This window comes from Nonomuraea sp. B10E15 (assembly GCF_039871615.1).
Lineage (GTDB): Bacteria > Actinomycetota > Actinomycetes > Streptosporangiales > Streptosporangiaceae > Nonomuraea.
Window position 1 is genome coordinate 1 of sequence record NZ_JBDPMB010000012.1, and the last position, 57,671, is coordinate 57,671.

40 protein-coding genes (1 of these 40 running past the window's edge) are annotated in these 57,671 nt (G+C 71.4%); 22 read left to right on the top strand and 18 right to left on the bottom strand.

Annotated elements, in window-relative coordinates; all coding sequences use genetic code 11:
- From ABGB14_RS29050 to ABGB14_RS29090, 9 genes are all read left to right on the top strand, one after another.
- Positions 1–2,900 (top strand): type I polyketide synthase (locus tag ABGB14_RS29050; RefSeq protein ID WP_347647001.1); only part of this gene is annotated, 2,900 nt, incomplete at its 5' end.
- A 15-nt stretch (positions 2,901–2,915) separates the two neighbouring features.
- Positions 2,916–3,737: a hypothetical protein gene (locus ABGB14_RS29055; RefSeq protein ID WP_347647002.1), complete on the top strand. Its 822-nt coding sequence runs from the start codon at positions 2,916–2,918 to the stop codon at positions 3,735–3,737.
- Between the two features lie 2 nt (positions 3,738–3,739).
- Positions 3,740–6,823, top strand: a complete 3,084-nt coding sequence (locus ABGB14_RS29060; RefSeq protein ID WP_347647003.1) for an amino acid adenylation domain-containing protein — start codon at positions 3,740–3,742, stop codon at positions 6,821–6,823.
- A gap of 158 nt (positions 6,824–6,981) precedes the next feature.
- Positions 6,982–13,290, top strand: a complete 6,309-nt coding sequence (locus ABGB14_RS29065; protein ID WP_347647004.1) for an amino acid adenylation domain-containing protein — start codon at positions 6,982–6,984, stop codon at positions 13,288–13,290.
- Positions 13,287–18,674, top strand: a complete 5,388-nt coding sequence (locus tag ABGB14_RS29070) for an amino acid adenylation domain-containing protein (protein ID WP_347647005.1) — start codon at positions 13,287–13,289, stop codon at positions 18,672–18,674. The genes ABGB14_RS29065 and ABGB14_RS29070 overlap by 4 nt, the downstream gene beginning before the upstream one ends.
- Positions 18,671–19,750, top strand: a complete 1,080-nt coding sequence (locus ABGB14_RS29075; RefSeq protein WP_347647006.1) for a saccharopine dehydrogenase NADP-binding domain-containing protein — start codon at positions 18,671–18,673, stop codon at positions 19,748–19,750. The genes ABGB14_RS29070 and ABGB14_RS29075 overlap by 4 nt, the downstream gene beginning before the upstream one ends.
- Positions 19,747–20,781 (top strand): Gfo/Idh/MocA family oxidoreductase, encoded by a 1,035-nt coding sequence (locus ABGB14_RS29080; RefSeq protein WP_347647007.1) that lies wholly within the window; start codon positions 19,747–19,749, stop codon positions 20,779–20,781. Before ABGB14_RS29075 ends, ABGB14_RS29080 begins: the two co-directional genes overlap by 4 nt.
- Positions 20,778–21,521, top strand: coding sequence for an alpha/beta fold hydrolase (locus tag ABGB14_RS29085; RefSeq protein ID WP_347647008.1), 744 nt, complete (start codon positions 20,778–20,780; stop codon positions 21,519–21,521). The genes ABGB14_RS29080 and ABGB14_RS29085 overlap by 4 nt, the downstream gene beginning before the upstream one ends.
- 18 nt (positions 21,522–21,539) lie before the next feature.
- Positions 21,540–22,514, top strand: a complete 975-nt coding sequence (locus tag ABGB14_RS29090) for a methyltransferase (protein WP_347647009.1) — start codon at positions 21,540–21,542, stop codon at positions 22,512–22,514.
- Between the two features lie 61 nt (positions 22,515–22,575).
- Here the strand turns inward: ABGB14_RS29090 and ABGB14_RS29095 are convergent, their stop codons facing one another.
- The 5 genes from ABGB14_RS29095 to ABGB14_RS29115 form a co-directional block, all read right to left on the bottom strand.
- Entirely contained in the window at positions 22,576–25,056 is a 2,481-nt protein-coding gene (locus ABGB14_RS29095; protein WP_347647010.1) for a PEP/pyruvate-binding domain-containing protein, read from the bottom strand.
- Between the two features lie 180 nt (positions 25,057–25,236).
- Positions 25,237–25,872, bottom strand: coding sequence for a response regulator transcription factor (locus tag ABGB14_RS29100; RefSeq protein ID WP_132604903.1), 636 nt, complete (start codon positions 25,870–25,872; stop codon positions 25,237–25,239).
- Between the two features lie 2 nt (positions 25,873–25,874).
- Complete coding sequence (locus ABGB14_RS29105; protein ID WP_347647011.1) at positions 25,875–27,206, bottom strand: sensor histidine kinase; 1,332 nt, start codon at positions 27,204–27,206, stop codon at positions 25,875–25,877.
- Positions 27,200–27,922 carry an ABC transporter permease gene (locus ABGB14_RS29110; RefSeq protein ID WP_347647012.1) on the bottom strand — a complete coding sequence of 241 codons (723 nt, stop codon included), beginning with the start codon at positions 27,920–27,922 and terminating at the stop codon, positions 27,200–27,202. The genes ABGB14_RS29105 and ABGB14_RS29110 overlap by 7 nt, the downstream gene beginning before the upstream one ends.
- Positions 27,919–28,635, bottom strand: a complete 717-nt coding sequence (locus ABGB14_RS29115) for an ABC transporter ATP-binding protein (protein WP_347647013.1) — start codon at positions 28,633–28,635, stop codon at positions 27,919–27,921. Before ABGB14_RS29115 ends, ABGB14_RS29110 begins: the two co-directional genes overlap by 4 nt.
- A 160-nt stretch (positions 28,636–28,795) precedes the next feature.
- On the opposite strand from ABGB14_RS29115, the gene ABGB14_RS29120 reads away from it, so the two are divergent.
- The gene (locus tag ABGB14_RS29120; RefSeq protein WP_347647014.1) at positions 28,796–29,641 is read left to right on the top strand and encodes an ABC transporter ATP-binding protein; all 846 of its coding nucleotides are present in this window, start codon (positions 28,796–28,798) and stop codon (positions 29,639–29,641) included.
- Positions 29,638–30,489 carry an ABC transporter permease gene (locus tag ABGB14_RS29125; protein ID WP_347647015.1) on the top strand — a complete coding sequence of 284 codons (852 nt, stop codon included), beginning with the start codon at positions 29,638–29,640 and terminating at the stop codon, positions 30,487–30,489. Before ABGB14_RS29120 ends, ABGB14_RS29125 begins: the two co-directional genes overlap by 4 nt.
- Before the next feature lie 501 nt (positions 30,490–30,990).
- Here the strand turns inward: ABGB14_RS29125 and ABGB14_RS29130 are convergent.
- From ABGB14_RS29130 to ABGB14_RS29140, 3 genes are all read right to left on the bottom strand, one after another.
- Positions 30,991–31,722, bottom strand: coding sequence for a 4'-phosphopantetheinyl transferase superfamily protein (locus ABGB14_RS29130; RefSeq protein WP_347647016.1), 732 nt, complete (start codon positions 31,720–31,722; stop codon positions 30,991–30,993).
- 132 nt (positions 31,723–31,854) lie between these two features.
- On the bottom strand, positions 31,855–32,517 hold the full coding sequence (locus ABGB14_RS29135; protein ID WP_347647017.1) for a response regulator transcription factor: 663 nt from the start codon (positions 32,515–32,517) through the stop codon (positions 31,855–31,857).
- Positions 32,504–33,490, bottom strand: a complete 987-nt coding sequence (locus tag ABGB14_RS29140; RefSeq protein WP_347647018.1) for a sensor histidine kinase — start codon at positions 33,488–33,490, stop codon at positions 32,504–32,506. Before ABGB14_RS29140 ends, ABGB14_RS29135 begins: the two co-directional genes overlap by 14 nt.
- 777 nt (positions 33,491–34,267) lie before the next feature.
- Here ABGB14_RS29140 and ABGB14_RS29145 point away from each other — a divergent pair.
- Positions 34,268–37,009, top strand: coding sequence for an AAA family ATPase (locus ABGB14_RS29145; protein ID WP_347647019.1), 2,742 nt, complete (start codon positions 34,268–34,270; stop codon positions 37,007–37,009).
- 219 nt (positions 37,010–37,228) lie between these two features.
- A complete protein-coding gene (locus ABGB14_RS29150) occupies positions 37,229–38,161 on the top strand; it encodes an aldo/keto reductase (protein WP_347647020.1) in 933 nt (310 codons plus the stop codon).
- Positions 38,162–38,238: 77 nt separating this feature from the next.
- On the opposite strand, the gene ABGB14_RS29155 is transcribed toward ABGB14_RS29150, so the two are convergent.
- On the bottom strand, positions 38,239–39,114 hold the full coding sequence (locus ABGB14_RS29155) for a UbiA family prenyltransferase (protein ID WP_347647021.1): 876 nt from the start codon (positions 39,112–39,114) through the stop codon (positions 38,239–38,241).
- Positions 39,115–39,324: 210 nt separating this feature from the next.
- Here ABGB14_RS29155 and leuA point away from each other — a divergent pair, with 210 nt between their 5' ends.
- Positions 39,325–40,995, top strand: a complete 1,671-nt coding sequence (gene leuA, locus ABGB14_RS29160; protein WP_347647022.1) for a 2-isopropylmalate synthase — start codon at positions 39,325–39,327, stop codon at positions 40,993–40,995.
- Between the two features lie 301 nt (positions 40,996–41,296).
- Here leuA and ABGB14_RS29165 read toward each other — a convergent pair whose 3' ends face one another.
- The 3 genes from ABGB14_RS29165 to ABGB14_RS29175 are packed head-to-tail and all read right to left on the bottom strand — an operon-like array spanning position 41,297 to position 43,744.
- Positions 41,297–42,106 carry a metallophosphoesterase gene (locus ABGB14_RS29165; protein WP_347647023.1) on the bottom strand — a complete coding sequence of 270 codons (810 nt, stop codon included), beginning with the start codon at positions 42,104–42,106 and terminating at the stop codon, positions 41,297–41,299.
- 2 nt (positions 42,107–42,108) lie between these two features.
- A complete protein-coding gene (locus ABGB14_RS29170; RefSeq protein ID WP_132338046.1) occupies positions 42,109–42,318 on the bottom strand; it encodes a DUF5988 family protein in 210 nt (69 codons plus the stop codon).
- Between the two features lie 13 nt (positions 42,319–42,331).
- On the bottom strand, positions 42,332–43,744 hold the full coding sequence (locus ABGB14_RS29175) for a carboxyl transferase domain-containing protein (protein ID WP_347647024.1): 1,413 nt from the start codon (positions 43,742–43,744) through the stop codon (positions 42,332–42,334).
- 328 nt (positions 43,745–44,072) lie between these two features.
- Between ABGB14_RS29175 and ABGB14_RS29180 the strand changes: the two genes are divergently transcribed.
- Positions 44,073–45,281, top strand: coding sequence for an NADP-dependent malic enzyme (locus tag ABGB14_RS29180; protein ID WP_347647025.1), 1,209 nt, complete (start codon positions 44,073–44,075; stop codon positions 45,279–45,281).
- Positions 45,282–45,299: 18 nt separating this feature from the next.
- Here ABGB14_RS29180 and ABGB14_RS29185 read toward each other — a convergent pair whose 3' ends face one another.
- On the bottom strand, positions 45,300–45,728 hold the full coding sequence (locus ABGB14_RS29185) for a nucleoside deaminase (protein WP_347647026.1): 429 nt from the start codon (positions 45,726–45,728) through the stop codon (positions 45,300–45,302).
- A gap of 21 nt (positions 45,729–45,749) precedes the next feature.
- Positions 45,750–46,610 carry a DUF4429 domain-containing protein gene (locus ABGB14_RS29190; RefSeq protein WP_347647027.1) on the bottom strand — a complete coding sequence of 287 codons (861 nt, stop codon included), beginning with the start codon at positions 46,608–46,610 and terminating at the stop codon, positions 45,750–45,752.
- 50 nt (positions 46,611–46,660) lie between these two features.
- On the opposite strand from ABGB14_RS29190, the gene ABGB14_RS29195 reads away from it, so the two are divergent.
- Positions 46,661–47,245, top strand: a complete 585-nt coding sequence (locus ABGB14_RS29195) for an HD domain-containing protein (protein ID WP_347647028.1) — start codon at positions 46,661–46,663, stop codon at positions 47,243–47,245.
- A gap of 36 nt (positions 47,246–47,281) precedes the next feature.
- Here ABGB14_RS29195 and ABGB14_RS29200 read toward each other — a convergent pair whose 3' ends face one another.
- Positions 47,282–47,992, bottom strand: coding sequence for an FCD domain-containing protein (locus tag ABGB14_RS29200; RefSeq protein WP_347647029.1), 711 nt, complete (start codon positions 47,990–47,992; stop codon positions 47,282–47,284).
- A 140-nt stretch (positions 47,993–48,132) separates the two neighbouring features.
- Between ABGB14_RS29200 and ABGB14_RS29205 the strand changes: the two genes are divergently transcribed.
- The 5 genes from ABGB14_RS29205 to ABGB14_RS29225 are packed head-to-tail and all read left to right on the top strand — an operon-like array spanning position 48,133 to position 54,541.
- A complete protein-coding gene (locus ABGB14_RS29205; RefSeq protein WP_347647030.1) occupies positions 48,133–49,740 on the top strand; it encodes an ABC transporter substrate-binding protein in 1,608 nt (535 codons plus the stop codon).
- Positions 49,737–50,696 (top strand): ABC transporter permease, encoded by a 960-nt coding sequence (locus ABGB14_RS29210; protein WP_347647031.1) that lies wholly within the window; start codon positions 49,737–49,739, stop codon positions 50,694–50,696. Before ABGB14_RS29205 ends, ABGB14_RS29210 begins: the two co-directional genes overlap by 4 nt.
- Positions 50,693–52,657: a dipeptide/oligopeptide/nickel ABC transporter permease/ATP-binding protein gene (locus ABGB14_RS29215; protein WP_347647032.1), complete on the top strand. Its 1,965-nt coding sequence runs from the start codon at positions 50,693–50,695 to the stop codon at positions 52,655–52,657. The genes ABGB14_RS29210 and ABGB14_RS29215 overlap by 4 nt, the downstream gene beginning before the upstream one ends.
- A complete protein-coding gene (locus ABGB14_RS29220) occupies positions 52,650–53,639 on the top strand; it encodes an ABC transporter ATP-binding protein (protein WP_347647033.1) in 990 nt (329 codons plus the stop codon). Before ABGB14_RS29215 ends, ABGB14_RS29220 begins: the two co-directional genes overlap by 8 nt.
- The gene (locus ABGB14_RS29225) at positions 53,636–54,541 is read left to right on the top strand and encodes a dihydrodipicolinate synthase family protein (protein ID WP_347647034.1); all 906 of its coding nucleotides are present in this window, start codon (positions 53,636–53,638) and stop codon (positions 54,539–54,541) included. The genes ABGB14_RS29220 and ABGB14_RS29225 overlap by 4 nt, the downstream gene beginning before the upstream one ends.
- Positions 54,542–54,684: 143 nt before the next feature.
- On the opposite strand, the gene ABGB14_RS29230 is transcribed toward ABGB14_RS29225, so the two are convergent.
- Complete coding sequence (locus ABGB14_RS29230; RefSeq protein ID WP_347647035.1) at positions 54,685–54,942, bottom strand: DUF1876 domain-containing protein; 258 nt, start codon at positions 54,940–54,942, stop codon at positions 54,685–54,687.
- A gap of 58 nt (positions 54,943–55,000) precedes the next feature.
- Positions 55,001–56,416 (bottom strand): MFS transporter, encoded by a 1,416-nt coding sequence (locus ABGB14_RS29235; RefSeq protein ID WP_347647036.1) that lies wholly within the window; start codon positions 56,414–56,416, stop codon positions 55,001–55,003.
- Positions 56,417–56,517: 101 nt separating this feature from the next.
- Here ABGB14_RS29235 and ABGB14_RS29240 point away from each other — a divergent pair, with 101 nt between their 5' ends.
- Positions 56,518–57,417 carry a LysR family transcriptional regulator gene (locus ABGB14_RS29240; protein WP_347647037.1) on the top strand — a complete coding sequence of 300 codons (900 nt, stop codon included), beginning with the start codon at positions 56,518–56,520 and terminating at the stop codon, positions 57,415–57,417.
- A 25-nt stretch (positions 57,418–57,442) separates the two neighbouring features.
- Here ABGB14_RS29240 and ABGB14_RS29245 read toward each other — a convergent pair whose 3' ends face one another.
- Positions 57,443–57,671: the 3' end of a catalase gene (locus ABGB14_RS29245; RefSeq protein ID WP_347647038.1), read on the bottom strand. It continues 1,433 nt past the right edge of the window; the window shows 229 of its 1,662 coding nt (coding positions 1,434–1,662); the start codon falls outside the window, past its right edge — the gene reads right to left on this strand; the stop codon is at positions 57,443–57,445.

Genomic DNA, 57,671 nt, shown 5'->3' on the forward strand with positions numbered 1-57,671 from the left:
GCGGGGCGGCTCATTTCCTGGAGGTGGGTCCGGATGGGGTGCTGACGGGGTTGGCGCAGCAGAGCGTGGATGCGGTGTTCGTGCCGGCTGTGCGTAAGGACCGGGACGAGGTCCGGGCGCTGGTCGAAGCGCTGGGACGGCTGCACGTCGAGGGCGTCACCGTGGACTGGACGGCGGCGCTGGCCCCGGGCCGGTTCGTGGACCTGCCGACGTACGCGTTCCAGCATGAGCGGTTCTGGGTGCCGGCGGCTCTGGAGTCGCAGGACGTGGGCGCGGCCGGATTGGGCGCCATCGACCATCCGTTGTGGAGCGCGGTGACCGAGGTCGCCGGTGGCGAGTCGGTGGTCTTCTCGGGCCGGTTGTCGCTCGATGGGCAGTCGTGGCTGGTTGATCATCAGGTGGATGGCCGGGTGGTGGTGCCGGGGGCGGCGCTGGTGGAGCTGGCGTTGCGTGCGGGTCGGGAGCTGGGGTGTGCGCGGCTGGTCGAGTTGACGATGCAGGCGCCGTTGGTGGTGGCGGCCGGAGCCGGGGTGGATGTCCAGCTGGTGGCCGGTCCGTGTGACGACGCTGGTGGCCGCCCGGTGGGGTTGTACTCGCGTGAGGGTCAGGCGGAGTGGACGCTGCACGCGCAGGGGTTGCTGGCTGAGGAGGGCGAGCAGCCGGTCGGGGTTGCGGGGCAGTGGCCGCCGGCGGGTGCCCGGCCGGTTGATGTCGGGCACCTGTATGACGACATGGCGGCGATCGGTCTGGAGTATGGGCCGTTGTTCCAGGGGTTGGTGGCTGCCTGGCAGCAGCAGGACGCGGTGTTCGCCGAGATCGCCCTGCCCGAGCAGGGGCACGCTGATGCGGGACGGTTCGGGTTGCATCCGGCGTTGCTGGACGCGTCGCTGCACGCCGCGGCGTTGGGTGGTCTGGTGCCGGGGGCGGAAGGGCGGCCGTATCTGCCGTTCGCCTGGAGCGGCGTGTCGTTGCACGCGGCGGGTGCGACCGGCCTGCGGGTCAAGGTCACCCGCGGCTCCTCCGAGACCAGCGTCAGGTTGAGCATCGCGGACGAGACCGGCGCCCCGGTGGCCGAGATCGACGCCCTCACCCTGAGGCCCGTGTCGGCGGCCGAGCTCAGCGTGGCTGAAAGCCAGGGCCTGCTGCACCAGCTCGAGTGGTCCGCGGCCCCGGCCGCCGCCGATCAGGACGCGGCCCGGTGGGTCGTGCTGGGGACCGACGACCTGGGCACCGGGGCAGAGATCCACCCGGATCTGGCCTCCATCGACGCGGCGGACGTCCCGGACGCGGTCGTGGCCCGCTGCGCGGGCGCGGACCTGCACGCCACGACCCGCGCGGCGCTGGCCCTGGTGCAGGAGTGGCTCGCCGACGAGCGCCTGGCATCGTCGCGGCTGGTGATCGTCACCCGCCAGGCCGTCGCGGCAGCCGGGGACGACGTTCCCGACCCGGCGCAGGCGGCGGTGTGGGGCCTGGTGCGGGCCGTGCAGTCGGAGCAGCCCGGCCGGTTCGTGCTGCTGGACGCCGGCACCGAGCGGCTGGACGCCGAGACGGTGGGCCACGCGCTCGCGACCGGCGAATCCCAGATCGCCGTCCGGGAGGGCAACCTCCTGACGCCGAAGCTGAGCCGGGCGACGGATCTGGAGCAGGGCGAGCCGGTGTTCGGCCCCGACGGCACCGTACTGATCACGGGCGGCACGGGCGGGCTGGGCGCGCTGGTGGCGCGTCACCTGGTCATCGAGCACGACGTACGGCACCTGCTGCTGGTCAGCCGGCGCGGCCCGGACGCGCCCGGCGCGGCCGAGCTGGCGACCGAGCTCTCGGAGCTGGGCGCCCGGGTGGACGTGGCCGCGTGCGACGTGGCCGACCGTGACGCGCTCGCCCGGCTGCTGGAGGGCGTGGACGGGCTGGCTGGGGTGGTGCACACGGCCGGCGTCCTGGACGACGGCGTCATCGCCTCTCTCACTCCCGAGCGCATGGACGGGGTGTTGAGGCCCAAGGCCGACGCCGCCCACCACCTGCACGAGCTCACGCAGCACCTCGATCTGAGAGCGTTCGTGCTCTTCTCCTCGCTGGCCGGGGTGCTGGGCAGCGCGGGCCAGGCCAACTACGCCGCGGCCAACGCCTACCTGGACGCCCTGGCCCACCACCGTCAGGTGCATGGCCTGCCGGCGACCTCGCTGGCCTGGGGGTTGTGGACGACCAGCGGCATGGCGGGCGAGCTCAACGCGGCGGACCTGCGCCGCATGGAGCGCGGGGGCGTGAGGCCGCTGTCCACCGAGGAGGGGTTGGCGCTCTTCGACCTCGGCGTCCGCTCCGGCCGCCCCGTGCTGGTCCCGGCGAAGTTCACCAAGGTCAGGAACCGCACCAGACCCCGCCGTACCCGGCCTGGCCAGGGGCTGGCGGAACGGCTCGCCACGATGGAACCGGACAGGATCGAGGCCACCCTGTCGGAGGTCGTCAGGGGCCAGGTGGCCGCGGTGCTCGGGTTCGCCGACGAGTCGGCGATCGAGCCGCAGCGCCAGTTCCAGGAGCTCGGCTTCGACTCGCTGACCGCGGTGGAACTGCGCAACCAGCTCAACACGGCCACCGGCCTGCAACTCCCGGCCACGCTCATCTTCGACTATCCAACTCCCCACGACCTGACGCGGTTCGTCCTGGAGCAGCTCTTCCCGGCCGTCGCGGCGGGCACGGCCGAGCCCGCCGACGCCCGCAGCGACGCCGAGGTGCGGCAGCTCCTGACGACCATCCCGATCGAACGACTGCGTGCGGCCGGACTGCTGGACAGCCTCTTCCGCCTGGCCGGCCCGGAGGACGAGGAGACGAACGGCAGGACCGAGGAGATCGACAGCATGGACGCCGACCTCCTGATTCAGCTCGCCCTTGAAGGCGGGAGTTCCTAGTCAAAGGAAATGATCATGACTCTGGTTACCACTTGGACGACGCTCAAAGAATCCGGCTCGGGAAACCTCGTCCTCTGCGTCGACTTCACGGAGACCGGCCGGGCGGAGGCCGGCTTCCCTGACCTGCTGGCGAAGATGGACTACGACGGGACGTTCTGGCATGTCTCCCCGCCCGCCGTGACACCTGGCTCGGGTGTCGACGGCGCCGCCTACGTGCGTTCGTGGATGGAACCTCTCAAGGCGAGCGGCCGGAAGGTGCACGCGGTGATGGGCTACTGCATCGGCGCCGTCTACGCGGCCGAGCTCGTGGACCTGCTGGAGAAGGAGCAGGGTGAGGCGCCCCGGCTGATCGTCTTCGACCCGGAGCCCACCAGCCTGGAGAACATCTACTTCCAGTTCGGCAAGGTCTTCGGCATCCTCTCCTCGATCCTCAGCGAGGAGGACGTCGCCGAGACCCGCGAGGCGATGGACCGTCCGCTGCAGCAGGAGGGCGTCACGGTCGAGGGCTACGCCGCCCAGCTGTACGCGAAGTTCCGCGACGTCGGGCAGCGCGCGTTCGAAAGAGCCGGGCTCGACCCGGAGTACTCGGAAGAGATGTGGGGCACGTTCAGCGCCTTCCTGTCCTTCCTCACCTACGCCGACACCCTGGATCCCTGGGAGGGGTGGCAGCGCGCCACCGCGGTGAGCTCGAACAACCCGAACAACGGCCTGAACCGGCTGCGCGAGTCGGGCCGCGGCCCCGTCGTGGCCGAGGAGCTCAGGTTCGACAAGGGCCACGACGTGTTGCTCACCGACGACGAGATCGCCAGGGCCGTTACCAAGCTGCTGGAGAGATGATCATGGAGCAGATGCTGGGCCAGCGCGCCACCCGCAAGGAGCAGGCGCTGTGGTTGCTGGAAGAGCTCGTCCCCGGCGCCGGGGTGAACAACCTGGCCGTGGCGTTCAGCGTGACGGGCCGGGCGCGGCGCGACCTCATGCTGGAAGCGGTCAACCGCGTGGTGCACCGCCACGAGATCCTGCGCACGGTGTTCAGGGTCGAGCCCGAGGGCATGGTGCGTGAGGTCGTGCCCCCGGAGCGGGCCGTGCTGCGGTTCGAGGAGGCCGGCTGGGACGACACGCGCGAGTGGCTGGGGGAGTTCGTCGCGCGGCCGTTCGAGCCCGGCGGCGAGCTGCTGGTGCGCGCCGCGGTCCTGGAGGAGGACGCGGGCGAGGTCTACTGCCTGGCCGTCCACCACTCGATCTTCGACGGGCTGTCGACGGCGCTGCTGACGAACGAGCTCGTCACGCTCTACGACGCGCTGGTGGCGGGAGAGCCGCCGGCGCGCGACGTCGTACCGGCCTGGGAGGAGCCGGAGCCCGACCCGCGCAGCGGCGCGTTCTGGCGCGACAAGCTGGACGGGTTCCACGCCGGCGACCTCGACCTGTGGTGCGAGCAGGCCGAGACCTCCCAGACGACCCTCGTGGGCGACGTGATCAACTGGGAGCTGTCGCCCGCCGCGCGCGAGGCGGCCCGGCAGATGCAGCGCGAGCTGCGGGCGCCCGAGTCGGTCATCCTCCTGGCCGCGTACGGCGTGCTGCTGGCCGCCCACGGCGCCGGCCCCGACCTCACGATCGGCTCTCCCGTCAGCGTGCGCACGCCCGAGGCCGCCACCCGGATCGGCTACCACATCAACGTGCTCACCCTGCGCACGCGGGTCCACTGGGCGAGCACCTTCCGCACGCACGCGCGCAACACCCGCCGCACGTTCATGGAGGCCATGTCGCACGCCGACTACCCGGTGGACGACCTGCTGGAGATCGTGCCGCGCGACGGCTGGCGCAACAACCTGTTCCGGCACACGTTCAACTACGTGCCCGCCGACCTGACGGCCGGGTTCACGCTGGGCGGCCTGCCGGCCGAACAGGTGGTGATCGAGAACGGCTTCAGCAAGTTCGACCTGGAGTTCTTCGTCACCTCCACCTCGGACAGCATCAAGATCAGGACCGCGTTCTGCGTGGACGTGCTCGACCGGTCCGACGTGGAGCTGCTGCTGGCCCGCTACGACGAGCTGCTCGTCACGCTCGCCGAGCAGCCCGACCTGCCGCTCGCGGACATTCCCGTCTGGTGCTACCAGGACCGCGCGGCCATCGAGATGGCCAACGCCACCGAGCACACCGTGACGCCCGCGACCGTGCTGGAGAAGATCGCCCGCAAGGTGTCCGCCGCGCCGCCCGAGGACGTCGTGGCCGTGGTGGACGGCGACCGGCACGTCGGCCTGCGCCGGTTGTGGGCCGCCGCCGAGGCCACCCGCGACGCGCTCCAGGCCGCGGGGGTGGGCAGGGGCGACGTCGTCGCGCTGCTCGCGCGGCGCTCACCCGAGCTGGCCGCGGCGGCGCTCGGCGTGTGGCTGGCCGGAGCGGCGTACCTGCCGCTCGAACCCGACCACCCGCAGCAGCGCCTCGACTACCAGCTCGACGACGCCGGCGCGGCCGTGGTCCTCGCGGGCGACGGCATCACCGTCTCCGGCGAGCGCACGGTCCTGCCGCTCGTGTCCGTCGACGCGGTCACGCCGGTGTCCGGGCAGGTGTCGTCGTTCAGCCCCGTCCGGCCTGAGGACTGCGCGTACCTCATCTACACCAGCGGCTCGACCGGGCTTCCCAAGGGCACCCTGATCGACCACTACAGCCTGGCCAACCTGATCGCGCACTTCGCGCACCAGCTGTCGGCGGGGCCGCGCGACACCGTGCTCTGGCTGACCACGTTCAGCTTCGACATCTCCGCGCTGGAGTTGTTCCTGCCCCTGACGACGGACGCCCGGCTGGCCATCGCGCCCGACGACGCCCGCACCCAGGGCGAGCCGCTGGCCGAAGCCCTGCGGCGCTACGACGTCACCATCGCCCAGGCCACGCCGACCACCTGGCGGCTGGTCGTGGACCAGGCGTCCGGCGAGCTGGCGGGTTGCCGCGTGTTGTGCGGCGGCGAGCCGATGCCCGCCGTCCTGGCCGAGCGGCTGGCCGCCACCGGCTGCGAGCTCTACAACGTGTACGGCCCCACCGAGACCACGATCTGGTCCACCGCCGGACGCATCGACCCCGCCGCGGACCGCATCGACGTCGGCGTGCCCATCGCCAACACGAAGGTGTACGTGGCCGCCCCCGACGGCCGCCCGCTGCCCATCGGCACCCGCGGCGAGCTCTGCATCGCCGGCGACGGCGTGGCCATCGGTTACCACAACCGGCCGGAGCTGACCGCCGAACGGTTCGGCGAGCACCCCGTCTACGGCCGGTACTACCGCACGGGCGACCTGGCCCAGTGGACCTCCGACGGCAAGCTGGAGATCCTCGGCCGGCTCGACCGCCAGATCAAGCTGCGCGGCAACCGGATCGAGCTCGCCGAGGTCGAAGGCGTGCTGCTGGCACACCCCGACGTGCGGGCCGCCGCCGTCGTCGTGGTCGGCGACCCCAGCGCGGACGCCGTCCTGTGGGCGTTCGTGGTGGCGCCCGACCGGCCTGAGGTCACCTCGGAGCTGTGGGAGCACGCCAGCGCGTCGCTCCCGTACGCGGCGACCCCCCAGGAGTACGTCGCGGTGGACGCCTTCCCGATGACCGGCAACGACAAGGTCGACTACCCGGCCCTGCGCAACCTGGCCACGGAGCTGCGCAGCACCGCCGAGACCACCGCGGACGAGGCCGACCTCCCGGCCGGCACCGGGGACGCGCTGGTCGACTCCCTGGTGGCGCTCTGGAAGGCCATGCTGAACCGTGCCGATCTCGGCCCCGACAGCCACTTCTTCGCGCTCGGCGGGCACTCGCTGCTGGCGGTCAAGCTGCTGCAGGAGATCAAGAAGGCGACGCAGATCCGGCTCAAGCTGAAGGACATCTTCGAGGAGCCGACCCCGGCCGGTCTCGCCCGCAGGCTGCAGGCCGCCGACACAAATTCCTGACGAGGCGCGGCCGGGCGACCCCGCCCGGCCGCCGACACGACGTAAGCGGCACTAGTGGATAGGCGGGTTGTCTCGTGTTGGAGAAAGTCGAGGAAGTACGGGCTGTTCCGTCCGCGCGGCCGGGCCGCTCCCCCGGCGCGCCACCGACCATGGAATCGATGCGCGCCGACATCGCCGCCCAGCTCGACCTCGACCCCTCCGAGGTCACGGACGGCGCCGACCTGATCAGCCTCGGCCTCGACTCGCTCCGCGCGATGCGGCTCGCCGGGCGGTGGCGGCGGGCGGGGGCCCGGATCGTCTTCGCCGAGCTGGCGACGGAGTTCACCCTCGCGGCCTGGTGGTCGCTGGTCCGCTCCCGGCTGACCGAGGCCGCCGCTCCGGAACAGGAGCCGGAGCCGGCCGTGGACGAGACGGCGCCGTTCCCGCTCACCCCCGTCCAGCTGGCCTACTGGATCGGCCGCGGCGACGGGCAGGTCATCGGGGGCGTCGGCTGCCACGCCTACCTGGAGTTCGACGGCTCGGGCGTCGAGCCGGACCGGCTGGAGCGGGCCGTACGCGCCCTCGTCGCCCGTCACGGAATGTTGCGGGCGATCTTCCACGACGACGGCACCCAGCAGATCATGGACACCAGCCCGTGGCCCGGCCTGACCGTCCACGACCTGTCGGAGCTCGGCGAGGACGCCGCCGAGGACATCAGGGAGCAGCTGTCGCACCGCCGCTTCGACGCCTCCCGCGGCGAGGTGTTCGACGTGCGGCTGTCGCTGCTGCCGGGCGGCCGGTCGAGGGTGCACTTCGAGGTGGACTTCCTCGTCGCCGACGTGCTCGGCCTCCAGATCCTGCTGAAGGACCTGGCCCGGCTCTACCTGGAGCCCGACGCGCCCATGCCCGCCCTGGCCTGCTCGTTCCCCCGCTACCTCGCCGCGAGGGGCGCGGAGCGGGCGGCACGGCGTACCCGCGACCAGGAGTACTGGCGCGGCCGGCTGGGCGAGCTGCCCGGCGCGCCACAACTCCCTCTCGCCACCGAACCGGCCATGATCGCCCGGCCCCGCTTCGCCCGCCGCGAGAGGTGGCTGTCGACCAGCGCGTGGCAGCGCATCCAGGAGCAGGCCCGCGTGCACGGGCTGACCCCCGCCATGGTGCTCGCCGCCGCCTACTGCGAGGTGCTGGCAGCGTGGAGCGGCGAACCGCGGTTCCTGCTCAACCTGCCGCTGTTCGACCGGGACGACACCGTCCATCCGGACGTCGCCCACCTGGTCGCCGACTTCACCAACCTGATCCTGGTGGCCGCCGACCTCTCGGAGCCGCAGCCGTTCGCCGAGCGCGCCAGGACCCTGCAGGCCCGCTTCCGCGCCGACGCTCGGCACACCGGATACTCCGGCGTCGAGGTGCTCAGGGACCTGGCCAGGAACGGGGAGCACTCGGGCGCGCCGGTCGTGTTCGCCTGCAACCTGGGGACCGAGCTGATCGTCCCTGAGGTGCGGGAGGCGTTGGGCGAACCCGGATGGATGATCACGCAGACCCCGCAGGTCTGGCTCGACCACCAGATCAACGAGTACGACCACGGGCTCCACCTGGCTTGGGACGCGGTGGAGGAGTTGTTCGCGCCGGGGGTGCTGGATGCGATGTTCGGGGCGTATGGGGGGTTGCTGGAGTGGTTGTCGGAGGGTGATTGGTCGGGTGAGGTGCCTGCTCTGCTTCCTTCGGAACAGAGCGTGGTGCGGGAGCGGGTGAATGCCACGGCTGGTTCGGTGCCGGATGGGGTGTTGCATGGTGGGTTCTTCGCGCGTGCGGTGAGTGAGCCGGATCGGGTGGCGTTGATCGTTGAGGGTGGGTCCGTTTCTTACGGTGAGTTGGCGGATCGGGCGTTGCGGGTGGCTGGTCATCTGGTGGGGGTGGGGGTTCGGCCGGGTGATGCGGTGGGTGTGGTGGTGCCCAAGGGGCCGGATCAGGTTGTGGCTGTGTTGGGGGTGTTGGCTGCTGGTGGTGTGTATGTGCCGGTGGGGGTGGATCAGCCGGTGGCGCGTCGGGAGCGGATTCTGGCGCGGGCGGGTGTGTGTCAGGTGTTGACCGAGGTGCCGGTGGGGGAGCGGTTGTCGGGTCCGGTGGTGGTGTCGCCGGATGTGTCGGCGTATGTGATTTTCACGTCGGGGTCGACGGGTGAGCCGAAGGGTGTGGAGGTTTCTCATCGGGCGGCGTTGAACACGGTCGTGGACGTGAACGAGCGGTTCGCGGTGGGTGCCGGGGATCGGGTGCTGGCGGTGTCGGCGCTGGATTTCGATCTGTCGGTGTACGACATCTTCGGCCTGTTGTCGGCCGGCGGCGCGCTCGTGTTGCCCGAGGAGGGTGAGCGGCGGGACGCGCAGGCATGGGCCCGCCTGTGCGAGACCCATGGCGTGACCCTGTGGAACACGGTGCCGACCCTTCTCGACATGCTGCTCACGACGGTCGAGCAGGCGCCCTCCCGGCTCCGGCTGGCGCTGGTGTCGGGTGACTGGGTGGGGCTGGACCTGCAGGCGCGGTTGGCGGCGCAGAGTGGGGGGCGGTGCCGGTTGGTGGCGTTGGGGGGTGCCACGGAGGCGGCGATCTGGTCGAACGCGTTGGTGGTCGATCGGGTGCCGGCGCACTGGACGTCGGTTCCGTACGGGTTCCCGCTGCGTAATCAGCGGTATCGGGTGGTGGATGGCCGGGGTCGTGACTGCCCGGACTGGGTGGCGGGGGAGTTGTGGATCGGTGGTGCGGGGGTGGCGGTCGGGTATCGGGGTGATCCGGAGACGACGGCGGTCAAGTTCGTGGAGGGTGCGGGTGGGCGCTGGTATCGGACGGGGGACATGGGCCGGTACTGGCCGGACGGCACGCTGGAGTTCTTGGGCCGGGCGGATCATCAGGTGAAGGTTCGCGGGCATCGGATCGAGTTGGGTGAGGTGGAGGCCGCGCTGGAGGCGTTCCCGAAGGTGGGGCGTGCGGTGGCGGTGGCGGTGGGGGATCGGCGGCAGCGGCGGCTGGCGGCGTTCGTCACTCCTGGCGACGTGGACCAAGGCAGGCTGCGCGCGTTCCTGGCCGACCGGTTACCGGGTTACGCGATCCCGCCGGCGATCACCATGCTGGACGAGCTGCCCCTGACGGCCAACGGCAAGATCGACAGATCCGCGCTCACCGCACTCGTCGCCGACACACCGGAGACCACGGCGTACGAGCCGCCCGTCGGCCCCGCCGAGACCGTGCTCGCCACCATCTGGGCCGACCTGCTCGAACGCCCGGCGGTGCGGCGCAGCGACAACTTCTTCACCCTCGGCGGCGACTCGCTGCTCGCCACCCGCATGATCGCCCGGCTGCGCGCGGAAGGCGTCACCGACGCCAGGCTGAGCGTGTTGTTCCAGACGCCGGTGCTGGCGGACTTCGCGGCCACCCTCACCCTCGGTGAGGCGGCCCCGCCGGTCCCCGCGCTCGCCCCCGACGTGGCGCACCGGCACGACCCGTTCCCGCCCACCGAGGTGCAGCGGGCCTACTGGCTCGGCCGCGCCGAGCACTTCACGCTCGGCGGCGTCGGCTGCCACTTCTACACCGAGTTCGACGGCGACATCGACCTCGACCGGCTGGAAACCGCGTGGAACCTGCTGATCGAGCGGCACGAGATGTTGCGTGCCGTCTTCGACCAGGACGGGCTCCAGCGCATCCTGCCCGAGGTGCCGCGCTTCGCCATCGCCGCCGCCGACAGCGTCGAGGCCATGCGCGAGCAGATGTCGCACCAGGTGCTCGACGTCTCGGCGTGGCCGCTGTTCGACGCGCGGGCCGTACGCCACGAAAGCGGGGTGCGGCTCGGCGTCAGCTTCGACAACATCATCGTCGACGCGCTGAGCATGATGGTCTTCTTCGCCGAGCTCGACCAGCTCTACCACGACCCCGACACCGTCCTGCCGCCGATCGGGGTGTCGTTCCGCGACTACCTGCTCGCGCAGGACCCCGATCCCGCCGTCTTCGAGACGGCCAAGGACTACTGGGCGGCCCGGCTCCCCGAGTTGCCGCCCGCCCCGCAACTGCCGCTCCGCGTCGACCCGGCGCTGGTCGACCGGCCCAGGTTCGCCCGGCGCGAGCTCCGGCTGCCCGCCGCCCGGTGGCGGGCGATCACCGACCTGGCCCGCCGGTACGAGCTCACCCCGGCCACCGTGCTGGCGGCGGCGTTCGGCGAGGTCCTGGGCACGTGGAGCGCCCAGCAGGAGCTCACGCTGAACCTCACGCTGTTCGACCGGCGCGAGGTGCACCCCGACATCCACCGCGTGCTCGGCGACTTCACCTCGCTGCTGCTCGTCGGCTACCGGCAGGGCGCCGGCTGGCTGGACGGAGCCCGCAAGCTCCAGGAAGAGGTCTGGCGCGGCCTGGAGCACGGCGAGGTCTCGGCGGTCTGGGTGATGCGCGAGCTGGCCAGGCGGAACGCCGCGATCGAGATGACCATGCCGGTGGTGTTCACCAGCACGCTCGGGGTCGGCGGCGAGGGCATGGCCGGGCCGTCGTTCGCCGAACAGGTCTGGGGCGTGTCGCAGACCCCGCAGGTCTGGCTGGACAGCCAGGTCGGCGAGATCGACGGCGAACTGCTGGTCCGATGGGACGCGGTGGAGGAGTTGTTCGCGCCGGGGGTGCTGGATGCGATGTTCGGGGCGTATGGGGGGTTGCTGGAGTGGTTGTCGGAGGGTGATTGGTCGGGTGAGGTGCCTGCTCTGCTTCCTTCGGAACAGAGCGTGGTGCGGGAGCGGGTGAATGCCACGGCTGGTTCGGTGCCGGATGGGGTGTTGCATGGTGGGTTCTTCGCGCGTGCGGTGAGTGAGCCGGATCGGGTGGCGTTGATCGTTGAGGGTGGGTCCGTTTCTTACGGTGAGTTGGCGGATCGGGCGTTGCGGGTGGCTGGTCATCTGGTGGGGGTGGGGGTTCGGCCGGGTGATGCGGTGGGTGTGGTGGTGCCCAAGGGGCCGGATCAGGTTGTGGCTGTGTTGGGGGTGTTGGCTGCTGGTGGTGTGTATGTGCCGGTGGGGGTGGATCAGCCGGTGGCGCGTCGGGAGCGGATTCTGGCGCGGGCGGGTGTGTGTCAGGTGTTGACCGAGGTGCCGGTGGGGGAGCGGTTGTCGGGTCCGGTGGTGGTGTCGCCGGATGTGTCGGCGTATGTGATTTTCACGTCGGGGTCGACGGGTGAGCCGAAGGGTGTGGAGGTTTCTCATCGGGCGGCGTTGAACACGGTCGTGGACGTGAACGAGCGGTTCGCGGTGGGTGCCGGGGATCGGGTGCTGGCGGTGTCGGCGCTGGATTTCGATCTGTCGGTGTACGACATCTTCGGCCTGTTGTCGGCCGGCGGCGCGCTCGTGTTGCCCGAGGAGGGTGAGCGGCGGGACGCGCAGGCATGGGCCCGCCTGTGCGAGACCCATGGCGTGACCCTGTGGAACACGGTGCCGACCCTTCTCGACATGCTGCTCACGACGGTCGAGCAGGCGCCCTCCCGGCTCCGGCTGGCGCTGGTGTCGGGTGACTGGGTGGGGCTGGACCTGCAGGCGCGGTTGGCGGCGCAGAGTGGGGGGCGGTGCCGGTTGGTGGCGTTGGGGGGTGCCACGGAGGCGGCGATCTGGTCGAACGCGTTGGTGGTCGATCGGGTGCCGGCGCACTGGACGTCGGTTCCGTACGGGTTCCCGCTGCGTAATCAGCGGTATCGGGTGGTGGATGGCCGGGGTCGTGACTGCCCGGACTGGGTGGCGGGGGAGTTGTGGATCGGTGGTGCGGGGGTGGCGGTCGGGTATCGGGGTGATCCGGAGACGACGGCGGTCAAGTTCGTGGAGGGTGCGGGTGGGCGCTGGTATCGGACGGGGGACATGGGCCGGTACTGGCCGGACGGCACGCTGGAGTTCTTGGGCCGGGCGGATCATCAGGTGAAGGTTCGCGGGCATCGGATCGAGTTGGGTGAGGTGGAGGCCGCGCTGGAGGCGTTCCCGAAGGTGGGGCGTGCGGTGGCGGTGGCGGTGGGGGATCGGCGGCAGCGGCGGCTGGCGGCGTTCGTCACTCCTGGCGACGTGGACCAAGGCAAGCTGCGCGCGTTCCTGGCCGACCGGTTACCGGGTTACGCGATCCCGCCGGCGATCACCATGCTGGACGAGCTGCCGCTGACGGCCAACGGCAAGATCGACAGATCCGCGCTCGTCCTGGAGACGGAGCCACCACCGGACGGGGACGACCCCCCACGCCCGGGCGTGGAGCAGCAGCTCGCCGAGCTGTGGGCCGAGCTCCTGGAGATTCCGCCGCCAGGCCGTGGCCAGAGCTTCTTCGCCCTCGGCGGCGACTCGCTGCTCGCCACCCGCTTCGCCGAGATCGTCCGCCGCAGGCTCGGCGTCGAGCTGTCCCTGCGCCGCTTCTTCACCACTCCCACCATCGCGGACTGCGCCGAGGCGATCGGCCTGACGACGGACGACACCGAAGAGGAGGGCGTGCTGTGACCCAGGCACCGGCCGCACCAGAGCCGACCGTACGAGACCTGATCGCCGACATGGAAGCGGCGGGAATCCGACTGTGGGAGGACGGCGGCGGCCTGCGCTTCCGCGCCCCCAAGGGAGCGCTGACCGAGGAACGCCGGGCGGCGCTGCTCGGCGCCAAGCCCCAGATCATCGCCCACCTGCGCCGCGAGGCCGAGGCCGAGACCGTGCGCCCCGACCCGGGACACCGCCTCGACCCCTTCCCCCTCACCGACGTGCAGCAGGCCTACCTGCTCGGCCGCAACGACGCCTTCGGCTACGGCGGGGTCGCCTGCCACGGCTACGTCGAGGTCGCCTTCCCCGAGCTCGACCCCGGGCGGGTCCAGGCGGCGTGGCGCACGCTGATCGAGCGGCACGACATGCTCCGCGCCGTCATCCACCCCGACGGCCACCAGCAGGTGCTGGCCGAGGTGCCCGCCTACGACGTGCAGGTGAGCGACCTGCGCGGCACCGACCCCGAGCAACGGCTCGCCGCCATCCGCGAGGAGATGGCGCACACGCTCTACCCCGCGGGCAGCTGGCCCCTGTTCGAGCTGCGGATCTCGCTCACCGACCGCGGCGCGCTCCTGCACGCCTCGATCGACCTGCTCATCGCCGACTACGTCAGCATCCAGCTGCTGCTGGCGGAGCTGCACACCCTGCACGAGAACCCCGGCGCCGACCTGCCGCCCGTCCCGGTCGGCTTCCGCGACTGCGTGCTGGCCCTGCGCGCGCAGCGCGAGAGCGGCCGGTACGACCGCGACCGCGCCTACTGGTGGGCCCGCGTCGACGACCTGCCGCCGGCGCCCGAGCTGCCCGCGCTCGACCAGCAGGCGGAGGCCAGGTTCCAGCGCTGGGAGAGCCGGGTCGAGCCGGAACGGTGGAGCAGGCTGCGCGCCAGGGCGTCGGCGGCCGGCACCACGCCGTCGCAGGCCGTGCTGGCCGCCTACGCCGAGATCATCGGGCGGTGGAGCCGCCGGCCCAGGTTCACGCTCAACCTGACGCTGCTCGATCGCCCGCCCCTGCACCCGTCGATCGACCAGGTGGTGGGCGACTTCACCACGCTCAACCTGCTCGCCGTCGACACCACGCCCGACCGGCCGTTCGCCGACCGCGCCCGCGCCATCGGCGAGCAGCTCTTCGCCGACATGGAGCACCGCCGGTGCGGCGGCATCGAGGTCATGCGCGAGCTGGCCAGGAGGCGCGGTCGTGACGCCGCGCTGATGCCGGTGGTGTTCACCAGCGCCATCGGCCTCGGCCAGGACGAGGCGGAGCACGGCAGACCCGAGTACGGCATCAGCCAGACGCCCCAGGTGTGGATCGACTGCCAGGTCAAGGAACACCGCGGCGCGCTGCTGGTGAACTGGGACGTGCGCGCGGGCGTGCTCCCCGACGGGCTGGTGGACGACATGTTCGCCGCCTTCACCGCGCTCCTCGGCGACCTGTCGGCGGAGGAGACGTGGGCCTCCGCGTCCCCCGTCGGCCTGCCCGCCGCCCAGGCCGGCAGCCGCGCCCGGGCCAACGACACCGCCGCGCCGCTCCCCGGCGGGCTGCTGCACGACGAGGTCGTGGCCCAGGCCCGCCGCACCCCCGGCCGCACCGCCGTCGTCACCTCCGAGGGCTCGCTCACGTACGGCGAGCTGCTCGGCCGGGCGACGGCGGTGGCGCGGGCGCTCGGCGCGGCCGGTCACGAGCCAGGACAGATCGTCGCCGTCGTCATGGACAAGGGCGCCGAGCAGGTCGTGGCCGTGCTGGGCATCCTCATGGCCGGCGGCGCCTACCTGCCCGTCGACACCGGCCAGCCGCCCGCCAGGCGCGACCGCATCCTCGCCGACGCCTCGGCCCGCCTGGTGCTGACGCAGTCGTGGCGCGCGGAGGACGGCTGGATCGCCGTCGACACCCTGCAGCCCGTCGACGCGGCGCCGCCCGGGGCCCGGCGACGGCCAGGCGACCTGGCGTACGTCATCTACACCTCCGGCTCCACCGGAGTGCCCAAAGGCGTGATGATCAGCCATCAGGCCGCCCGCAACACCATCGACGACATCAACACCCGCTTCGGCGTCGGCCAGGACGACCGCGTGCTCGGCCTGGCCAACCTGGGCTTCGACCTGTCCGTCTACGACATCTTCGGGCCGCTAGCGACCGGCGGCGCGCTGGTGCTGCCCGACCCGGCGCGCAGGGGAGACCCCGCGCACTGGGCCGACCTCGCCGCCAGGCACGCGGTCACCGTGTGGAACTCCGTGCCCGCGCAACTCCAGATGCTCCAGCACTACCTGGACGCCGAGCCGGCGGCCGGGCTGCCCGAGCTGCGGCTGGCGATGGTGTCCGGCGACTGGGTGCCCGTGGCGCTGCCCGGCCAGATCCGCCGCCGGCTGCCCGGCCTCGACGTGGTCAGCCTGGGCGGCGCCACCGAGGCCGCCATCTGGTCCATCCACCACCCCATCGGCGACCCGCTGCCCGGCTGGGTGAGCGTCCCGTACGGCAGGCCGCTGGCCAACCAGACCTTCCACGTGCTCGACGCCTCCATGCGGCCCAGCCCTGACTGGGTGCCGGGAGAGCTGTACATCGGCGGCGCCGGGGTGGCCATCGGCTACCTCGGCGACGAGGCCAAGACCGCGGAGCGGTTCGTCCAGCACGCGGGCGAGCGCCTCTACCGCACCGGCGACCTGGGCCGTTACCGGCCCGGCGGCACGATCGAGTTCCTGGGCAGGGAGGACTCCCAGGTCAAGATCCGCGGCCACCGCATCGAGCTCGCCGAGGTGGAGACCGCGCTGCAGGCGCACCCTGCGGTCGCCGCCGGCACGGTGATCGTCGACGGCGACCGGGCCCTCGAACGCCGCCTCGTCGGCTTCGCGCAGGCCGTACGGAAGGAGGATGGCGGCGGCGACGAGCCGGACGTCGCCGCGGCGGCCGAGGCGGCGGCCCGCGCCGCGCTCGAAGGCGTCGACCTGCCGCGCGTGGTGGCGGTCGCCGAGACGCTCGACGAGATCGCGCTCACCTCGATGGCGGCGGCGCTGCGCACGGCCGGGCTGTTCGCCGGCGGCGCCCGCCACGACCTGGCGGAGATCCTGGAGAGCGCCCGGGTCGCGCCCGACCATCACCGGCTGGTCCGGCGCTGGCTCGCCGCGCTGCACGAGCGCGGCCGGCTCGGCCGCGACGACGCCGGCCGCTACCACGACCTGCGCGAGCCCGCCGCCCTCGAACCGCTCTGGCAGCGCGTCGAGAACCTCACGACAGGGCTCGACTACGGCGCCGAGCTGGTCAGGTTCCTGCGCGTCAGCACCACGCACCTGCCGGAGCTGATGCGCGGCGAGCTCGACGCCCGCGAGCTGCTGTTCCCCGAGGGGGAGATGGAGACCGCCGAGGGCGCCTACAAGGACAACGTGCTCAGCAGGTACGTCAACCGCATCGTGCGCGCCGTCGTCGGCCGCGTCGCCGAGCGGCACGCGGGCGGGCCGCTGCGCGTCCTGGAGGCCGGGGCGGGCGTCGGCGGCACCAGCGCCGAGCTCATCTCCGAGCTGGCGGGGCACCACGTCGAATACCTGTTCACCGACCTGTCGCGGTTCTTCCTCGGCCAGGCCGCCGAACGGTTCGCCGAGCACCCATGGGTGCGCTACGGCCTGTTCGACATCAATGCCGACTACCGCGCCCAGGGATACGAGCCCAACTCCTTCGACGTCATCCTCTGCGCCAACGTGCTGCACAACTCGCACGACGCCGCCGCCGTGCTCGCCAGGTTCCGCGAGCTGCTGGCGCCGGGCGGCTGGCTGGTGTTCATCGAGACGACCCGCGAACACGTGCAGATCATGAGCTCGATGGAGTTCCTGATGAACCCGCACGACTACGCCGACGTGCGCCAGGGCCGCGACCGGACGTTCGTCGCCCGCGAGGAGTGGCTCGACCTGCTCGCGGCCGCCGGCGCCACCACCATGGCCTGCCTCCCCGGGCCCGACGACGCGCTCGCCGCGCTGGGGCAGTGCGTGTTCGCCGCCCGCTTCCCCGCCGACCGGGAGCACATCGACCTCGCGGAGTTGCGGGCGTTCCTGGGCGAGCGGCTGCCCGGCTACATGATCCCGACCCACGTCCAGGTGGTCGACGAGCTGCCGCTGACCGACAACGGCAAGATCGACCGGGCGCGGCTGCGCTCCCTGCTGCCCCGTACGGCCGGCGAGAGCACGCCCGCCGGCGAGGAGCCGCGCGACGACCTCGAACGGCGGCTCGCCGCGCTCTGGGCCGAACTCCTCGGCCTCCAGCAGGTCGGCAGGGACCAGGACTTCTTCGCGCTGGGCGGCGACTCCCTGCTGGTCACCCGGCTGGCCGGGCGCGTCCGCGAGGAGCTGCCCGAGGCGCACAACTTCTACTGGGACAGCCTCGTCCGCCAGCTCGTCAACCAGCCGACCGTCGCCGCGCTCGCCGCCCACCTCCGCCAGGCCCGCGACGACCGCGACCGCGGCCTGTCCAGGACGGACGTCAGCCCGCTGGTGCGCCTGTCCGGCGGGCAGGGCCCGGTGCGGGTGCTGCTCCACGACGGCACCGGCACGCTGACCCCCTACCGGGCGCTCACCCCGGAGTTGTCCGGCGGCCCTCTGCTCGGCCTGGTGATCAACGACGCGGGACACTACCTGGAGCTCGATCCCGCCGCCGCCGTGGAGTCGCTGGCCGGATCGTACGCCCAGGCGCTGCTCAAGGAGGACGCGCCCAGCTACCACATCATCGGCTACTGCATGGGCGGGCTGATCGCCACCGAGGTCGCCCGGCGGCTCACCGAGGGCGGCGCCACCGTCGACGAGCTCACCGTCATCAGCAGCTCCCGCTTCCCGTACCGGATCAGCGACGAGCTCATGCTCGAGTACGGCTTCGCCCAGGCGTGCGGGCTCGACCCCGTCCGGCTCGGCTACCCCGGGGAGGACCTGGCCCGCGCCCTGCGGGCCGTGCTGGAGTCCTCGCCGGGACACGTGGGCGAGGGCGCACTCGCCGCGCTGGCCGGCTCCGCCGACCCGGGCCTCGCCGCCATCGGCGGCCGCTTCGCCGAGCTGTCCGTCACCTCGGCCGCCGACCGCCTGGCCGCCGTCGCCCGTGGCCTCGACCATCCGCCCGAGCGCGTCGACCTCGCCTACCGGGTCTTCAGGCAGAGCTTCACCGCCGTCACCTGCTACGACCCCGAGCCGTACGCGGGCGACATCACGTTCCTGCGCCAGCGCGGCGTCACCAACCTCGTACCGACCCTCCAGGACGACATGACGGAGTTCTGGCAGGACCTCTGCCTGGGACGGCTCGCCGTGCGCGACGTCGGGGGCGACCACTTCACCTGCCTCGACCAGGGCCACGCCGCCGGAGTCGCCAAGCTGATCACCGGGACGACCGCGTGATCGGCGTCCTCGGCGGCTACGGAGCGGTCGGCGCCGCCGCCACCCTCCTTCTCGCGGGCCGCGCCGCGCGCGTGCGGGTGGGCGGGCGCGACGGTGCGGCGGCGCGGCGGTTCGTCGCCGGCGCTCTGGGCGGGGAGGGCGAGGCGTGGCAGGTGGACGCCTTCGATCCGGACGCGCTCGCCCGGTTCTGCCGGGGCTGCCAGGTCGTCGTCAACTGCGCGGGCCCGTCGTACCTGCTGCGGGACCGGGTGGCACGGGCCGCCTTCGAGGAAGGAGCCGACTACGTGGACGCCGCCGGCGACGCGGCGTCCTTCGCCGGGCTGGCCGCGACCGGCACCGGCGGCCGTACAGCGGTGATCTCCGCCGGGATGCTCCCCGGCCTCACCGGCCTGCTGCCCCGCCACCTCGCCGCCCTCTCCTCCGCGCACAGCGGCCCGGCGGTAAGGCTTGACGTCTACACCGGAGGGCTGGACCGGCTCACCCCCGCGGCGGCCGGGGACTTCCTGCTGGCCGGTGCGGAGGAGCGGGGCGCGGCGCTGGCCGGGTGGCGTGACGGCGGCAAGGTCGCCCGCGCCCTCACCCCCGCTCACGACGTCGAACTGCCCTACTTCCCCGGGCCGGTCACCGCCTACCCCTACCTGAGTGCCGAGGCGGAACGGGTCGCCGCCGACCTGGGGCTGGCCGAGGCCCGCTGGTACAACGTGATCGCCGGCGACCGCGTCCTCGCCACCGCGAGCACCGCCACGTCGGCCGCCGACCTGGCCCGCGTCGCCGAGCTCGAACTGGCCGGGCGCACGCCGTACTATGTCCTGCTTTTTCAGCTCAGCGGCCCGCACAACACCAGCACCCTCGTGGTGCGCACGGCGGACTCCTACGCGCTGACCGCCGCCGTCACCGCCCACGCCGCGCGGGCGGTCCTGGCGGGTGAGGTCCCGGACGGGCTGCACCACGCCGACGCCGTGCTCGACCCGGCCAGGATGCTGGCGGACCTCGAGGGCGTGGCGACGGCCGAGATCACGGACGCGGTCGCCCCCATCGACCTGGCCGCGCCGGCGTTCGAGGAGGGCGCGCTGTGAAACGAGTCGTGGTGTGCGGCACCAAGTTCGGCCAGATCTACCTGTCGGCCATGCGGGACGGCCCCTTCGAGCTCACCGGCATCCTGGCCCGCGGCAGCGCCAGATCCGCCGCGTACGCCAGGGAACACGGCGTCCCGCTGCTCACCGACCCCGACCAGGTGCCCGAGCTCGCGGACCTGGCCTGCGTGGTCGTACGGTCGGGAGTCGTCGGCGGCGAGGGCAGCGAGCTGGCCGCGGCGCTGCTGTCCCGGGGCGTGCACGTGCTCCAGGAACATCCGGTCCACGCCGACGAGCTGGCCCGCACCCTGCGCACCGCCAGGGCCGCGGCCGCGGTGCACCACGTGAACACCCTGTACGTCCACCTGGACCCCGTGCGCCGCTTCATCGATGCCGCCCGCCGCCTGCGCGAACTCCAGCAGCCGCTCTACGTGGACGCCGCCTGCAGCGTCCACGTGGCCTGCGCCCTGTTCGACATCCTCGGCCAGGCCCTGGGCGGTCTGCGCCCCTGGGCGTTCACCGCCACGGCCCCGGGCACGCCCTTCTCGTGCGTCACGGGTACGGTCGGAGGAGTGCCCCTCACCCTCCGGGTGCAGAACCAGATCGCGCCCAACGACCCCGACGCCCACCTCCACCTCCTGCACCGCATCACGGTGGGCACGGAGGGCGGCAACCTCACGCTGGTCAACACGCACGGCCCGATCGTGTGGACCCCGCGGATGTACGTCGCCCGCGACGCCGACGACCGCTTCGACACCGGGGCCGACCACCTGCGCCTGCCGAGCGCCACCACCATCGGGCCGGAGCAGGCGCCCACGTTCGCCGACATCGTCACCAAGGTGTGGCCGGACGGCGTGCGCCGGGCGCTGACCGGGCTGCGCGAGGCCGCCGAGGACGGCCGCGACCCGCTGCGGCAGGGCCAGTACCACCTGACGCTCAGCCGCCTGTGGCAGGACGCCACCGCGGCGATCGGCCGGCCCGAGCTGCTGGTCCAGACGGCACCCCGCCCCCTGTCCGCGACGGAGCTCGCATGAACTGGTTCCACTGCTACCAGCCCAGGCCGTACGCGTCGTTGCGGCTGTTCTGCTTCCCCCACGCCGGCGGCTCGGCGAGCTTCTACCGAGGCTGGCACGCGGCGGCGCCGCACTCCGTCGAGGTGCGCGCCGTGCAGTACCCGGGGCGGGGCGACCGCCGCGCCGACCCGTTCGTCGACGACGCCCACCACCTCGCGGGGCTCGTCGCCGACGCGATGGCGCCGCTGCTCGACCGGCCGGTCGCGCTGTTCGGGCACAGCATGGGAGCGCTGATCGCGTACGAGGTGGCGCGCACGCTGGAGGCCAGGGGAAGGGGCGTGACGCACCTGTTCGCCTCCGGCCGGCACGCGCCCCACGAGCACCGCCCCGGCGACACGCACGCCGGCTCCAACGACGAGCTGATCGACGAGATCGTCGCGCTCGGCGGCGTCGAGCCCGAGCTCATGGCCGACCCCGACATCCGCGAGCTGGCGTTGCCGGCCATCCGCAACGACTACCGGCTCGACGAGACCTACCGGCACCGCCCCGGCGGCGTGCTCGCCTGCCCCGTCACCGCCCTGCTCGGCGGAGACGACCCGGAGGTCACCCCGGAGCAGGCGGCGCGGTGGGGCGAGCTGACCAGGGCCCGCTGCACCGTCCGCACGCTGGACGGCGACCACTTCTACCTGGTGCCACGCCAGGACGAGGTGATCGCGGAGCTGTCCCGCGCCGTCACCACGGCCTGGGCGTCCACCCCCTGACCCCCTAGGAAGGACACGATGGACCAAGAGCTGATGCGCATCCTCACCGGAGGATGGGTGGCGCAGGCGACCTTCGTCGCCGTCCGGCTCGGGGTCGTGGACGCGCTCGACGGGCGCCGCCTGACCCCCGGTGAGGTCGCCGACGAGGTCGGCGCGCACCCCGAGGCCCTGCACCGCCTGCTCCGCCTGCTGGAAGGGGTGGGGCTGGCCGCCGCCGCCGACGACGGCAGGTACGCGCTCACCCCGATGGGGGCGCGGCTGCGCCGCGACGACCTGGGCCCGCTCGCCGCCCTCTATGGCGAGGACTTCTTCGCCGCCGCGTGGAACGGCCTGGAGCAGTCCGTACGCACCGGCGAGGCGGCGTTCGAGCACGTCCACGGCGAGCCCGTCTTCGCGCACCTGGCCGCCGATCCCGGCAAGGCGGCGGTGTTCAACACGGGGATGGCGGCGGGCGCCTCCTTCTTCCGCGGGGTCCCCGACGCGTACGACTTCTCCGGGCCGCGCCGCGTGGTCGACCTCGCCGGCGGCACGGGAGCCCTGCTCGGCACGATCCTGCGGAGCAACCCCGAGGCCACGGGCGTGCTGTTCGACCTGCCCGAGGTGGTCGCCGCCGCGCCCGGTCACCTGTCGCGGATGGGGGTGCTGGACAGGTGCGAGCTGGCCGCGGGTGACCTGTTCTCCTCCGTGCCGGAGGGCGGCGACGTCTACCTGCTCTCGCGCATCCTGCACGACTGGGACGACGAGCGCTGCGCCGCCCTGCTGGCCACCTGCGCCAAGGCGATGGAGCCCGGCGCCGAGCTGCTCGTCATCGAACGCGTCGTCGGGCGCGGATCGTACGTGCCGCTCGCCTTCGACCTGCACATGATGGTGATGACCGGCGGGCGGGAGCGCACCGAGGAGGAATACCGCGCGCTGCTGGAGGACGCGGACCTGACCCCTGGCCGGCTGATCGATCTGCCGCTCGGGATGCGCATGCTCGCCGCGACCCGCTGAGAGCAGCGAAAGGCGCCGGGCTCCCCGTCGAGCCCGGCGCCTTTCGCGCGTCCTCCGACGTTCAGCTCATCACGAGCTCGCCGGCCCGCTCCCGGATCACCTCGACGGTGCCGGCGCTCCCGTCGACGCGGATCCGGTCGCCGTCCCGCAGCAGCATGGTGGCGTTCCTGGTGCCGACGACCGCGGGGATGCCCAGCTCGCGCGCGACGATCGCGGCGTGCGACAGCGGCGCGCCGACGTCGGTGACCACCGCCGCGGCGCGCGGGAAGAGCAGCGTCCAGCCCACGTTCGTCACGGTCGTCACCAGGATCTCGCCCTCGCCCAGCCGGTCGCCGTCCGCCACGGAGGCGAGCACCCTGGCGGTCCCCTCGACCACGCCCGACGCGCCGGGGAAACCGCTGATGGTCCGCGACGGGGGCACCACGGTGGCGGCGGCGTCGAACACGTCACCGCGCCGGCCCGGGTCGGCGGCCCACCGCTCCGGGTCGAACCGGCCGCGGATGATGCCGGGGTACGGAGGCAACGACCGGTACAGCTCGTACGCCGCCCGGCGCCCGGCCACCCGCGTCAGCGGCCGTCCCGAGCCGCGCAGCACGTCGATGATCTCGCCGATCGTCAGGAAGAACAGGTCGTCGCCGTGCCCGGTCACCTCCCCGGCCCGGACCACGAAGTCGCGCACCATCCAGAAGCCCCGCATCATCTCCGACCGGGTCTCCTCGCGGGAGCGGACGATGGCCTCCCAGCGGTCGATCCTGCGCCGGAACTTCTCGGCCTTCCTCGGATGGCGCTCGCGGAAGCGCCGCCAGGCGGCCTCGCTCGCCTCGATCTGGCGGTCGAGCAGCTCGGCCGGGTCGACGGTGAGCCCGGCGAGCTGGTCGTCGAGCCACGCCGGGTCCTCCACGGGCCGGGCCACCGAGATCTCGAACTCGTCGGGGCAGCGGTGGCCGTAGGAGCGGACGTACTCGTCGCGGGTGATCTCGCCCCGCTTGAGCCGGGCCAGGCCGAGCAGCGGACCGAGGCTCTCGAGCCGGCCCTCTCCCGACTGGATGCCGGACATCAGCACGGTGGCGTCGGCCTCACCGACCAGCTCGGCCAGCTGGGCGCCGAGGTAGATGAGCGAGCCGGCGTCCTGGCGGGCCGCGGCGGCGAGCATGCGGTTGCACTGGCTGAATCTCGGCTCGACGTCGCTCTCCCACAGCGCGACCAGGTCGTCGCCGGCGGCGATCGCGGCGCGGATCTCCTCCGTACGCCGCTCCGCGTCCGCGATGTAGGCCGGGATGTGCTCCACGAGCTTCTGGATCTCGCGGCGGCCGCCCAGCATGGGCCTGGCCGCCCTGAGGGTCTGCCAGCGCGTCATCGGCAGCAGCGGCGTCTCGACACCTTCCGGCAGCCTGCCGTAGATCGGCTCCTGGGTGGCCTCGATCTTCTTGGTGATGCCGAGGGCCTTGCCGAGGGAGGCGTTCACGCTCATGTTCATGTAGACGCGGCCGCCGATGTTGCCGCACATGGGGTGGCCGCCGAGGTCGCCGACGACCATGATCTCGGCGATGAACGCCTGCACGAGCGACCAGGTGCACGGCGTCATGACGCTGGGGATGGCCTCGCCCAGGTTGCCGTTGCTCCACAGGTAGTCGCCCTTGACGGAGTCGTTCCACACCTCGCGCCTGCCGGTGATCGGCCGGGCCTGGAGGATGTGGGGACGCCCGTCGTGCAGCGCCCACTCGACGTCCATCGGGCGGCCGTACAGCTCCTCGATCGCCATCCCCAGCTCGGCCAGCCGCTCGGCCTGCGCCCAGGTGAGGACGGGCTCGTCGCGCAGGCCGGGCGGGACAGGGTCCTCGCGCGTGCCGTCAGGCGTGCGCACGGTCATGACGGTCTTGGACGCGATCGTCTCGTCGACGACCGTGTGCTCGGCGCGGTCGAGCGTGATCGTGTCGGGCGTGACCAGGCCGCCGACGACCGCCTCGCCCAGGCCCCACGCGGCGTTGATGGTCAGCCGGTCGCGGTCCTCGGTGAAGAGCACCCCCGCGGCGTCGGCGGGAACCAGCTCCTGGACGACGACCGCGATGGCCACCTCGTCGCGCGGGATGCCGTGCCGGTCGCGGTAGGCGATGGCCCGGTCGGTCCACAGGGAGGCCCAGCAGCGCTTGACCGCGTCGAGGAGCTGCACGGCGCCGCGGATGTTGAGGTAGCTGTCCTGCTGGCCGGCGAACGACATTCCCGGCAGGTCCTCCGCGGTCGCCGACGACCGCACCGCGACCGCGGGCTCGTCGCCCAGCTCGGCGTACGCGGCCAGGATGTCGCCGGCGATCTCCGGCGGCAGCTCGCGGGCCGCGAACAGCGCCTGGATCTGCTCGGCGTCGCCGGTGAGGATCGCGTCCCGCAGGCCGTGGCGGTCCACGAACGCGCGGTAGGCGCCGGTGGTGACGTGGAAGCCCGCAGGCACCGGCAGGCTGGCCCTGGCCAGGTGGGCGAGCGATTCGCCTTTTCCGCCGACGACGTCGAGTTCGGCCCTCGGATCAGCCAGGGCAAGCGTGTTCATACGCGATCTCCATTCCGATTCGGCGGCAGGCCGAAGACGCGAGTCAGGGAAGGGAAAAGCCGGAGGTCAGGCTCTGACCACTTACCTGACTCGTCGCTGGGAAAAAGGGAAAAGAGGGAACGGCCGCCTCTTCAACGGTAGGAAATCGCCGGCGGGCGGCCCACCCCTAGGCGCCCTTAATCAGCCGTCGGCGCCGGGCCTGAGCAGGCCGGTCTCATAGGCCACCGCGACGGCGGCGGCGCGGTCGTTCACCTCGAGCTTGGCGAAGATGTGCAGCAGGTGGGTCTTCACGGTGGCCTCGGTGATGAACAACTTCCTGGCGACGTCGCGGTTGGTCGCGCCCCGCGAGATCAGCGACAGGACCTCCAGCTCGCGGCGGCTGAGCATCTGCTGCTGCGGCGCGCGGATCTTCTGCGTCAGCACCCCCGCCACGGACGGCGACAACACCGTCTCGCCGCGCGCCGCGGCCTGCACCGCGCTGCGCAACTCGGCGCGCGGGGTGTCCTTCAGCAGGTAGCCGGTCGCGCCCTCCTCGATGGCGGGCAGCACGTCGACGTCGTTGTCGAACGTGGTCAGCACGAGCACGCGCACGCCGGGCGACTGCTCACGCAGCCGGCGGATGAGCTCGGCGCCGTTCATCTTCGGCATGCGCAGGTCGGTGAGCACGACGTCGGGGTTGGTGCGCTGGACCACCGCCAGCGCCTCGAAGCCGTCGCCCGCCTCGCCGACCACCTCGAACTCGTCGTCGGTGAAGATGCCCCGCAGTCCGTCGCGGACGACCGGATGGTCGTCCACGATGATCAGGCGAATCGGCATGGTCACCCGGCGTCTCTCAGGCGGTCGGACGGTTCTGACATGGCGTCGGACATGGCGTCGGACACGGCGGCCGCGGGGATGGCCGGCACGGTCGCGGAGATGCCGGTGCCCTCGCCGGGCGCCGACTCGATCTCGAAGTCGCCGGCCAGCCTCGTCACGCGCTGGCGCATCGCGATGAGCCCGAACCCGCCGGCCTCGGAGGCGGGCGCGTGGGAGGAGATGTCGGGCGGCCCGGGGACGAATCCGGCTCCGTCGTCGCGTACATCCAGCACCACGACATCTTCCATGTACGACAGGGTGAGAGCAACTCGTCCGGCCGAGGCGTGCTTGGCGACGTTGGACAGCGCCTCCTGCGCCACCCGCAGCAGCGTGATCTCGACCTCGGCGTGCAGCGGCCGGGCGTCGCCGTTGACCGACAGGGAGGCGGCCACGCCGGTCGTCTCCGACCACCTGTCGGCGACGTCCCGCACAGCGGCGGGCAGCTGCGAGCCGGCCAGCGGCGCGGGGCGCAACGCCTGCACCGACCTGCGGGCCTCGTTGAGGTTCTCCCTGGCCAGGGTGCGTACGGTGTCGAGGCGGGCGAGCGCGGCCGGTGTGTCGTCGATCGCCTCCTCGGCGGCCTCGATCTGGGTGACGATGGCGGTCAGCCCTTGGGCGATGGTGTCGTGGATCTCCCTGGCCATGCGCTGCCGCTCGCCGAGCACCCCCGCCTCGCGCGCCTGGGTGAGCAGCCGGGCCTGCAGGCTGGCGTTCTCCTCGGCGAGCGCGGCCAGCTTGGCGCCGGTCTCCCGCAGCTGCTCGATCATCACCTTGCGGCTCTCGTTCTGGTCGGAGATCGTCTGGATGACCAGCCCGATCGCGGAGGCGATCAACGCGGCGATCAGGAAGGAGAAGAGCATCTCGCCCGGGCTGCGCCCGGCCTCCGGCCGCATGGAGACCAGCACCCCGGCCGTCGCGGCCACCCCGCCGTAGGCCCACCAGCGGGGCAGCAGCCTGAACGACTGGATGAACGCCGCCGGGCCGGTCACCGTGAAGACCGAGTCGATGCTGACCAGCGCCCCGATGGCGGCGAGCAGGACGGCGAAGTAGACGATCGCCACCACCGGGTGCCTGGTCCAGTCGGGGTGCACGCCGATCAGGAACCAGTGCCAGGCCATCGCGAACGACGCCAGCACCAGCGTGTCGAGCCGCCAGTTCTGGGCCAGCGAGAAGGCGGCGGGCAGCAGGATGAACAGGTAGGGGAGCGCGGGCCAGACCCGGTCCCAACGCGAAAGGCCGGGTCCGGTGGAGGCGACCACCGATCCCGACCCTTCACGGCGGGCGCTGCTTACCACCGGAACGCCTTGACCGCGATGCCGGCGGTGACCAGGCAGATCCCCACCATGACCAGCATCGCCACGGGGGAGGCCGCGTGGCCCTCCCAGCCGTTGCGGATGGTCTGCACGGCCGGTGCCATGGGCAGCATGTCGCCGATGGCTCGCATCGAGCCGCCCATCGACTCGCGGGGGATCACCGCGCCGGAGATGAAGACCATCGGGAAGAAGACGCTCAGCCCGAGCACGGTGGCCGTGCGGCCGGAAGGGACGACGGCGCCGAGCAGGAAGCCGATGCCGCTGAGGCTCAGCGCGCCGAGCACCCACGCCAGCACCACGATTCCCGGGTTCGCGGGGGCGGACAGGTCGTAGCCGATGGCGCCGATGGCGATGAGCAGCACCGTGCCGAGAAGGGCCATCAGCATGTGGGCGATCCACTGGGCGCCGAACAGCATGCCGGGGGAGGCGGGGGTGGCGAGCAGCCGCTTCAGCACCCGGCGCTCGCGGTACTGCGCCAGGGTGGCCGGCAGGATGACCAGCGTGGCCAGCCCGATGACGAAGATGCTCAGCATCGGCACGTTGGCGTCGACCGACGGCAGCCCGCCGGGAAGGGGCTTGCCGTTGCGCAGCTTGACCCAGATCATGATCGTGGGGAAGGCCAGCGCGAAGAACGCCGACATCGGGTCCCGGATGATCAGCTTGAGCTCGACCGCGATGACCTGTGTGATGCCTTTCATGCCGCCTGCCCTCCCGTCAGAGCGAAGTAAGCGTCCTCGAGCGATTCCGTGCGGCCCTGGGTGATCAGCTCGCCCGGGGTTCCGTGGGTGATGACGCGGCCCTGGTCGATGATCGCCATGCGGTCGCACAGCGCCTGGGCCTCGTCCATGAAGTGGGTGACCAGCACGACGGTCACGCCGCGGTCGCGGACCTCGCGGACCAGGCCCCACGTCATGCGGCGGGCGGACGGGTCGAGGCCGGTGGTGAGCTCGTCGAGGAAGACGACCTCCGGGTTGCCGACCAGGGCCAGCGCGATGAACAGGCGCTGCTTCCAGCCGCCGGACAGGCTCGCGAAGCTGGAACGCTGCCGTTCGGTCAGGCCCCACTCGTCCATGAGCTTGCGCCAGTCGGCCGGCTTGTCGTAGAAGGAGGCGTACATCTTCAGTGCCTCGCCCACCTTCAGCGCGTCCGGCAGGGCGGCCTCCTGGAGCTGGACACCGATGCGGGGAAGCAGTTCGCGACGGTCGCTCTGGGGGTCGAGGCCCAGGACCCGCAGGACGCCGCCGTCCCGCTCGCGCAGGCCCGACATGCACTCCACCGTGGTGGTCTTGCCCGCTCCGTTGGGGCCGGCGATGCCGAAGATCTCGCCTTGTTCCACCTGCAGGGACACGTCCGTCAGCACCTGGCGGCCTTTGTAGCTTTTACTCATGCCCTCGATTTCGATGACTGTCATGTTTAAAGAATCATCGGGATCAGCCGCGTGCGACATCCCCCGAACGGTTGATAGGGGGTCAGCCTCCCGATTCCGGGTCCGACCTGCGGAATGGCTTCACGACCAGGTGAAACCCTAAATAGGGGTGTCGTACGCGGCGCTGATCCCCAACTCTGAATGCATGAGCGATACAGCGGTGCGCGTGCGTGAGCTGCGCAAGCGATACGGCGACCTGGTCGCCATCGACGGCGTTGACCTGGATATCGCCCGTGGCGAGGTGTTCGCGCTCCTCGGCCCCAACGGCGCAGGCAAGACGACCACTGTTGAGATCCTGGAAGGCCATCGCCGGCGAGACGCCGGCGAGGTCAGCGTGCTCGGCGAGGACCCCGGCGTGGCCGGCCGGGCGTGGCGCTCCCGTCTCGGGATGGTGCTGCAGTCGGCCACCGACGCCGCGGAGATGACCGTGCGCGAGATGGTCCATCACTACGCCCACTACTACCCGAGGCCCCGCGACCCCGAGCACGTGATCGAACTCGTCGGGCTCGCCGGCAAGGCGGACGCCCGCACGCGCAACCTCTCCGGAGGTCAGAGGCGCAGGGTCGACGTGGCGCTGGGCGTGCTCGGCAACCCCGAGCTGCTCTTCCTCGACGAGCCGACCACCGGTTTCGACCCCGAGGCCCGCCGCCAGTTCTGGAGCCTGATCTCCCGGCTGGCCGACGAGGGCACCACCATCCTGCTGACCACGCACTACCTGGACGAGGTCGAAGCGCTGGCCAACCGGGTCGGCGTGATCGTGCAGGGCAAGGTCGTGGCACTGGGCGAGCCGGCCACGCTGGCCGGACGCGCGCAGGCCATGGCGACCGTCAGCTGGACCACCGCCGACGGCGACCACAGCGTGAAGACGGCGACGCCGACGCAGGTCGTCGCCGAGCTCAGCGGCCAGTTCGACGGCGAGATCCCCGAGCTGACCGTGACACGTCCGTCTCTCGAAGACGTCTACCTCGGCCTAATCGGAGATCACTCGTGACCACCACGTTGTCAAGACCACCGGCCCGGACGGCCGCCGCGACGGCGGCGCCCCTGCCCAGCGCCGGCCGGCTGGCTCTCAAGCGAGGTGCGCTGGAGCTCAAGAGCTTCTTCCGCACCAAGGGACAGTTCATCGTCATCTTCTCGCTCCCGGCGATCATGCTGATGCTGCTCGGCGCGATGCAGTCAGGCAAGCCGGACTTCAACGGCGTCACCGGCGCCCAGATCCTCACCGCCGGCATGATCGGCGCGGGCATCATGGGCACGACCTTCCAGAACCTCGGGATCAACGTCGCGCTGGAGCGCCACGACGGCACGCTGAAGCGGCTCTACGGCATGCCCATGCCGCGGATCGCCTATTTCGGCGGCAAGGTCATTCAGGTCCTCGTGTGCATGGTCGCCGAGGTCGCCCTCCTGGTCGTGGTCGGGGTGCTGATGTTCGGCGTGCAGGTGCCCGGCACGCTCGACCGGTGGCTGACCCTCGCCTGGGTCCTCCTCCTCGGCGGCGTGGCCTGCACCCTCCTCGGCATCGCGGTCGGCAGCCTGCCGAAGTCGGCGCGCGGCGCGAACGCCATCATCACGCTGCCCTTCCTCATCGTGCAGTTCATCTCCGGCGTCTACATGCCCTTCTCCGACGTGCCCGCCTTTCTCCAGTTCATCGCGTCCCTGTTCCCGCTCAAGTGGATGACCCAGGGCATGCGTTCGGTGTTCCTGCCCGAGCACGCGGCGGCGCTCGAACCGGCCGGCTCGTGGCAGCTCCCGCTGATCGCCCTCGTGCTCGCCGCCTGGTGCGTAGGCGCGTTGCTGCTGTGCATGAAGACGTTCCGCTGGACCGCCAAGGACAGCTGACCGTAGTGGCAGGACAGGATTGCGCGGATTTGCTGACGAGGGGAGGGGAGCGCGGCGCGGACGAGTCAGGGTGACGGTGGCGGGTCCTTGAGGACGCCACCGTCATCCTCATGTCCGGCCGCATGAACGGCGGTGCTCCTACGCGGTGCGGTGTCCCTGGACGGGATACGGCGCCGCCTTCCGCTGCGGGGGCGTGGCCGCCGGCCCTTCACAGCCGGCGGGACGCCCTGGGACGGGCGCTGGAGAGGGTCCCCCGGACGAGCGCGCCGGAGAGGATCCTCGGACAGGACGCCGCAGAAGGCGCGGACCCGGGGCCGCGTAAGGGCGCCAAGGCGGGCGCGGGGGCGGGGCCCGGGACGGCCGCGGGAGGGCGCGGGGGCGGGAGCCGGGGCTGCAGAAGGGCGCGGGACCGGGCGCCCGGGCCGGGCATGGCGGGCGTCGGGTACGGCCTGCCGCGCCTCCCGGCCGGGTCAGGTCCTGACGGCGGACGCGTACGGCGCGTCAGGCCCTGACCGGCTGCGGCACGGGTCGCCTGAGCACCGGGCGGTGGCGGCGGGAGGCCGTGCTGGCGGCCATGACGATGGCGGTGAGGAGCAGCCCGTCACGGGCCATGTACTTGCCGGTGAAACCCGTCAGCTGCTGCCCGCCCACGTGCGGGCCGGTGACCAGGAGCCGGGCGGAGAAGGCGCCCAGGACGGGGTTGAAGGACAGGATCGCGTCCTCGAAGTCCAGCCACCGCTTGGCCAGCGGGAACCAGGCCTTGTAGACCGACTCCTTGGCGGAGAACAGCAGGCGGTCCCAGGCGACCTCCGGGTGGTCGGTGGCGAGGGCGCGCAGGGCTTTGCGCTCCTCGGCCAGGGAGACCGCCTCCAGCACGCCGTTCGACAGCGGCTCGTTGGGTTCGGCGTCGATGCCGATCGTGATGGTGTCGCCGCCGGGGCTGACGACGGCTCCGCGGTAACCCGCGCAGTGCGTGATGCTGCCCACGAAGCCCTTGGGCCACTGGGGCTCGCCACGCAGGCCGGGCAGGAGGGGCTGCGGCGGCAGGCCGAGCAGGCTCATGGCCTGCCTGGCGCACATGCGCGCCGTGACGAACTCCTTGCGCCGGGTCTCCACCGATCGGCTGATCACCTCTTCTTCAGCGGGGAAGAGCATCGCGTCGTGGTCGTCGAACGTGTCCACGGCCACCACCCACGGGGGGAGGATGCTCCCGATCAAGGCATTGGTGTTCACCCTTCCAAGCTAGATACGGCCTTGCCGGGAGAGAACGTCTGACCAGGTCTTCTCGGGCCGTCCGGAGCCGGTTGCGGGGTGAACCCGCCCTCAGAAGGGGGTGCGATCGGCGCAAATTGTCCACATTTATGGTCAATTGTCGGATCGCGCCCGCGATGGCGTGATCAGCGAGGCGTCGATCGCGCGGTTGACGGCGTCGATGCGCGACGCGGCCCCCAGCTTGACGAAGATGTTCCGCAGGTGGCGCTTGACCGTGGCCTCGGTGGTGTTGATGCGGGCGGCGATCTGCCGGTTGCTGAGCGCCTGCGCCGCCAGTTCGAGGACCTCGCGCTCCTTGCTCGTCAGCACCTCGGCGGGCGCGCTCTCCATCTGCGCCAGGCTTTCGCGGGAGACGGCCAGGACGATGCGGTCCGGCTCGTCGTGCACGCTCCGGATCGCCGACACCAGCTCGTGCCAGTGGACGCTCTTGAGCAGGTATCCGCGGATGCCGGCGGCGAGGAGCCTGCGCAGCAGCTGCGGGCCGTCGTACATGCTGAGGATGATGATCTGCGTGTTCGGGACCTGGCTGCGCAGCCGCGTCACGGTGTCGGTGGCCGAGTCGCCTGGGATCTCCACGTCCAGCAGGAGGATGTCCGGCTTCTTGTCGGCGACCAGGCGGAGGGCGTCGTCGGAGGTGCCCGCCTCGCCCACCACGGCCAGCCCTTCCTGGGCTTCCAGGATCTCCCTGAGTCCTTCGCGGAACAGGGCGTGGTCGTCCACGATGGCGATCGTGGTGGGCGGGTCACTCCTGATCATCGAGGCGCCTCTGGATGGGCACGGCGAGATCGACCCTGGCGCCCCTGCCGGGCTTGCTGGCGATCGTCACCGTGCCGCCGAGTAACTGGGTGCGCTCCCTGATGGACGACAGCCCGAGGCTGCCCTTCGGCGGCTGGCCGTCCGGATCGAAACCGCAGCCGTTGTCGATCACGCACGCGACCAGTTCGTGCGGCGCGACGTCGATCCTGATGAGGATGGCCGACGGGTCCCCGTGGGTGAGCGCGTTGCGCGCCGCCTCACGCAGGATCAGCAGGCACTCCTCGCTGACGGTCGGGGGCGCCCAGGTCTGGTCGCCGTTCACGATCAGCTCGATCTGCACGTCGTCCGTCCCGATGATGTCCAGGTAGCTGAGCAGCCCCTTCTCCAAGGTGCTGCCCCCTGGGGGATGGAGGTCGGAGGTGACCTGGCGCAGGCTGTACATGGTCTCCTGGATGGCCTGCTGGGCCATCTCCAGCTTGGCCAGTGCCTTCGCCGGTTCCCCCGGGCGGTACATGTTCGACAGCTCCAGCTGGCGCTGGGCCACGCTGAGGCTGTGGCCGATGCGGTCGTGCAGCTCCCTGGCGATCCGCCGGCGCTCGGCCATCTGCGCCTCGGTCACCTTGTTGAGCAGGATGCCGGTGTAACTGTTCGCGGCCTCCCTGATGCGCAGGGAGATGCTCTGTTCCAGTGCCGTCACGACGAGCCTGAGCATGTGAGCGGCATGGGTGTCGTCCTGGAGCCGCTGGCTCAGCGTGGCGAACGCCGCGCGGAAGAACACCGAGGCCGCCATCAGCGACTCTCTCGGATGCACGCCCGCCGACGCCCGTGCCACGCCGATGTCCCAGGCCAGGAAACGGGACGTCTCGTCGTCGTCCTGAAGACGTCCCGCACGCAGTGCCCCCGCCATCTCCGTCAGGATCTGGCCTGCGTTCGTCATGACCTGGGCTTTCGTCACCTGATCATTGATCAGCACGCTACCGATGGCCGCAAGTCCCTGCTCGTACTTGCTCAGTATGTCCGCTCGGCACTCCTCGATAAGGCTCGCCGGCCCCGTAGCGTCTTGCTCACCCGTATGCGCAATTTCTCCCACCGTGTCCCCTTGGAGAGTGCACGAATGCTTACATCTTGGGTCAACACTGGTGAGTAGGCAACTGTATGCCGATGGCGGGCATACGCGGAGTGTCCTCCGAGCAGCCTCTGCCGGCCCTGTGACCTGCTGAAACGGGGCGCGACATGGAAATGTCAATATTGCGTGAACGGCGCGCCGCAGGCCCGGGCTGGCGCGCCAGCCCGCCGGAGTGGCGCGACGGGGCGGCGGTCGACATGAGCGCGACTCGTATTAGCGCGATTCACGTTAATGACTCATAACGATACTCGTCGGTAAGGTTTGGGGCCTCTCCACCCCCTCCCGCGTGCGCAGGCGGCGGGGCCCGCGGGCCCGGGGGATCCGCCGGGGGCGCGCCGCCCGGCGCGGGCCCGCGATGACTCGGACCTGGGCGTGGTCCGAAAGTTGAAGACCGGCTGGTCCATACGGAGCGACCCGCGTTATTAAGGATAAGCCGTATTGTGAGCCCCCAGAGCCGCACCTAACGTGATGAACGTCAACCCAGAAACGGGTGCGGAAGGGGTTGAGGTCATGCGGCGGGTGCGACAGTCCACGACATCGAAGCCGAGAAAAGAGCAGAAAAGCTCGTTGGACCTCAGAACTCCTTCCGGTCGTGAATTGCCTTTCTAAAAGGGGTGTCCAATCATGGGGCTGTTCGAGAGAGATGCGGCCATGACCTCCATGCACGGCCTCCTCGCCGAGGCCGTTGGCGGCAAGGGCAGGGTCGCGATGGTGACGGGGGTCGTCGCGACCGGCAAGAGTGAGCTTCTGCATGCCTTCGCCGAACAGGCACTCGAACGGGGTGCTCTGCCGCTGGTGGCGTCCGCCACCCAGGCGGAGAGCGATATTCCGCTGGGCGTGCTCGGCCAGCTCTTCCAGAACGCGCCGCTGCGCGAGGACGTGCGCGCGGTCGCGGCCGACCTGCTGCGGGAGGGCGCGGAGATGGCCTCGCCCGCCAAGGGGGACCGCGTCGAGCAGGTGGACGTGCAGATCGTGCACTCGCTCTGCGCGGTCCTGCTCTCGCTGGCCGAGCGCCATCCGCTGGCGATCGTCGTTGACGACGTCCACCTCGCCGACAGGGCCTCGCTGCTCTGCCTGTCCTACCTCGTCCGCAGGTCCAGGTACGCGCCGCTGGTAGCGGTCTTCAGCCAGGCCGAATACCGCCAGCACATGCACGGCTTCTTCGCCACCGAGATGCTCCGCCAGCCCCACTGCACCGCCGTCAGGCTGGCGCCGCTGTCGTACGGCGCCGCGCTCAGCATGACGGCAGAGCGCCTGGGCGAGGCGGCGGCCAAGGAGGTGACGCCGGAGTGGCACGCGCTCAGCGGCGGCAACCCGCTCCTGCTCCGCGGGCTGATCGAGGACCACGAGAGCGGCGGGAGCGCTCCCGCCGAGCGCTACGGCGAGGCCGTGCTGTCGTGCCTGCACCGGGCCGACCCCGGGCTCATGCAGGTCGCCGGCTGGCTCGCGGTGCTGGACGACCCGGCGCTCCTCGAGCGCCTGCTCGGCTCCGACTCCGCGGCGATGGCGCACGCCATGCACTGGCTGGAGACCGCAGGCCTGCTGGAGTCGGGCCACTATCGGGCCGAGATCGCCAGGAGGACCGTGCTGGCCGAGCTGGGCGACGAGGTGCGCCGCAGCGTGCACCGGCGGGCCGCCGAGCTGCTGCACGAGGAGGGCGCCGACGACATCGCGATCGCCGAGCACCTGCTCGGCGCCGACGCGACCGACCTGCCGTGGGCCGTGCCCGTGCTGGAGGCGGCGGCGCTGAGCCGGCTGGACGGCGGGTCCGTCACCTCGGCTGTCGACTACCTGAAGCTCGCCTGGCGCGGCTGCACCGACGAGCGGCACCGCACCACCATCGCCACGGTCCTGATGCGCGCCGAGTGGCGCATCAACCCCAGCACGCCGGCCGAGCACATCGCCGAACTGACCGACGCCCTGCACAACGGGACCCTGCGCGGCAGCGACGCGGTCGTGCTGGCCAGGGCGCTGCTGTGGCACGGCAAGGTCGACGACGCCTGCCAGGTGCTCGAGCACCTGAAGGAGAGCGGCGACACCGAGCCGCAGACCGTGGCCGAGCTCATCGGCACCCGGCTGTGGCTGCGCTGCTCCGCGCCGCCGCTGCTGGCCCACGTCAACAGGTCGACCAGCGAGCAGGCCAGGGAGGCCGTGCTGCCGGTACGCGTGAGCCGGCGGCTCGAGTCGATCAACGCGCTGATCTCGGTGCTCACCCGCGGGCCGCGCGAGCGCGTTCTCGGCACCGTCGAGCGCATCCTGCACAGCTCCCGCCTGGACGAGATGTCCATGGACACGGTCGAGAGCTCTCTGCTCGCGCTCACGTACGGTGGCTGGCCGGACAAGGCCGTGCCCTGGTGCGACGCCTTCATCGAGGAGGCCCAGTCCCGCAGCGCCCCTGCCCGGCGTGCCCGGCTGACCGCGATCCGCGCCGAGATCGCCATGCGCCGCGGCGACCTCGAGACCGCGGCGTCGTGCGCCCGGCAGGCCCTGGAGATCATCCCGCCCGCCAGCTGGGGTGTCACCGTGGGCGGCCCGCTGGCCAACCTGATGCTCGCCAGCACGGCCATGGGGCAGTACGACCAGGCGCTCGCCCAGGTCAACACGCCGGTGCCGGACGCCATGCTGCAGACCCGCTTCGGACTGCACTACCTGCACGCCCGCGGCCGCTACCACCTCGCGGTCGACCACCCGGCTGCGGCGCTGCGCGACTTCCGGTTCTGCGGCGAGCTCATGGCCGAGTGGGAGATGGACACGCCGGGATTCATCGCCTGGCGTACCGACGCGGCCGAGGCGCTCATCAGGATGGGCGAGCAGGCGGAGGCCCGCGCCCTGATCGAGGAGCAGCTCTCCCGGTGCGGCCCGATGGCCTCCCGTACGCACGGGATCGCGCTGCGCCTGCTGGCCGCCACGAGCGAGCTCCGGCACCGGCCCATGCTGCTGCGGCAGTCCACGGACCGCCTGCAGGCCTGCGGTGACCGCTACGAGCTCGCCCGGTCGTTGTTCGACCTCACCGAGGCCTTCCACAGCGTCGGTGAGTTCCGCCGGGCGGGGATCATCGCCAGCCGTACGCGCATCCTCGCGCAGGAGTGCGGCGCCCAGCCGCTGAGCCACGCGCTGGACGGCGACGGAGCCGCCGCCGAGGGGCAGGGCTCCGAGATCAGCAAGGTGGTGGCCATCCTCAGCGACGCGGAGCGACGCGTCGCCGGCCTGGCCGCGGTCGGCTACACCAACCGGGAGATCGCCGCCAAGCTGTTCATCACGGTGAGCACGGTCGAGCAGCACCTGACCCGCATCTACCGCAAGCTCGGGATCACTCAGCGCTCCGATCTCCCTCCCAATCTGGAGCTCAGCCCCACCCTGCGCTGACCTCTTGAGCTCCTCGAGCTGCCCACCGCGTGGATCCCGCGTGGTGGGCAGCGACATTAACAATGTGTATAACGAAGAGTTGCGTACAGTGTCAAGTGCAGATAAAGCGTAATGATGTTTCCCATATTCGCCCGGTGCTCCCGGGGGATAGGGGTTGTGGCGCGAACTTGGCCCACAGATCGTATGTAGCAACGGTGAGGGCCAATGGGAGGGGGTGTCGTGGACAGCAGAAGGCTGGGCGACACAGGGCCGATCACCTCGTGTCTGGGCTTCGGATGTCTGGCTCTCTCCGGCGTGTACGGCGAAGCGGACCGCTCGGAGTCGCTGGCGTTGCTCCACAACGTGCTCGACACAGGTGTGACCTTGCTCGACATGTCCGACGACCACGCCCACGGTGAGATCGAACGGCTCGTCGGCGAGGCCGTCAGGCCCTGGCGCGACGACGTCCTGCTCTCGACCCGCACCCTCCAGCGCCGCGCGGGAGACGTGCCGCTGCGGCAGGCGTGCGAGGCCTCGCTGGAACGGCTGGGCGTCGACCACGTCGACCTCTACGTCGTCGGCAGGGAGCCGGGCGCCGTGCCCGTCGAGGAGACCGCGGGCCGGCTCGGCGAGCTGGTGGCGGCGGGCAAGGTGCGCTACGCGGGCCTGACAGGGGTGACGGGGGACGAGCTGCGCCGGGCGCACGCGGTCCATCCGATCACCGCCCTGGCCATGGAGTACTCCCTGTGGCACCGTGACGCCGAGCTCGACCAGCTGCCGGTGGCGCGCGAGCTCGGCATCGGGCTGATCGCCGGCCGGCCGCTGGGCCGCGGCTTCCTGGCCGGGCGCGGCGGCTCCGCCCGCGAGCTCGACCCGGGGGACGCCCGCCGTACCGACCCCCGGTTCGACCCGGCCAACCTGCCGGGCAACATCGCCAGGCTCAGGAAACTGGAGGCCGAGGCGGCGACCATGGACGTCAGCACCGGCCGGCTGGCGCTGGCCTGGCTGCTGGCCAGAGGGCCCGACGTGGTGCCCGTGCCCAGCACCCGCGACCCGGTCCACCTGGAGATGAACGCGGGTTCCGTCAGGCTGCTGCTGACCGACGCGACGTGCCGCCGGCTGGAGGCGGCCTTCCCGCACGGCGCGGCCGCCGGAGCACCGCTGCCCGGTTAGCCGGGCCGATCGGTCAGGCCCTGTCGGTCAGGCCCCGTCAGTCAGGCGGGACTCGCCGGCGGCCACGGTCAGAGGGCTCAGACGAGGGTCAGGATCACCAGGCCGTGCAGGGCGTACTGCGTGGCCATGAAGGCGCCGTACGGCTCGCGGCGGCGCCCCTGGACGCACAGGACCGTGATGGCGATCGCACCGGCGACCATGGCGAGAGCGCTGGGCCACAGCGGCAGCTCCAGCAGCAGCACCGCCGCCGTGAACGCGAGCGCCAGGCCGATGGCGACGGCGCAGATCGCCCGCCGCAGGGCGTCCTCGCCGTGCGTGACCGCGAAGGTCGTCCGGCCGGCCTGCGTGTCGCCCTCGATGTCGGGCAGGTCCTTGGTCGTCGACCCCACCAGCGCGGTCCAGAGCGACGCCGCCGGCACGAAGACGACCAGCATCAGGGAGACATGGAACTCGCTGGCGTAGGAGAGCGCGCCCGCGACGTAGGTGAGCACGGTGGCGGCGCCTCCGGTCAGGACCGTGCCGCCCGAGCTGCGCTTGAGCGGGAACGGCGGGCCCGAGTACAGGTAGCCGAGCACCAGCACGACCGTGAGCAGCAGGCCCATCCGCGGGTCGAGCGCGAAGCCGCTGAGCAGGCTGACCAGCGCCGCGCCCACCGCCACCGCGGTGGCGAAGGTGGGCGGCAGGTCGCCTCTGCAGATGGGCCTGCGCGAGCCGTTGAGGCGGTCCTCGGAAACGTCCATCACGCCGTTGAAGAGATAGACGGAGAAAATCATCAGCACCCATGTCAGGGCGCCCCAGGCCGTTCTGCCGAGATGCCCGTCGGCGCCGGCGACCTGCGCGCACAATGCGGTGCCGGTCAGAAAACGCAGTAAGAAGATTATTTGCACAGAAGGGCGAGACTCTGCCAGACACAGACCGCCGCGCCGCAGCGCCACGGTTTCGATGGTCGCCATGATCGGATTGTGCGCGACCGCCGGGAGGCGGAGAAGGGGGGTGCGCCTAAAGATACCGGGGTGGGCACTCTCGATACCCGGGCGGATATCTATGGGTAAGGACCGGCACTCTCATGATCCTCGCCCTATTCGGCGGCGCCCGGCCGATTGTACGTTGTGATCGGAGATCTCCTACAGGCAGACCATGACCAAGGCGAAGGAGATTCAACCATGGTCCCGACCCGCCCCGTAGAGCGCTATTCGGACTTTACTCCGTTGGCCCTGGCCGACCGTACGTGGCCGGACAAGAAGATCGTTTCAGCGCCGCGCTGGCTGTCGACGGACCTGCGCGACGGCAACCAGTCACTGGCCAATCCCATGTCGCCGGCCAGGAAACTCCAGATGTTCGAGCTGCTCGTCGACATCGGCTACAAGGAGATCGAGGTCGGATTCCCGGTGGCCAGCCAGGACGACTACGACTTCGTACGCCTGCTCATCGAGGAGAACCGCATCCCCGACGACGTGTGGATCTCGGTGCTCGTGCCGGCGCGGGACGAGCTGATCGAGCGTTCGGTGAGCGCGCTCGCGGGGGCGCCGCGCGCCACTTTCCACCTTTACAACGCGACCGCGCCGCTGTTCCGGCGCGTGGTGTTCGACATGGACCGCGCGCAGTGCAAGGACCTGGCCGTGCAGGGCACCCGGATGATGATGAAGTACGCCGAGCGCGACCTGGCCGGCTGCGACCTGCGCTACCAGTACTCGCCGGAACTGTTCAACGAGACCGAGCCCGACTTCGCCCTCGAGGTCTGCGAAGCGGTCATGGACGTGTGGGAGGCCGGCCCGGGACGCCCGATCATCCTGAACTTCCCCACCACCGTGGAGCGTTCCCTGCCGTCGGTGTTCGCCGACCAGGTCGAGTGGCTGGACCGCCACCTGTCCCGCAGGGAGCACGTGTGCCTGTCCATCCACCCGCACAACGACCGCGGCACGGGGGTTGCCGCGGCCGAGCTGGCGATGCTGGCAGGCGCCGAGCGGATCGAGGGCTGCCTGTTCGGCAACGGCGAGCGGGCCGGCAACGTGTGCCTGGTGACGCTGGGCATGAACATGTTCACCCACGGCGTGGACCCCGAGATCGACTTCTCCGACATCGACCGCATCCGCGGCACGGTCGAACACTGCAACGAGATCCCCGTGCACCCCAGGCACCCGTACGGGGGCGAGCTGGTCTACACCGCCTTCTCCGGCTCGCACCAGGACGCGATCAAGAAGGGGTTCGACGACCTGGAGCGCCGGGCCGCCGGGTCCGGCGTCGGCGCCGACGAGATGCCGTGGACCATGCCGTACCTGCCGGTGGACCCCAAGGACGTCGGGCGCACGTACGAGGCGATCGTGCGGATCAACAGCCAGTCGGGCAAGGGCGGCATCGCGTACATCATGAGCGCCTGGCACGGGATGGAGCTCCCTCGCGAGCTGCAGCGGGAGTTCGCCGGGCTCGTGCAGGAGCGGGCCGACCTGCGGGGCAGCGAGCTCTCGCCCGACCAGGTGTGGGAGCTGTTCCAGGAGGAGTACCTCTCCCGCGACGAGCGGTCCGGCGCGCTGGGCGCGGGCGGCGACCGGATCACCGCGACGCTGCACATGGACGGCCAGCGCGAGCAGGCCGTGCGGGCCATCGGCGCCACGCTGGCGCCCCTGGGCGTGGACGTGCGCGCGGTGCACCGGTCCGGCGGCGCCGAGCGGGTCGCCAGCATGGAGACGACGGTGTACGCCGAATGCAAGGTGGACGGCGAGACGGTCTGGGGGGTCGGCGTCGCCACCAACGTGGTGGACGCGACCCTGATGGCGGTCGGCTCGGCCGCCAGGAGGAGCGGGCGGACGGAGGTCAGGCTCGCGAATGCAAGCTGACGCCCAGCGCGCGACAGAAGCCCGGCAGCGGCCGCCATCAGGCGGCCGCTGCGGCGTTTCCACGGCGCGGCGCGCGCGGCGGCCGATGATTCCCGGGCACGACGAAAGCCACCGCTCATTTTCTCGATGAGCGGTGGCTTTCGTTCTCGGAAGGCCTCGCAAAAGGGGTACGACGTCTAGCTCAATGCCTCACCTCGCCGGCGGGATAAACACCTTCAAAACTGTGTTACCTGTATTCAAGCGCCGCCCGGAGGCTTTTCCCACCCCTAGCTCACCCTTAGGGTGGACGCGAATTCCCCGGTCAGCTTATTCGCCGCGGACGGCCCGGCTCGGTGGGCCGCGGGCGCCATTCGCGGGGATATCCCAGCGAGACCTCCTCGAAGCGCACGCCGTTGTGCCAGGTGGTGCGGGGAATGTGCAGGTGCCCGTAGACGACCGTGCGCGCGTTGAACCGCACGTGCCAGTCGGCGGTGCGCTCGGTGCCGCACCACAGGGCGAAGTCGGGATAGCGCAGGACGTCGGTCGGCCGGCGTACCAGGGGATAGTGGTTGATCAGCACGGTCGGCAGGTCGGCGGGCAGTTCGCCCAGCCGCCGCTCGGTCAGCTCGACCCGGGCCGCGCACCAGGCCTGCCGGGACGGGTACGGGTCGGGATGCAGCAACATCTCGTCCGTGCACACCACGCCACGCTCGTAGGCCTGCGCCAGCGCCTCGGCCCGGGAGTGCACGCCGGGGACCCGGAAGGAGTAGTCGTACAACACGAACAGCGGCGCCACGACGAGCGAGCCCTCCCAGACCGGGTAGGGATCTTCGGGCGTGACGATGCCCAGCTCGCCGCAGAGCCGCACCAGATGGTCGTAACGCTCGACGCCGCGCAACCGCACGGGGTCGCTCGGATGGGTCCACAGCTCGTGGTTGCCCGGGGCCCACACGACCTTGGCGAAGCGCCCGCTGAGCAGGCGCAGCGCCCATTCGATGTCGGCCATGAGCTCGGCGACGTCGCCCGCGATCAGCAACCAGTCGGTGGCGGACCGGGGCCGCAGTGCCTCCACGATCTCCCGGTTGTCCGCATAGCCCACGTGGAGATCGCTGATGGCGAGCAACGCCGACATTCTTACTCCGCGATGGCCGTCCGCATGATCCAGGTGTAGACGGGAAGCTCCTGCCCGTCCACGCGCGTTCGCTCACCTCTGTGGAGGAAGTGCTCGTACCCACTGCCGAAAGGCAGTTTGATCTTCTCGCAGCCCGGCGCGACGGTCAAGAACCGCCGTTCGGTCGGCAGGTGGTTCGGTCCCCCGATGAGCATGACTTTGACGTACGACATGGGTCACCTCGTTTCATAGCGGGATGTTGGAGTGGCAGCCGCGGGACTGCGGCGCCCGTGCGAGTGCTTCCGCCAGCCGGAGCCGGGTCTCGGAGGGGGAGATGACCTCGTCCACCACGCCGAGTGCCATGGCCCGCTCGACCCCGCCGGCCGTGCGCTGGTGCTCCTCCACCAGGCGCGCGTGCAGGTCCGCCCGCTCGGGCTCGGGCACCGCGGCCAGCTTCTTGCGGTGCAGGATGCCGACCGCCGCCTCGGCCCCCATCACCGCCACCTCCGCGTCGGGCCAGGCGTACACCGCGGTCGCGCCCAGCGACCTGGAGTTCATGGCGATGTAGGCGCCGCCGTACGACTTGCGGGTGATCAGCGTCACCCGGGGGACGACCGACTCGGCGAAGGCGTGCAGCAGCTTCGCGCCGCGCCTGACCACGCCGCCCCACTCCTGCTGGACGCCGGGCAGGTAGCCGGGAACGTCGACCACGACCACCAGGGGGACGCCGAGCGAGTCGCACATCCGCACGAAACGCGAGGCCTTCTCCGCCGAGAGCGAGTCGAGGCAGCCGCCCTTGCGCAGCGGGTTGTTGGCGATCACGCCGACGGCCCGGCCGCCGAGCCGCCCGAGCCCGACCACCATGTTGGGCGCCCAGCGCGGCTGCAGCTCCAGAAAGTCGGGGTCCAGGACGGCGCGGACCAGCGGCCGGACGTCGTAGGCGCGCCGTGGCATGTCGGGGAGCAGCGCGCGCAGGTCGCGCGGCTCGCTCAGCGCGGCGAAGTCGAAGCCGCCGGGCCGGGTGAAGAACCCCGCCAGCAGGCGGGCGCGGTCGTACGCGGCCTCCTCGGAGTCGACCGTGACGTGCGCGACGCCCGATTTGGGGCCGTGCGCGTCCGGGCCGCCGAGGCCGGCCATGTCGATGTTCTCGCCGGTGACCGTGCGGACGACGTCGGGCCCGGTGATGAAGACCCGGCCGGCGTCCGACATGATGATCACGTCGGTCAGCGCGGGCCCGTACGCGGCCGCGCCCGCGGCCGGCCCGAGCACGACCGAGATCTGCGGGATGAGGCCCGAGGCGGCCGTCATGGCGGCGAACATGCGCCCCACACCGTCCATCGACTCCACGCCGTCGGCCAGCCGGGCGCCGCCGGAGTGCCACAGCCCGATCACCGGGCAGCGCCGGCGCACGGCCAGCTGGATGGCCTCGACGATACGGTTCGCGCCCGCCCAGCCCAGCGCGCCGCCCATGATTGTCGCGTCGGTGCAGTAGGCGATCACGGGCGAGCCGTCGATCTGCCCGTGCACGGCCTGCACGCCGCTGCCGTCGTCGCCGTGTATCGGCACCACCGAGCCGGGATCCAGGAGCCGCGAGAAGCGCACCGATGGAGTCCTCGGATCGAGTATTGCCTCCGTGGGAAAAGCGGTCAGGACCGTCATCGTTGTCCTTTCGCCGGAATCTGTCCTTCGAAATGTCCCGGGCGACCCCTATCGCGGACAACCCCTATCGCCTCGTACCTCTAGCAGGGGAGCTCTCGGACGTAGGGGGTGCGTGGGGTGACCGGTAAATGGACGCCGTGTGACACTCGGCTTGTGTTGTTCGCCGAATTCCAGCGTGCCGGCCGGTGTACGGCAGGCGCAGAAAGGTGCGCAAATCATGAAACGCACACAGCTCAAGAAAAGCCGGCAGACCTCACGTGATCCCAGGTTCGAGGCGCCGGACACGCGCACCCCGTCCGGCCGGCTGCTGCGGTTCTAGGAGCATGACATGACTACCGAAATCACCGCACCGGCCATCGGCCTCGCCGCACTCCTCGACCAGGACCCGGCCTTCCGCCTGCACGAGGGCGGCAAGCTGGAGACGCGCCCGTCCGTCCAGGTGCGCGACCTGGACGATCTGTCCCTCGCCTACACGCCGGGGGTGGCCCGCGTCTGCACCGCCATCGCCGAGCGGCCCGAGCTGGCCGACGAGTACACCTGGCGCTCCAACGTCGTGGCGGTCGTCACCGACGGCACCGCGGTGCTCGGGCTCGGCGACATCGGGCCCACCGCGGCGATGCCGGTCATGGAGGGCAAGGCGCTGCTGTTCAAGCAGTTCGGCGGCGTGGACTCGGTGCCCATCTGCCTGGACTGCACGGACGTCGACGAGCTCGTGGAGACGATCGTCCGGATGGCCCCGTCGTTCGGCGGCATCAACCTCGAGGACATCAGCGCGCCGCGCTGCTTCGAGGTGGAGCGCCGGCTCAGGGAGGTGCTGGACATCCCCGTCTTCCACGACGACCAGCACGGCACCGCCATCGTGGTGCTGGCCGCGCTGCGCAACGCGGCACGGGTGACCGGCCGGCGGTTGTGGGATCTCCGCGCCGTCGTGGCGGGGGCGGGCGCCTCCGGCCTCTCCGTCGCGAGCATGTTGCTGAACGCCGGCATCGGCGAGGTCGCCGTGTCGGACAGCAAGGGCGTCCTGCACACCGGCCGCGACGACCTCAACCGCCACAAGGCCATCATCGCGGGCTGCACCAACCGGTCCGGCCGCACCGGCACGACCGAGGAGGCCCTGGCCGGGGCCGACGTCTTCATCGGCCTGTCGGGCTCGACGATCAGCGAGCGGGCCATCGCCTCCATGGCGCCCGGCTCGATCGTCTTCGCGCTGTCCAACCCCGAGCCGGAGATCCACCCCGGGATCGCCCAGGAGCACGCCGCCGTCGTGGCCACCGGGCGCAGCGACTTCCCCAACCAGATCAACAACGTGCTGGCCTTCCCCGGCGTCTTCAGGGGCGCCCTGTCGGCCCGCGCCTCGGCCATCACCGAGAACATGAAGATCGCCGCGGCTCACGCGCTGGCCGCCGTGGTCGAGGAGGAACTGTCGGCCGACCGGATCATCCCGGAGCCGTTCGACCCCCGGGTCGTGCCCGCCGTCGCCGCCGCGGTCGCCGACCAGGCCCGCCGCGACGGCGTGGCCCGGCTCCCCGGCCTCTGACCCGCCTGTCCCCGCTGGTCAGCGGTAGTAGCCCTCGACCGGTACGCGGGCCTCGGCGTAGAGGGCAGGCCCCTCGCCGGGAGGGTCGGTGAAGGCGGTGCCGGGCGGCTTGAGCCCGTCGAGCTGCTCGCCGGACAGCGCGTAGACGACCCGGCCCAGGCCCGAGCGCGCGATGGCGCCCGCGCACATGCCGCACGGCTGGCAGCTCGTGTACATGGTCGTGGCGGCCGCGGTGGCCGGGTCGAGCTCGCGGCCGGCCCAGCGGGCCAGCTTGAGCTCCGGGTGGGCGGTGATGTCGCGGTCGGTGAGCGAGGAGTTGCGCTCCTCGGCCAGCACGGTCCCGTCGGGCCCGGCCAGCAGCGAGCCGAACGGCGGGTTGCCGCCGGCGCGGGCCTCGGCGGCCAGCGCGATGGCGCGGCGCAGGAGTTCTTCTTCGTCGGGTGTCATGATTTCTCCTCGGACCTTCGCCTACGGCTCCAGGCGGCGGATCACGGCCTGCTTGGCCGTGGTGAACTCCTCGTCGGTCAGCACGCCGGCGCGGTGCAGCTCGCCGAGCTCGGCCAGGCGGCGCAGCACGGCGTCGTGCACGTCGCCGGAGGCGGGCGCCGGCGCGGGCGGCAGCTCGGGCACGTCGCGCGGCAGCCGGGCGAGCACGGCGGCGGCGACCAGGGCGGTGGCGCCGCCGAAACGCTGGATGCCCCAGGACACGCAGCGCAGGTCCTTCTGCGGCGGCTGCTGGATGGGCCGCTCGCCCTTGATGCGGAAGCGCAGCGTGCCGGAGCCCATGCCGGACTGGGGTTTCCACTCCACCCCGGCGATGTCGGACAGCGGGAACTCCTGCGGCCCCGCCTTCTCCTTGTCGGTGCTCGCCCAGCCGGTCCACTCCAGCCGCACCCGCTCGCCGTCGAACAGCGCGGTGCCGTCGCCGGCGGTGGCGGAGATGGGCACCGGAGGGGGCGGCAGCAGGTAGTCCTCGCAGGGTGCGCTCGGCGTCTGGTAGACGAGCAGGGTGTCACGAACCTCATCGGCGAAGTATTCGCCCGCGCCCGCGCGGTTCTTCGGCACCGTCAGCCGGTAGGGGTCGGCGGGCGGCTCCAGCAGGCCGGCGACGACGTCGGACAGCGCGTCGGCCCCCTTGCGCAGGCGCAGGCGTACGTGCCCGCCCTTGCGCCCCGGTTCGTACGTCACGCCCGCGATCGCCGTCATCGGGACCACGACCTCGCCCAGCGTCCTGCGCAGCTCGTGGACGTCCTTGTCGCTGCCGGGCACGATGCGCAGGACTTCTCCGTTGAACGTCCACGACCCGTCGGGGACGGCGATCTCGGCCATAGTGTTCAGCCTAAGACACCTCGGGGCACGGCCATATCGAGAGGAACGGGATGGAGACCTTCACGAGCTGGACGTCCTGGAGGCAGGCGGAGGGGCCTCTCCGTGCGGCGCTCCCGCCGGAGACCGTGGGCGCCCTGCGCGACGCGGTGACGTTCGCGCGGAGGTGGCACGGGGCGCAGCAGCGGCCCACCGGGCGACCGTACCTCGACCATCTGCTGGAGGCGCTGGAGGTGGCGGTGGCGGGCGCCGGGGTGGAGGACAGGGACGTGCTGGTGGCGATCGTGCTGCACGACGTGCTGGAGGACACGTCGTGCACCGAGGCGGAGATCGCGGGCAGGTTCGGGCCCCGCGTGGCCGCGCTCGTGCGCTGGGTGACCAAGCCGCGCGGGGGGAGGAAGGCCGACTACCTGGCTTCTCTCGTCAAGGCCCCGCCGCAGGCCGTGCTGGTGAAGCTGGCCGACCGGGCGAGCAACGTGCAGGAGCTGCAGCGGATGCCGTGGCGCTTCCAGCGGGCCTACTACCTGGAGACGGTCGCCTACGTCATGCCGCTGGCCGGGTCTCATCCCTGGTTCGCGAGGTGGTACGCGGACTGGCGCGAACGCTGGCGCCGCGTCGAGCGCTGGCCCGCGCACTGACCCCGCCGCGCCCGCTGCTGGTCCCGCACCGTACGGCTAGCCGCTGATCCTGCCCACGCGGTTGCGCACGCCCTTGAAGTGGGCGAGTACGGCGGCCACCGCGGCGGCCCGGTCGCCCGCGAGCACGGCGGTGTAGATGTCGCGGTGCCGCGTGACCACGTCGTCGGGCGACTCGTCCGGCACCCCGAGCTGGTCGCGCAGCTGGTAGTAGACGTCCCAGAACGCGCCGAGCAGCTGGCCGACGAGCGGGTTGCCGAGCGGCCGGTAGAGGAGGTCGTGGAAGAGGCGGTCGGTCTCCGGCGAGACGGGCCCGGCCTCCGCCTCGGCCTCCATCCTGACGATGACGTCGGCCACCGGGGTCAGGTCGGCGGCGGGGTCGAGCTCGATGAGGCGTTCGACGAGGCCGCTCTCCAGGATCTCGCGGATCTCGATGAGGTTCGCCAGATGGTTCTTGCCGTTCTGCAGCGTGATGCGGCTGTGGAAGGTCAGTTCGTTGACGAGCCCAGCGAGCGACATCCGTCCCACGAACATGCCGAAGCCGTGCCGGATGTCGACGATTCCGACCGCCTGCAGGGCTTTCAGCGCCTCTCTGATCGAGTTGCGGCTGACCTGGAGCTCTTCCATGAGCTCCGACTCGGTGGGCAGGGGGTCGCCCGCCACCAGCCCGCGCCTCACGATGAGGTCCTTCACGCCCTCCTGGGCCTCCACGGCCCTGCTCGGACGTACCGGGCGCGGGACTGTCGTCATGAAGAGTCACCTTCTCTTAGCCACTTACGTAACATTACGGAAATCTTTGGTTGACCTCAGGCCGGATTGCCATCTAGCGTCCCACTTACGCAAAAGATAGGACATGGGACGTCCCATGTTCTACCCCTCAGGAGGCATCCGTGAGCTCTGACTTCAGCCGCCGCGACTTCCTGCGTTACAGCGGAGCGACGGGTGCGGCGGCGTTCATCGCGGCCACCCTCTCCGCCTGTTCCGGAGGCCCGGCGTCGACCGGCTCGGTCGGCGCCGGAACCAACAAGGACCTGATCACCGCCGTCATCGGCTACGGCAACGATCAGAGCTGGGACCCGACGCAGACCGCGTCCGCCTTCGCGATGGCGGGGATCAGCCACGTCTACGAAGGGCTGCTCGACACCGATCCGATCACCCGCGAGCCGTACGCCGCGCTCGCCACCGAGCTGCCGTCCGACCTGGACGCGACCTCATGGAACTTCACCCTCCGAGAGGGCGCCACGTGGCACGACGGGAAGCCGGTCACCGCCGACGACGTCGTCTTCACCTTCGAACGGGTCCTCGACCCCGAGGCCAACGTGCTGATCGGCAACTTCTTCAGGTCCTGGCTGAAGGAGGTGAAGAAGATCGACGACCGGAACGTCGAGCTGGTCTTCACGTTCCCCTTCGCCGACGCCGCTCCCCGGCTGACCATCGCCAAGATCATGCCCAAGCACGTGTTCTCCCAGGCCGGCGCCTGGGACCAGGCCAAGGGCGGCAAAGCCGTGGGGTCGGGGCCGTACAAGCTGGCCGCGCACAACCCCAAGTCCAACACCTCCTTCGAGGCGTACGACGGCTACAACGGCCCGCGCCCCGCCACGGTCAAGAAGATGAACTGGCTGACGATCGTCGACGCCGCCGCCCGCGTGGCCAAGATCTCCGGCGGCTCGGCCGAGGCGCAGATCGCCGACAACATCCCCTACGCCAACGTCGACCAGCTCAAGCAGCAGGGGCTGACGGTCGAGGGCGGCAAGGGCATGAACCACATGTTCCTGATGTTCAACACGGAGGCCAAGCCGTTCGACGACGTACGGGTGCGCCAGGCGCTGCACTACGCGATCGACAAGCAGAAGATGATCGACGTGGCGCTCAAGGGCCACGGCACGGCCTCCAGCTCCTTCCTCAACGAGGGCCACCCCGACCACAAGCGGGCCTCCGTCGTCTACGACTACGACCCCGACAAGGCGAAGGCGCTGCTGAAGGAGGCGGGCGTCAGCGACCTGACGGTCAACCTGATGGCCGTCAACGTGAGCTGGATCGCCGACTGCCTGCCGACCATCGCCGCCTCGTGGGAGGCGGTCGGCATCAAGACCACGCTGGAGCCGCAGGACACGGCGGCGTTGTTCACCAAGATGGACCAGGACCAGGACTACCAGGTGGTCGCCGCGGCCTCGAACCCCAACCAGTTCGGCATGGACGCCGACCTGATCTGCCGCTACAACTTCGTCAAGGGCGGCCTGTGGATGAAGTACGCCGGCTACGACGGCAGCAAGGACGCCGATGCGCTGTTCGCCCTGATGGACGAGGCGACCAAGGAGCCGGACAAGGAGAAGAAGAAGGCGACGGTCCACAGATATCTGGACATGATCGCTGAGCAGGCCGTGCTCTACCCGGTCGTCCACACCGAGCTCATGACCGCCTGGGACGCGAAGAAGCTGTCCGGCGTCGAGGCCCAGCCGTACCCCGGCATCAACCTCCTCCAGGCCAAGAGGACATGACGCTCGTCGCCCGGATGCTGCTGCGGCGGCTCCTCATCCTGATCCCGCTGGTGCTCGGCGTGATCGCGTTCGTGTTCATCGTGATGCGCTTCTCCAACAGCAAGCCGGAGTACGCGTACTTCCAGGGCGCGAACCCGACCGCCGAGCAGATCCGCCGGTTCCAGCTCGAGAACGGGCTGCTGGACCCGCTCCCCGTGCGCTACGTCCGCTTCGTCATGGACCTGGCGCAGGGCGACATGGGCACCAGCGTGCTCACCAGGAAACCGGTCATCGAGTCGGTGACGACGGCCCTGCCGCTGACGCTGCAGCTGACGCTCCTCGGCCTGGTCGTGGGGCTCGTGCTGTCGTTCGTGTTCGGCGTGGTCGCGGCGCTGTACCGCGACCGCTGGCCGGACCAGCTCGTCCGCCTGGTGTCGCTGATCGGGGTGGCGGCGCCGTCGTTCTGGCTGGCGCTGCTGATGATCCAGTGGCTGGCGGTCGGTGAAGGGCTGTTCCCCACCAGCGGCTACATCAACCCGGCCGACTCGTTCGCCGGCTGGCTGCGGTCGATGACGCTGCCCGCCCTGTCGTTGTCGTTGCCGATCGCCGCCCAGCTCACCCGCATCATCCGCACGTCGGTGGTGGAGGAGCTGGACCGCGACTACGTACGCACCGCGTACGGCAGCGGACTGCCGCCGATCGTGGTCATCGGCAGGAACGTGCTGCGCAACGCGCTGATCAACCCGCTGACCGTGCTCGGCCTGCGCATCGGCTACCTGATCGGCGGCACCGTGGTCATCGAGACGATCTACGGGCTGCCCGGCATGGGACAGCTCATGATCAACGCTGTGCGCGACGGCGACCCCGCCGTCGTCCAGGGCGTGGTGCTGACCATCGCCGTCGGCTTCATGATCGTCAACCTGGCCGTCGACGTCCTCTACCTGCTGGTCAACCCCCGCCTCAGGAGCGCCTCATGAGACGCGGACTCACCGACCGCCTGGCCCGGCCGGGCGTGACGTTCCGCAGGCTGAAGCCGCTGTCGTGGATCTCGCTCGGCCTCATCGCCGCCGTCGTGCTGGCGGCGGTGCTGGCGCCGCTCATCGCGCCGCACTCGCCGTTCTTCCAGGAGGCGTCCGGCGGCGGCCCGTCGGCCGAGCACTGGATGGGGCTCGACAGCGCCAACCGCGACATCCTGTCCAGGCTCCTGTACGGCGCCCGCTGGTCGCTCATCATCGGCCTCGGCGCGACCGGGCTCGCCCTGGTGGCCGGCGCGGCCATCGGCGCCGTCGCGGCCACCTCGCGCAGGGCCGTCGACGAGACGATCATGCGCCTGCTCGACGTCATCATGGCGTTCCCCGGCATCGCGCTGGCGGCCGTGCTCGTGGCCGTGTTCGGCGGCAGCATCCCCGTCCTGGTCATGGCCATCGCCTTCCTCTACATGCCGTCCGTGGCCAGGGTCGTACGGGCCAACGTCCTCGCCCAGTACGGCGAGGACTACGTCGCGGCCGAGCGCATCATCGGCGCCCGCACCCCGCACATCGTCATCAAGCACGTCGCGATCAACTGCGCGGCGCCGGTGCTGGTGTTCTGCACGGTGATGGTGGCCGACGCCATCGTGTTCGAGGCGTCGCTGTCGTTCATCGGCGCCGGCGTGCGGCCGCCGGACCCGTCGTGGGGGAGCGTCATCGCCGACGGCAAGAACCTGGTGCTGCTCGGCGGCTGGTGGGGCACGGTCTTCCCCGGCCTGCTGATCCTGCTGACCGTGCTCGCCCTGAACATCCTCTCCGAAGGCATCTCCGACGCCTGGGCCGCGCCCGCCGCCCGCAAGGCGCCGGTCAGGAAGGACGAGGACGCCTTCGAGCGGGCCCAGCCGGGCTCCGGCGAGGCCGTCGAGCTGCCCGGGCTGGCCGAGGCCGCGCGCCGGCTGGCCGAACGCGCCCGCCCGCTGCCCCAGGGGCCGCCGATCCTCACGGTGGAACGGCTGCGCATCGGGTTCGCCGAGGGCGTGGACATCGTCGACGGCATCGGCTTCGAGGTGCGCCCCGGCGAGGTGCTCGGCCTGGTGGGCGAGTCGGGCTGCGGCAAGTCGCTGACCGCGCTGACCATCATGGGCCTGCAGCCCCGCGACGCCCGCGTCAGCGGCCACGTGCGCTTCGACCAGCGGGAGCTGCTCTCGCTGCCGCGCCGCGCCCGCCGCCGGCTGCTCGGGCACGAGATGGCGATGATCTACCAGGACGCGCTGTCCTCCCTCAACCCCGCCATGACCATCAACGCCCAGCTCAAGCAGCTCACCCGCCGCGGCGGCCGGCGCACCCCCGCCGAGCTGCTCGAACTCGTCGGCCTCGACGCCCGCCGCACCCTGACCTCCTACCCGCACGAGCTGTCGGGCGGGCAGCGGCAGCGGGTGCTCATCGCGATGGCGCTGTCGCGCGAGCCCAAGCTGATCGTCGCCGACGAGCCCACCACGGCGCTCGACGTGACCGTCCAGGCGCAGGTCATCGAGCTGCTGCTGAAGCTGCGCGAGGAGCTCGGGTTCGCGCTGATCCTCGTCTCGCACGACCTCGCCCTCGTCGCCGACGTCACCGACCGCGTGGTCGTCATGTACGGCGGCCAGATCGTCGAGACCGGCGCCACGCCCTCCCTCGTCGGCGCGCCCGCCCACCACTACGCCCGCGGCCTGCTCGGCTCGGTGCTGTCTCTGGAGGCCGGGGCCGAGCGGCTCACGCAGATCCGCGGCGTCGTGCCCGCCCCCGCCGACTTCCCCAGCGGCTGCCGGTTCGCCGACCGGTGCCCGATGTCCACCGACGTGTGCCGTACCGAGGCCCCCGTCCTGCGGGGCCCGCTCAACGGGGACGCCACGCACGCGGTGGCCTGCCACCACCCGGTGACCGCCGCACCGGACCCGAACCGCGAGACGAGGAGTGAACAGCGTGCTTGAGCTCGACGACGTGCACGTCGTGCACAAGGCCCGCTCCGGCGGCCTCTTCACGCGGGACCGCGTCTACGCCCTGACCGGCGCGAACCTCACCGTCGCCGCCGGCGAGACCGTCGGCATCGTCGGCGAGTCGGGCTGCGGCAAGTCGACGCTGGCCAAGGTGCTGGTCGGCCTGCAGCGGCCGACCTCCGGCACCGTGACCTTCCGCGGCGAGGACCTGTGGGGCCTCAAGGAGGCCGACCGGCGCGCACTCGTCGGGTCGAGCGTCGGCATGATCTTCCAGGACCCGTCCACGGCGCTCAACCGGCGCCTGCCCGTCCGGCAGGTGCTGCGCGACCCGCTCAACGTGCACCGCCGCGGCACGCCCGCCCAGCGCGACGCCCGCGTACGCGAGCTGATCGACCTGGTCGGGTTGCCGTCCAGCGCCGCCGAAGCGCTGCCCAGCCAGCTGTCCGGCGGCCAGCGCCAGCGCGTGGCCGTGGCCAGGGCACTCGCCCTCGAACCCGAGCTGGTCGTGGCCGACGAGCCCACCAGCGCGCTCGACGTGTCCGTCCGCGCCCAGATCCTCAACCTGCTGCTCGACCTCAAGGAACGGCTCGGGCTGGCGCTGGTGTTCGTCTCGCACGACATCCAGACCGTACGCAGGATGAGCGACCGCGTCGTCACCATGTACCTGGGCCGGATCGTCGAGCAGACACCCGCGCAGGCCGTGCCGCTGAGCGCCCGGCACCCGTACACGCGGGCGCTGTTCTCCGCCACCCCCGGGCTGATCTCGCCGATCAACCCGATCCCGCTCGTGGGCGCCGTGCCGTCGGCCACCAGGCCGCCGAGCGGCTGCCCGTTCCGCACGCGGTGCTGGCGGGCGGACGACGCCTGCGCGGCGGAGATGCCCGCGGCGCAGACGGACGACGACCATCTGTTCCACTGCCACCATCCGGTGGCGGCAGGAGCGACCGACCTCGAACTGATCCAGGAGCGCCCATGAGGCTTACCGGTGTGATCCCCCCGGTGTGCACCCCCATGACCCCCGACCACCAGGTGGACACCGCGTCGCTCACCCGGCTGGTCGACCACCTGCTGGGCGGGGGAGTGGACGCGCTGTTCGTGCTGGGCTCCTCGTCGGAGGTGGCGTACCTGACGGACGCGCAGCGGCGGGCCGTGCTGGACACCGTGGTCGGGCACGTGGGCGGTCAGGTGCCGGTGCTGGCCGGGGTGATCGACATGACGACGCCGCGGGTGCTCGAACACGCCCGCGTCGCGCGCGAGGCAGGGGTGTCGGGGCTGGTGGCGACCGCGCCGTTCTACACGCGCACCCACCCCGACGAGATCCGCACGCATTTCCGTACGATCGCCGCGCGGGGCGGGCTGCCGGTCTACGCCTATGACCTGCCCGTCTCGGTGCACACCAAGTTGAGCGCAGAGCTGGTGCTCGGACTGGCCGCGGAGGGCGCGCTGGCCGGGGTCAAGGACTCCAGCGGCGACGACGGCGGCCTGCGCGAGGTCATCATGGGCCGTACGGCGCCGTTCAGCGTGCTGACCGGGTCGGAGGTGACCGTGGACTCGGCCCTCTGGATGGGCGCCGACGGAGTGGTGCCCGGGCTGGGCAACGTCGACCCGCACGGCTACGCCGAGCTCTACCGGTGCGCCTCCCGCGGCGACTGGGAGGCGGCCAGGGTCGAGCAGGAGCGCCTGGTCAGGCTGTTCGAGATCGTCCGCGTGGGCGGCTCGCGCATGGGCGGCAGCTCGTCCGGCCTTGGAGCGTTCAAGGCCGCGCTGCACCTGCGCGGGATCATCGACTGCCCGGTCACCGCGCTCCCGCAGACCCCGCTCAACGACGACGAGACCGGCGAGATCGGCAAGCTCCTGGCCGCCGCCGGCCTGCTCTAGCCCTGGTGAGACGGCCGGCCAGGCCGGCGGGTCAGGCCCTGGCAGCTGGACAGGGCCGGCTGGACAGGGCCGGCTGGACAGGGCCGGCTGGACAGGGCCGGCTGGACAGGGCCGGCTGGACAGGGCCGGCTGGACAGGGCCGGTCAGGCAGTGCCGGACAGCTGGGCGACGTCCTCCGCGCCGTCCTGGATGAGCTTCGCCGACAGGTCGGACAACGCCCGCCCGACGGCCAGCTCGTCCCCGATCCCGGGTACGGGCCGGTCGACGGGATTGCGCCGGGCGCGCCCGACGCTCTCGTGCCGCTTGCCGTCCGCCGTGAACAGGGCCACCGTGGCCGTGGTCACGGCGTCCTCGTCGTCCTCATGGATCCAGATCTGCACGTTCCACTGCTTGTCATCCATCGTGGGCACCTCCCTATGCCCGAGCCCTACCCCGGAGGCCCGGACATAAAGTGGCAGGTCAGCGCTCGGCGTGCGCGGCGCGCTCGGAAGGCGGGGTTCTCCGCGTCGCGGCGAACGTGACGGCGATCGCGACCAGGTAGCCGACGGCCGCCAGGATCATGGGCAGTCGCAGGTGCGGCAGGCCGGCGGCCGGGACGCCCGTGGCGGACCGCTGCACCGCGGTGCTGCCGAGCAGCGCGACGCCTATCGCGCCCCCGGCCTGTCGTGCCGCGTTGAGGGTGGCGGCGCCGAGGCCGGCTCGCCGCGGCCCGGCGGCGCCCAGCGCCACTCCGGTCATGGCCGGCATGCACAGGCCGACGAGGCCCGTGATCGCGCCGAACCCGGCAAGGACCGCGACCGACGAATCGTCTCCCCAGCCGGCCAGCAGACAGGTGCCGAGGAGGCCGCCGGCCAGGCCCGACACCATGGGCACCCGGGGCCCCCACCGGTGGGTCACACGGCCCGAGAACAGCGCGCCGAGGGCGACGACCGCGGTCAGCGGCGACAGCACCACACCGACCACCAGGGGTGACTGGCGAAGCGTACGCTCCAGAAAGACGGTGAGGCAGAACAGGACGCCGTAGAGCCCGAGATTGAACAGCAGCCCCACACTGGTCGCGCCGCCGAACCGGCTGCCGGCGAAAAGTGCCGGCGGCAACATCGGCTCGCTGACGTGGTGTTCAACCACCACGAACGCGATTGCGGCGATCACGGCGACGCCGAGCAGGCCCAGCACCGCAGGTGCGTGCCAGCCCAGCGTCGAGGTCATGGTCAGCGCAGCGGTCAACGCGAGCAGGGATGCGATGGCGAGCGACTGACCAGGCAGATCGGGCCGGGTCGCGGTGTGGCGCGGGGTCTCCCCGATGCGCGCGGCGACGATCCCCATGGAAACCAAGGAGATCGGCACCACAACGAGGAAAACCGCGCGCCAGCCCAGCGCCGCGACCAGCCAGCCGCCGACGACCGGTCCAGCGGTCAGCCCGATGCCGGACACGCCGCCCCAGACGCCCAGCGCCCGGGCTCGGTGCGCGCCCTCCGGGAAGCGGTGCGCGATGAGCGCCAACGAGCACGGCACCACCGCTGCCGCACCGGCCCCCTGCGCGGCCCGCGCCATGATCAACGTGATCGCGTCAGGAGCGACTGCGCACGCCGCGCTGGCCAGCGCGAACAGCACGGCGCCGGCCTGGTGGGTACGGCGTGCGCCCCACCGGTCACCGATGTTGCCCGCGGTGAGCATCAGGGCTGCGAACGCGACGGTGTAGGCGTTGAGCACCCATTGCAGGGTGACCATCGACGCGCCCAGATCGGCGGCGATGTCCCCGGCAGCGACGTTCACCGCGGTGGCGTCGAACAGGACCAGGAAGAACCCGAGGCAGATCCCGGTCAGGGCGAGCGCGCTCCCGCGCGCAGTGCTGGGTGGAACCGAATGTGTCATCAGGTTCTGAGCATGCTACTTGTGAAGAACCTGGTAAATGCGGAGTGTTTGCAGGGTGCCTTCGGCAGACCCGAAGGCTGGCACGGAGACGGGAGCCTCCAGTGGACCTCATAGATCTCGACCTGGTCATGGCGGTGGCCGAGACGGGCAGCATCACGCACGGCGCGGCAAGAGCCCGCCTGTCCCTGCCCTCGGCCAGCGGACGCATCCGCGGCCTCGAACGCACCCTGGGGGTGACGCTGTTCGACCGAGGTCGCCGCGGTGTGACCCTCACCCCGGCCGGGCAGTTACTGCTGCGCCACGCCAGGACCGTGAGCCGTACGGTCGACCGGCTCCACACCGAGCTGGACGAGTACGCGCAGGGGCATGGTGCCACCGTCCGCGTCCAGGCCAACGCCGCGGCGAGCACGAGTGTCGTGCCCGCGGCGGCCATCTCGTTCCTGACCGCACACCCGCGTGCCCGCATCGAGCTGGAGGAGCGCCCGAGCCGGCGGATCGTCGCCGCCGTGGCGGAACGGCGGATCGACCTGGGGATCGTCGCCGACTCGGTCGACCTCGGCCGGCTCGGGACCCGGGTGATCCGCCCCGATCCGCTGGTGGTCGTCACCCTCCCGGACGATCCGCTGGCCGGGCAGCCCGAGGTGTCCTACCCGGACGTGCTCGGGCGCCCGCTCGTCGGCCTGAACAGCGCCAATCCGCTGCAGGAGCATCTGGAGACACATGCCCTGCCGCTGGGCGCCCGTCCGGTGTACCGCATCGGGCTGCCCAGCGCCGAGCTGGTCTGCGACGCGGTGGCGGAGGGCATCGGCATCGCCATCCTGCCCCGCCACAGCGTCCGCGACCGGCTCGCCGGCGGCGCCCTGGCCGCCACGGAGCTGGCCGAACCGTGGGCCGCCCGCCGGTTGGTCGCCTGCTTCACCAGCGAGCGCGAGCTGTCGGACACGGCCCGCGCGCTCCTCGACCACCTGCTGGCCCGAGCCCGAGACGACAGGGGCCCGTAGCCGCCCGAGCGGGAAGTACACGGCGTCAGCGCTCGGCGTGCGCGGCGCGCCCGTTCGGCACGCAGTGCGTCATCTTCAGCCCCTCGACGTCACGAGGGCCGTTCCTGCCCAGCTTGGCCAGCCGGTCACGGTCCTCGTCGGTGAGGTCCTGGCTCTTCAACGGCTCCAGCCCCGCCACGTCGTCGGGGCTGATGCCCAGCCCCTCGCCCACGCGCAGCCCGAGCTCGTCCTCGGCGAGCAGGAAGTGCCAGACC

Coding starts and splice junctions, on each gene's coding strand:
- ABGB14_RS29095 (WP_347647010.1), bottom strand. CDS start 25,056: ATGAACACGCTTGCCCTGGCTGATCCGAGGGCCGAACTCGACGTCGTC.
- ABGB14_RS29210 (WP_347647031.1), top strand. CDS start 49,737: ATGACGCTCGTCGCCCGGATGCTGCTGCGGCGGCTCCTCATCCTGATC.
- ABGB14_RS29180 (WP_347647025.1), top strand. CDS start 44,073: ATGACTACCGAAATCACCGCACCGGCCATCGGCCTCGCCGCACTCCTC.
- ABGB14_RS29115 (WP_347647013.1), bottom strand. CDS start 28,635: ATGACAGTCATCGAAATCGAGGGCATGAGTAAAAGCTACAAAGGCCGC.
- ABGB14_RS29215 (WP_347647032.1), top strand. CDS start 50,693: ATGAGACGCGGACTCACCGACCGCCTGGCCCGGCCGGGCGTGACGTTC.
- ABGB14_RS29065 (WP_347647004.1), top strand. CDS start 6,982: ATGCGCGCCGACATCGCCGCCCAGCTCGACCTCGACCCCTCCGAGGTC.
- ABGB14_RS29145 (WP_347647019.1), top strand. CDS start 34,268: ATGGGGCTGTTCGAGAGAGATGCGGCCATGACCTCCATGCACGGCCTC.
- ABGB14_RS29195 (WP_347647028.1), top strand. CDS start 46,661: ATGGAGACCTTCACGAGCTGGACGTCCTGGAGGCAGGCGGAGGGGCCT.
- ABGB14_RS29060 (WP_347647003.1), top strand. CDS start 3,740: ATGGAGCAGATGCTGGGCCAGCGCGCCACCCGCAAGGAGCAGGCGCTG.
- ABGB14_RS29175 (WP_347647024.1), bottom strand. CDS start 43,744: ATGACGGTCCTGACCGCTTTTCCCACGGAGGCAATACTCGATCCGAGG.
- ABGB14_RS29110 (WP_347647012.1), bottom strand. CDS start 27,922: ATGAAAGGCATCACACAGGTCATCGCGGTCGAGCTCAAGCTGATCATC.
- ABGB14_RS29225 (WP_347647034.1), top strand. CDS start 53,636: ATGAGGCTTACCGGTGTGATCCCCCCGGTGTGCACCCCCATGACCCCC.
- leuA (WP_347647022.1), top strand. CDS start 39,325: ATGGTCCCGACCCGCCCCGTAGAGCGCTATTCGGACTTTACTCCGTTG.
- ABGB14_RS29230 (WP_347647035.1), bottom strand. CDS start 54,942: ATGGATGACAAGCAGTGGAACGTGCAGATCTGGATCCATGAGGACGAC.
- ABGB14_RS29190 (WP_347647027.1), bottom strand. CDS start 46,610: ATGGCCGAGATCGCCGTCCCCGACGGGTCGTGGACGTTCAACGGAGAA.
- ABGB14_RS29120 (WP_347647014.1), top strand. CDS start 28,796: ATGAGCGATACAGCGGTGCGCGTGCGTGAGCTGCGCAAGCGATACGGC.
- ABGB14_RS29055 (WP_347647002.1), top strand. CDS start 2,916: ATGACTCTGGTTACCACTTGGACGACGCTCAAAGAATCCGGCTCGGGA.
- ABGB14_RS29165 (WP_347647023.1), bottom strand. CDS start 42,106: ATGTCGGCGTTGCTCGCCATCAGCGATCTCCACGTGGGCTATGCGGAC.
- ABGB14_RS29085 (WP_347647008.1), top strand. CDS start 20,778: ATGAACTGGTTCCACTGCTACCAGCCCAGGCCGTACGCGTCGTTGCGG.
- ABGB14_RS29090 (WP_347647009.1), top strand. CDS start 21,540: ATGGACCAAGAGCTGATGCGCATCCTCACCGGAGGATGGGTGGCGCAG.
- ABGB14_RS29235 (WP_347647036.1), bottom strand. CDS start 56,416: ATGACACATTCGGTTCCACCCAGCACTGCGCGCGGGAGCGCGCTCGCC.
- ABGB14_RS29200 (WP_347647029.1), bottom strand. CDS start 47,992: ATGACGACAGTCCCGCGCCCGGTACGTCCGAGCAGGGCCGTGGAGGCC.
- ABGB14_RS29155 (WP_347647021.1), bottom strand. CDS start 39,114: ATGGCGACCATCGAAACCGTGGCGCTGCGGCGCGGCGGTCTGTGTCTG.
- ABGB14_RS29185 (WP_347647026.1), bottom strand. CDS start 45,728: ATGACACCCGACGAAGAAGAACTCCTGCGCCGCGCCATCGCGCTGGCC.
- ABGB14_RS29170 (WP_132338046.1), bottom strand. CDS start 42,318: ATGTCGTACGTCAAAGTCATGCTCATCGGGGGACCGAACCACCTGCCG.
- ABGB14_RS29100 (WP_132604903.1), bottom strand. CDS start 25,872: ATGCCGATTCGCCTGATCATCGTGGACGACCATCCGGTCGTCCGCGAC.
- ABGB14_RS29135 (WP_347647017.1), bottom strand. CDS start 32,517: ATGATCAGGAGTGACCCGCCCACCACGATCGCCATCGTGGACGACCAC.